This window comes from Akkermansia sp. JRP_AM1 (assembly GCF_049262625.1).
Classification (GTDB): domain Bacteria; phylum Verrucomicrobiota; class Verrucomicrobiia; order Verrucomicrobiales; family Akkermansiaceae; genus Akkermansia; species Akkermansia massiliensis.
Genome location: NZ_CP118234.1, coordinates 3,033,926 through 3,091,596, shown reverse-complemented (window position 1 = coordinate 3,091,596; position 57,671 = coordinate 3,033,926). Strand labels below are relative to the sequence as shown.

45 protein-coding genes, 2 tRNA genes and 5 pseudogenes (2 of these 52 running past the window's edge) are annotated in these 57,671 nt (G+C 56.1%); 21 read left to right on the top strand and 31 right to left on the bottom strand.

Annotation, left to right across the window (positions count from 1 at the left end):
- The 4 genes from PVA48_RS14880 to PVA48_RS14865 all read left to right on the top strand — a co-directional run.
- Positions 1–63 carry the 3' portion of a hypothetical protein gene (locus tag PVA48_RS14880; protein ID WP_146021163.1) on the top strand. The gene continues 321 nt to the left of window position 1, outside the view, so 63 of the gene's 384 nt are visible here — the last part of the coding sequence; its start codon lies beyond the left edge, outside the window; it ends in the stop codon at positions 61–63.
- 268 nt (positions 64–331) lie between these two features.
- Entirely contained in the window at positions 332–544 is a 213-nt protein-coding gene (locus tag PVA48_RS14875) for a DNA/RNA-binding protein (RefSeq protein WP_012421062.1), read from the top strand.
- 247 nt (positions 545–791) lie between these two features.
- The gene (locus tag PVA48_RS14870; RefSeq protein WP_102722351.1) at positions 792–1,868 is read left to right on the top strand and encodes a P-loop NTPase; all 1,077 of its coding nucleotides are present in this window, start codon (positions 792–794) and stop codon (positions 1,866–1,868) included.
- A gap of 140 nt (positions 1,869–2,008) precedes the next feature.
- Positions 2,009–3,385, top strand: a complete 1,377-nt coding sequence (locus PVA48_RS14865; protein ID WP_102732577.1) for an MATE family efflux transporter — start codon at positions 2,009–2,011, stop codon at positions 3,383–3,385.
- 30 nt (positions 3,386–3,415) lie between these two features.
- Here the strand turns inward: PVA48_RS14865 and PVA48_RS14860 are convergent.
- The 4 genes and pseudogenes from PVA48_RS14860 to PVA48_RS14845 form a co-directional block, all read right to left on the bottom strand.
- A pseudogene (locus PVA48_RS14860) lies at positions 3,416–6,243 on the bottom strand (DEAD/DEAH box helicase).
- A 35-nt stretch (positions 6,244–6,278) separates the two neighbouring features.
- Entirely contained in the window at positions 6,279–7,481 is a 1,203-nt protein-coding gene (locus tag PVA48_RS14855) for an Eco57I restriction-modification methylase domain-containing protein (RefSeq protein ID WP_423231974.1), read from the bottom strand.
- Positions 7,482–7,618: 137 nt separating this feature from the next.
- The gene (locus tag PVA48_RS14850) at positions 7,619–7,795 is read right to left on the bottom strand and encodes a hypothetical protein (protein ID WP_423231973.1); all 177 of its coding nucleotides are present in this window, start codon (positions 7,793–7,795) and stop codon (positions 7,619–7,621) included.
- A complete protein-coding gene (locus PVA48_RS14845; RefSeq protein WP_423231972.1) occupies positions 7,785–8,429 on the bottom strand; it encodes a hypothetical protein in 645 nt (214 codons plus the stop codon). Before PVA48_RS14845 ends, PVA48_RS14850 begins: the two co-directional genes overlap by 11 nt.
- 256 nt (positions 8,430–8,685) lie before the next feature.
- Here PVA48_RS14845 and PVA48_RS14840 point away from each other — a divergent pair, with 256 nt between their 5' ends.
- Entirely contained in the window at positions 8,686–9,540 is an 855-nt protein-coding gene (locus tag PVA48_RS14840) for a tyrosine-type recombinase/integrase (RefSeq protein WP_423231971.1), read from the top strand.
- Between the two features lie 278 nt (positions 9,541–9,818).
- Here the strand turns inward: PVA48_RS14840 and PVA48_RS14835 are convergent, their stop codons facing one another.
- The 3 genes from PVA48_RS14835 to PVA48_RS14825 all read right to left on the bottom strand — a co-directional run bounded on the left by PVA48_RS14835 (position 9,819) and on the right by PVA48_RS14825 (position 12,898).
- Positions 9,819–11,339 (bottom strand): pyruvate carboxylase subunit B, encoded by a 1,521-nt coding sequence (locus PVA48_RS14835; RefSeq protein WP_102758450.1) that lies wholly within the window; start codon positions 11,337–11,339, stop codon positions 9,819–9,821.
- Between the two features lie 106 nt (positions 11,340–11,445).
- A complete protein-coding gene (locus PVA48_RS14830; RefSeq protein WP_423231970.1) occupies positions 11,446–12,360 on the bottom strand; it encodes a phospholipase D-like domain-containing protein in 915 nt (304 codons plus the stop codon).
- Positions 12,290–12,898, bottom strand: coding sequence for a PLDc N-terminal domain-containing protein (locus PVA48_RS14825; RefSeq protein WP_423231969.1), 609 nt, complete (start codon positions 12,896–12,898; stop codon positions 12,290–12,292). Before PVA48_RS14825 ends, PVA48_RS14830 begins: the two co-directional genes overlap by 71 nt.
- Positions 12,899–13,041: 143 nt before the next feature.
- On the opposite strand from PVA48_RS14825, the gene PVA48_RS14820 reads away from it, so the two are divergent.
- Complete coding sequence (locus tag PVA48_RS14820) at positions 13,042–13,857, top strand: thymidylate synthase (protein WP_102722341.1); 816 nt, start codon at positions 13,042–13,044, stop codon at positions 13,855–13,857.
- A gap of 21 nt (positions 13,858–13,878) precedes the next feature.
- The gene (locus PVA48_RS14815) at positions 13,879–14,349 is read left to right on the top strand and encodes a dihydrofolate reductase (protein WP_102722340.1); all 471 of its coding nucleotides are present in this window, start codon (positions 13,879–13,881) and stop codon (positions 14,347–14,349) included.
- 107 nt (positions 14,350–14,456) lie between these two features.
- Here PVA48_RS14815 and PVA48_RS14810 read toward each other — a convergent pair.
- The 3 genes and pseudogenes from PVA48_RS14810 to PVA48_RS14800 all read right to left on the bottom strand — a co-directional run bounded on the left by PVA48_RS14810 (position 14,457) and on the right by PVA48_RS14800 (position 19,178).
- Positions 14,457–17,503: pseudogene (locus PVA48_RS14810) on the bottom strand (efflux RND transporter permease subunit).
- 64 nt (positions 17,504–17,567) lie between these two features.
- Positions 17,568–18,701 carry an efflux RND transporter periplasmic adaptor subunit gene (locus tag PVA48_RS14805; protein WP_022397971.1) on the bottom strand — a complete coding sequence of 378 codons (1,134 nt, stop codon included), beginning with the start codon at positions 18,699–18,701 and terminating at the stop codon, positions 17,568–17,570.
- Between the two features lie 6 nt (positions 18,702–18,707).
- Positions 18,708–19,178, bottom strand: a complete 471-nt coding sequence (locus tag PVA48_RS14800; protein WP_022397970.1) for a MarR family winged helix-turn-helix transcriptional regulator — start codon at positions 19,176–19,178, stop codon at positions 18,708–18,710.
- A gap of 234 nt (positions 19,179–19,412) precedes the next feature.
- On the opposite strand from PVA48_RS14800, the gene PVA48_RS14795 reads away from it, so the two are divergent.
- From PVA48_RS14795 to ruvC, 5 genes are all read left to right on the top strand, one after another.
- A tRNA-Asp gene (locus tag PVA48_RS14795) sits at positions 19,413–19,490 on the top strand.
- 276 nt (positions 19,491–19,766) lie between these two features.
- Positions 19,767–20,768, top strand: coding sequence for a dihydroorotase (gene pyrC / locus PVA48_RS14790; RefSeq protein ID WP_102728843.1), 1,002 nt, complete (start codon positions 19,767–19,769; stop codon positions 20,766–20,768).
- Positions 20,769–20,859: 91 nt separating this feature from the next.
- Positions 20,860–21,489 carry an MBL fold metallo-hydrolase gene (locus PVA48_RS14785; protein ID WP_022397968.1) on the top strand — a complete coding sequence of 210 codons (630 nt, stop codon included), beginning with the start codon at positions 20,860–20,862 and terminating at the stop codon, positions 21,487–21,489.
- Between the two features lie 61 nt (positions 21,490–21,550).
- Entirely contained in the window at positions 21,551–22,753 is a 1,203-nt protein-coding gene (locus PVA48_RS14780) for a DEAD/DEAH box helicase (protein WP_102728773.1), read from the top strand.
- A gap of 44 nt (positions 22,754–22,797) precedes the next feature.
- On the top strand, positions 22,798–23,301 hold the full coding sequence (gene ruvC, locus PVA48_RS14775) for a crossover junction endodeoxyribonuclease RuvC (RefSeq protein ID WP_102722337.1): 504 nt from the start codon (positions 22,798–22,800) through the stop codon (positions 23,299–23,301).
- A 103-nt stretch (positions 23,302–23,404) separates the two neighbouring features.
- Here the strand turns inward: ruvC and PVA48_RS14770 are convergent, their stop codons facing one another.
- From PVA48_RS14770 to PVA48_RS14740, 7 genes are all read right to left on the bottom strand, one after another.
- Positions 23,405–23,926, bottom strand: a complete 522-nt coding sequence (locus tag PVA48_RS14770) for a hypothetical protein (RefSeq protein ID WP_102728774.1) — start codon at positions 23,924–23,926, stop codon at positions 23,405–23,407.
- 93 nt (positions 23,927–24,019) lie between these two features.
- Positions 24,020–24,274, bottom strand: coding sequence for a hypothetical protein (locus PVA48_RS14765; protein ID WP_102722335.1), 255 nt, complete (start codon positions 24,272–24,274; stop codon positions 24,020–24,022).
- Positions 24,275–24,293: 19 nt separating this feature from the next.
- Positions 24,294–25,274 carry a DUF6997 domain-containing protein gene (locus PVA48_RS14760; RefSeq protein ID WP_423231968.1) on the bottom strand — a complete coding sequence of 327 codons (981 nt, stop codon included), beginning with the start codon at positions 25,272–25,274 and terminating at the stop codon, positions 24,294–24,296.
- 37 nt (positions 25,275–25,311) lie between these two features.
- Positions 25,312–25,578 carry a type II restriction enzyme gene (locus PVA48_RS14755; protein WP_423231967.1) on the bottom strand — a complete coding sequence of 89 codons (267 nt, stop codon included), beginning with the start codon at positions 25,576–25,578 and terminating at the stop codon, positions 25,312–25,314.
- Complete coding sequence (locus PVA48_RS14750) at positions 25,571–26,410, bottom strand: DNA adenine methylase (RefSeq protein WP_102722333.1); 840 nt, start codon at positions 26,408–26,410, stop codon at positions 25,571–25,573. The genes PVA48_RS14755 and PVA48_RS14750 overlap by 8 nt, the downstream gene beginning before the upstream one ends.
- Before the next feature lie 788 nt (positions 26,411–27,198).
- Complete coding sequence (locus tag PVA48_RS14745) at positions 27,199–27,531, bottom strand: alkyl sulfatase C-terminal domain-containing protein (protein ID WP_423231966.1); 333 nt, start codon at positions 27,529–27,531, stop codon at positions 27,199–27,201.
- On the bottom strand, positions 27,521–28,996 hold the full coding sequence (locus PVA48_RS14740) for an alkyl/aryl-sulfatase (protein ID WP_423231965.1): 1,476 nt from the start codon (positions 28,994–28,996) through the stop codon (positions 27,521–27,523). The genes PVA48_RS14745 and PVA48_RS14740 overlap by 11 nt, the downstream gene beginning before the upstream one ends.
- Positions 28,997–29,536: 540 nt before the next feature.
- Here PVA48_RS14740 and PVA48_RS14735 point away from each other — a divergent pair.
- Positions 29,537–30,013, top strand: a complete 477-nt coding sequence (locus tag PVA48_RS14735; RefSeq protein ID WP_102728775.1) for an NUDIX domain-containing protein — start codon at positions 29,537–29,539, stop codon at positions 30,011–30,013.
- On the opposite strand, the gene meaB is transcribed toward PVA48_RS14735, so the two are convergent.
- The 5 genes from meaB to PVA48_RS14710 all read right to left on the bottom strand — a co-directional run bounded on the left by meaB (position 29,988) and on the right by PVA48_RS14710 (position 35,215).
- Positions 29,988–31,007, bottom strand: coding sequence for a methylmalonyl Co-A mutase-associated GTPase MeaB (gene meaB / locus PVA48_RS14730; RefSeq protein WP_022397960.1), 1,020 nt, complete (start codon positions 31,005–31,007; stop codon positions 29,988–29,990). The genes PVA48_RS14735 and meaB overlap by 26 nt on opposite strands.
- Before the next feature lie 16 nt (positions 31,008–31,023).
- Complete coding sequence (locus PVA48_RS14725; protein WP_423231964.1) at positions 31,024–32,451, bottom strand: beta-N-acetylhexosaminidase; 1,428 nt, start codon at positions 32,449–32,451, stop codon at positions 31,024–31,026.
- Positions 32,452–32,571: 120 nt separating this feature from the next.
- Positions 32,572–34,053: a beta-N-acetylhexosaminidase gene (locus PVA48_RS14720; protein WP_102722361.1), complete on the bottom strand. Its 1,482-nt coding sequence runs from the start codon at positions 34,051–34,053 to the stop codon at positions 32,572–32,574.
- Positions 34,054–34,536: 483 nt separating this feature from the next.
- Positions 34,537–34,611, bottom strand: a tRNA-Gln gene (locus PVA48_RS14715).
- Between the two features lie 169 nt (positions 34,612–34,780).
- The gene (locus PVA48_RS14710) at positions 34,781–35,215 is read right to left on the bottom strand and encodes a Panacea domain-containing protein (RefSeq protein WP_423231963.1); all 435 of its coding nucleotides are present in this window, start codon (positions 35,213–35,215) and stop codon (positions 34,781–34,783) included.
- Between the two features lie 458 nt (positions 35,216–35,673).
- Here PVA48_RS14710 and PVA48_RS14705 point away from each other — a divergent pair, with 458 nt between their 5' ends.
- The 3 genes from PVA48_RS14705 (at position 35,674) to PVA48_RS14695 (ending at position 43,798) form a co-directional block, all read left to right on the top strand.
- Positions 35,674–40,170 (top strand): S6 family peptidase, encoded by a 4,497-nt coding sequence (locus tag PVA48_RS14705; protein WP_215709538.1) that lies wholly within the window; start codon positions 35,674–35,676, stop codon positions 40,168–40,170.
- Between the two features lie 131 nt (positions 40,171–40,301).
- Positions 40,302–43,541 carry a S6 family peptidase gene (locus PVA48_RS14700; protein ID WP_423231962.1) on the top strand — a complete coding sequence of 1,080 codons (3,240 nt, stop codon included), beginning with the start codon at positions 40,302–40,304 and terminating at the stop codon, positions 43,539–43,541.
- Positions 43,542–43,678: 137 nt separating this feature from the next.
- On the top strand, positions 43,679–43,798 hold the full coding sequence (locus tag PVA48_RS14695) for a PEP-CTERM sorting domain-containing protein (RefSeq protein WP_423231961.1): 120 nt from the start codon (positions 43,679–43,681) through the stop codon (positions 43,796–43,798).
- Between the two features lie 86 nt (positions 43,799–43,884).
- On the opposite strand, the gene thiM is transcribed toward PVA48_RS14695, so the two are convergent.
- From thiM to htpG, 8 genes and pseudogenes are all read right to left on the bottom strand, one after another.
- The gene (thiM, locus tag PVA48_RS14690) at positions 43,885–44,700 is read right to left on the bottom strand and encodes a hydroxyethylthiazole kinase (protein ID WP_102728795.1); all 816 of its coding nucleotides are present in this window, start codon (positions 44,698–44,700) and stop codon (positions 43,885–43,887) included.
- Between the two features lie 49 nt (positions 44,701–44,749).
- Positions 44,750–45,364, bottom strand: coding sequence for a thiamine phosphate synthase (gene thiE, locus PVA48_RS14685; RefSeq protein WP_102728796.1), 615 nt, complete (start codon positions 45,362–45,364; stop codon positions 44,750–44,752).
- A gap of 19 nt (positions 45,365–45,383) precedes the next feature.
- Positions 45,384–46,312 (bottom strand): annotated as a pseudogene (gene cysK, locus PVA48_RS14680) (cysteine synthase A).
- 36 nt (positions 46,313–46,348) lie between these two features.
- The gene (locus PVA48_RS14675) at positions 46,349–47,635 is read right to left on the bottom strand and encodes an O-acetylhomoserine aminocarboxypropyltransferase/cysteine synthase family protein (RefSeq protein ID WP_102728798.1); all 1,287 of its coding nucleotides are present in this window, start codon (positions 47,633–47,635) and stop codon (positions 46,349–46,351) included.
- A gap of 137 nt (positions 47,636–47,772) precedes the next feature.
- Positions 47,773–48,213: an RrF2 family transcriptional regulator gene (locus PVA48_RS14670; protein WP_102722359.1), complete on the bottom strand. Its 441-nt coding sequence runs from the start codon at positions 48,211–48,213 to the stop codon at positions 47,773–47,775.
- A 135-nt stretch (positions 48,214–48,348) separates the two neighbouring features.
- Positions 48,349–49,359 (bottom strand): alanine racemase, encoded by a 1,011-nt coding sequence (alr, locus tag PVA48_RS14665; RefSeq protein ID WP_423232540.1) that lies wholly within the window; start codon positions 49,357–49,359, stop codon positions 48,349–48,351.
- Positions 49,360–49,584: 225 nt separating this feature from the next.
- Positions 49,585–50,427: a potassium channel family protein gene (locus PVA48_RS14660; protein ID WP_102726244.1), complete on the bottom strand. Its 843-nt coding sequence runs from the start codon at positions 50,425–50,427 to the stop codon at positions 49,585–49,587.
- A 75-nt stretch (positions 50,428–50,502) separates the two neighbouring features.
- Positions 50,503–52,344: a molecular chaperone HtpG gene (gene htpG / locus PVA48_RS14655; RefSeq protein WP_423231960.1), complete on the bottom strand. Its 1,842-nt coding sequence runs from the start codon at positions 52,342–52,344 to the stop codon at positions 50,503–50,505.
- Here htpG and PVA48_RS14650 point away from each other — a divergent pair.
- From PVA48_RS14650 to PVA48_RS14635, 4 genes and pseudogenes are all read left to right on the top strand, one after another.
- Positions 52,327–53,630 (top strand): annotated as a pseudogene (locus tag PVA48_RS14650) (M60 family metallopeptidase); the annotation flags it as partial. The gene htpG and the pseudogene PVA48_RS14650 sit on opposite strands and share 18 nt — an antisense overlap.
- Positions 53,631–53,740: 110 nt before the next feature.
- The gene (locus PVA48_RS14645) at positions 53,741–54,388 is read left to right on the top strand and encodes a M60 family metallopeptidase (RefSeq protein WP_423231959.1); all 648 of its coding nucleotides are present in this window, start codon (positions 53,741–53,743) and stop codon (positions 54,386–54,388) included.
- A gap of 259 nt (positions 54,389–54,647) precedes the next feature.
- Positions 54,648–54,785: a hypothetical protein gene (locus tag PVA48_RS14640; RefSeq protein WP_022396055.1), complete on the top strand. Its 138-nt coding sequence runs from the start codon at positions 54,648–54,650 to the stop codon at positions 54,783–54,785.
- 10 nt (positions 54,786–54,795) lie between these two features.
- A pseudogene (locus tag PVA48_RS14635) lies at positions 54,796–55,391 on the top strand (transglutaminase domain-containing protein).
- 245 nt (positions 55,392–55,636) lie between these two features.
- Here the strand turns inward: PVA48_RS14635 and PVA48_RS14630 are convergent.
- Positions 55,637–56,257: a DUF417 family protein gene (locus PVA48_RS14630; RefSeq protein WP_022396057.1), complete on the bottom strand. Its 621-nt coding sequence runs from the start codon at positions 56,255–56,257 to the stop codon at positions 55,637–55,639.
- Positions 56,258–56,754: 497 nt separating this feature from the next.
- On the opposite strand from PVA48_RS14630, the gene PVA48_RS14625 reads away from it, so the two are divergent.
- Positions 56,755–57,671, top strand: partial view of a CynX/NimT family MFS transporter gene (locus tag PVA48_RS14625; RefSeq protein WP_022396058.1) — the 5' portion only. 241 nt of this gene lie beyond the right edge of the window; only the first 917 of its 1,158 coding nucleotides appear in the window; it begins with the start codon at positions 56,755–56,757; its stop codon lies beyond the right edge, outside the window.

Below are 57,671 nucleotides of genomic sequence, written 5' to 3'. Positions count from 1 at the left end.
GATGTTGAAAGTGTTGTTCATGGTAATGAAATGATGTTTGTTCAATGGTTGCGACTACCATGAATCAAAAACTAACAACGTAAACACGTCGGGAACGTTACCTCTAAATATTAAAGTTTATGAGGGAAAATTTGACTCCTTTTCAATCACTTTCAATCGAAATTTGGATATCTGAAAAGAGGTATAAATGAGGAAACATGGCGAATGAAAGAGGGATATAAAAATTTGTTGAAAGAGAGAACCCGGGGATTCCATGGCAAATAAAACATTGACCCGCCGAGAGGGAAACTCTATCCTGAAAGCCTCATTCAACCGGAGGAAGATTACAGCCGTGGAGGACGATATTATTTGTACAGAAAAAATCATTGCGGAACGCAAGACGTTCTTTCTTGATCTCAAACAGAATGCGCGCGGCAAAGTGGTGCGTATTACGGAAAAGGTGAGTTCCAACCGGGACCGGATCATGGTTCCCGCGGAAATTCTGGATGATTTCATCGCCGCTCTCCAGGATATCCGGGAAACGCTGAAGCAGCAGGGGGAATAAATCCCCCTGTTTTTCTTCTTTTTAACGATAGCGGGGCTGTGGCTGTCCGCATTTTTCAGGTATCCGGATAGGTGAATATCCGGCAGGCAAAAAGTTGCTTTGTCTGAATTAGGCGTTGTCAAAAATAAAAAAGGGAGTATTTTTGCTTCCCGGTTTTGCCGTCCCCTATCTCTGTATTCCGGCGCATGCTGCGCTCCGGAGGCGCGGGGGGCGGAATGTTTATGGCAACCACTAGTATTTCAGACACATGACGACACAACAGGAATTGACTCCGGAGCTGATACGGGCCGCGCTGACCACGGTTAAATTCCCGGGTTTCAGCCGCGACATCGTATCCTTCGGGCTGGTGAAGAAGATCGACATTGACGCTGAAAACAACGTCACGATTGATTTGGTGATTGAGAGCAAGAATGCGGATATTCCCCGTTACATTTTTGAAGGCGTCCACGGCGTGATGAAGCATTTGCCCGGCGTGAAGCATTGCGACGTCAACATTGAGCACAAGGCCCCGGAAGCCAAGAAGGGAATCAACGATGACCCCTCCACCTGGAAATCCTCCGTTCCCGGCGCCAAGCATGTGATTGCCGTGGCCTCCGGCAAGGGAGGGGTGGGCAAATCCACCGTTTCCGCCAACCTGGCGGTGGCCCTAAGCAAGCTGGGCTATTCCGTGGGCTTGGTGGACCTGGACATTTACGGCCCCTCCATGTCCCTGATGTTCGGCACCAAGGAACGTCCCGGCGCCAATGAGAATGACGAATTTCTTCCGGTAACGGCCCATGGCGTGAAGCTCCTTTCCATGGGGCTGCTGATTAACGAATCCGATCCTGTGGCGGTGCGCGGCCCCCTGGCGACGCGCTACGTGCAGCAGTTCCTGCGCAACGTGGCGTGGGGGGACGTGGATTTCCTGATTCTGGACCTGCCGCCCGGCACCGGAGACATTCAGCTCACGATTGTCCAGACGGCTGAACTGGACGGCGTAGTGGTGGTCACCACCCCGCAGGAGGTCGCGTTGATTGACGCCCGCAAGGCCATCGGCCTCTTTGAACGGGTGGAAACCCCCATTCTGGGCGTGATTGAAAACATGAGCTATTTCCAATGCCCTTCCGACGGCAAGATTTACCACATCTTTGGCGAAGGCGGCGGCGAGCGGGAAGCTGCCAAGCTGGGCGTGCCCCTCCTCGGCAAGATTCCGCTGGACATCGCCACCCGCTCCGGCGGGGACGAAGGCCGTCCTGTAGCTCTGGAAGACCCTGAGCAGAATCCGGTTTCCGCCGCGTTCCGCCAGGTGGCTGAACAATGCGCCCGTGTGGTGCTTGACCGCTGAATGTCCGGGCGGGGCAGGAGGCCCCGGTCCGGTTGATACCCTTAACCTTGAAGCCGGGTTGGAGCCTGCCGCTCCGGTCCGGCTTGTTTGCCGGCATGTTCCGGCTCCCTGAATGAGGAATGCATGGAAGGAAATAAAAAATGAATAAGACGTGGAATTTGAAGGAAATGAAAAAGTTGATACCGCTGGCCCTTCCGGTGCTGGTGGTCAACCTCTCCATTGTGGGCATGGGGGCGGTGGACGCTATTGTGGCCGGGCGCGCCGGCGTGACGGACATGGCCGCCGTGGCCCTGGGGTCTTCCGTGTACCTGCCCGTGGCTCTCTTCGCCTGCGGCGTGCTGATGATCATCGGCCCCGTGATTGCCAACATGCGGGGGAAAAGCCATGAAAGCCGCGTGGGCTACATGACCAACCACGGCCTGTGGCTGGCGTTGATGCTCAGCCTGGTTTCCATGCCGGTCATTTATGTGTTGAGAAATGTATTCGGCTGGATTTCCGATGACGCCGCCATGTGCCGGATGGCTTCCGCCTACATGTTCGCCATTATGTGGGGCCTTCCCGCCAACCTGGGGTTCGTGGCCCTGAAGAGCCTGAACGAAGGCTCCAACATGACGCGTCCCGCCATGTACGTGGGATTGTGCGGCCTGCTGCTCAACATTCCCCTGAACTACATGTTCGTCTTCGGCATGTACGGTTTTCCCCGCATGGGCGGAGCGGGGTGCGGCGCGGCCACGGCAGTCATTTTCTACATTGAATTCCTGCTGATGTTCCTGCTAGTTTACTTCAATCCCAAGCACAGGCCGTACCGCAGGCACATCATTTCCTGGCGGCGGCCTACGCCTTCCGTCATCACGCACCTGGTGCGTCTGGGCGTGCCGATAGGCGTTTCCCAGCTGTGCGAGGTGATGCTCTTCTGCGCGGCGGCTCTGGTGCTGGCTCCGCTGGGAGAGACTCAGGTGGCGAGCCACCAGATTGCCGGGAACGTGGGAGGCCTGGTGTTCATGCTCCCGCTCTCCGTAGGGCTGGCGGCTTCCATCCGCGTGGCGTACCATCACGGCAGGAATGACCTGGCAGGCACCAGATCCGCCATTCTGTCCTCCTACGTGCTGGTGCTCACCATCTGTCTGTGCACCTTTGGAGGCATCACCCTGTTCCGCGAGCAGATTGTGCACCTGTACAATGACTCGGAGCTGATTGTCAGCACGGCTTCCGTCCTGCTGGTTCTGGCGGCGGCCTACCAGCTTCCGGACTGTTTGCAGGTGCTTTCCGTCGGGGTTCTGAGAGGATTCCGGGACACGGCGTCCATTACCTTCATTACGTTCTTCTCTTATTGGATGGTAGGATTTCCGGCGTGCTACATCCTCGCCCGTACGGACTGGATTGTCCCGGCCATGGGAGCGCGCGGCATCTGGACGGGATTCATCATCGGCCTGTCCGTAGCGGCGGTGCTGTTGCTCTGGCGCGTCGTCCGTACCGTTAAACGGGAGTTTAAGATGATGCGGCTCCATGAACAGTAAGGGACGCTCCCTCCTGTTTTTATGGAGAGGTTAATTCCCCTCTTTTTCCGGGATTGCCTTCTCAGCAGGAATGAGTTTCCCTTGTTCCAGGCTTCGCGGGTAGGGGAAGAGTTTTTTCTCTTCGCCAAATTTTACGGTCATTCGGCCGGAGGATTCGTCCAACTTTACTACAATGCCCGTGCCGTATTCCCGGTGGGTAAGGAACGTCCCTTTACGAATACGCACGTTCGGAGCGGGCGGAGGTTCCTCTTCTTCCTCTTCCGGACGGCAGGCGATGCGGTCATCCGCCGTTGGGGAGGGAAGGGCTTTTTCCTCTACAGCGCCGGCCATGGAATCCTGCTGGGCCCCGGCCATCATTTCATAGTCTTCCCGGCTCAGGACGGTAGCGTACAGCCCCACGTTTTCCTCCGCGTGGCGATTGATACCCGTATAAACAAGACTGGCGTCTTCATACCGTTTGAACTTGTACACGGCATCATTCATCAGAGCTTCATTAAAGACGTTCAGGCTGACGAGCAGTTCAAAATCTTTTTCCGTCAGCCCGGTTACTTTCCGGAACAGATGCGGCTCCAGTTGGGTGATCACATCTTTCAGGCAGTATTCCCGGAAGTCTGACAGATACATGAAGATGGGGATTCTGGCGGCAAATTTGATCAGTTTCTGCTGTATCTGCCTGCGCAGGGATTTGATTTCCTTTTCTTCCTGTGAGAGGTCTTTTTTTTCCTTAGGGGTCAGATTGTCTTTTCCTTTGCGCATTCCTTTGACGGCATCTGATTTGTTGATAATGGTCTCAAGATCACTGTTCAGATTGCGGAAGCCTTCAATGCTCATCAGGGCATCCATGGCTTCCCGGCTGGCAAGCAGGCGCTGCAGGGTGACGTTATCCACATTGACCAGCAGGGCGCTTTCCCAGCGTCTGGCCAGCAGGGTGGCGCTGGTTCCCGCCATGGCCATATCCAGTATTTCCGCAGCTTCCACCTGTTTCATGGCGCTGCCGTCGTAGGCCAGCACGGGAAGAAAGCTGATGAACTCCTTCACCTTGGTTTCCGGATTGCCCGGGTTGGCGTTCAGGCGGCAGCTGTAGTCAGCTATTTGCTTAAGGGCGCGGTCCAGGGCAAAGTCAAAGACGTAGCAGTTGGGTTTGACGATTTCTTTTTCCCCGGCTGATCACTGTCCACCGTCCACGGGCTTTGCACCCGGAAGGCTGCCTGAAAGTAGGTTTCCGGGCTGGAGAGATTGCGCAGCATGAAGATGCCGGCCCAGGGCTTGACGGTAACGCCCGTGGTCAATTTGCCGCAGGAGAGCGTAATGGTTTTACTTTCCAGCGGATTGCCGCCCATGGCCTTCAACACGGGCGGCAGGGCGTTCGCCCCCGTGCCGGCTTCCGGTCCGGCGCAGACGATGACCTGATAGTCGTGGTAAAAGGTATTCTGACGTTGTTGCAGCAGGTTGTTCATGGCGTGGCAGGAAGCCACATCCGGCAGAAACCACAGGGTATGGTTGAGCAAACTCATCAGCCGGGTATCCGAGTAAGGCATGGGGGGCTTTTTGCCGCCCAGCTTCAGCTCATCCGTCGCCGCGGCATGATGGGAGCCGCGGATCAGATCCAGCCATTTCTGGACGTATTCTTCATGAATAAAACGGGCTTTATTCCCTTTCCCTTCCGCCTGGAAGAAGACGTTCAGGTCAAATTCGTTGAACTCTCCCCCCAGAGCGATTTGCCGGATGTCCTCCGGCACGCGGTAGGTAAGCAGCACCATGCGCGGCAGGGCGGCATACGGGTTATTTTCCCCCTGCCAGGCAGCCTTGGCGCGCTGTTCATCGGAATACGTCCAGCTGTAAATTTGTTCTTCAATAAACTCGCCGGAGTTCAGGGCGCGGAACGGCGTTCCGGAAAGGTACAGGTAGTGGTCCGCAGTGATGGGCAGATCCTGTTCATCGCAGACATTGCCGGTGTTGGTTTCCGGGGGCGCGGTGTTGTATTCTTCTTCCTCATCCTCCATCAGGAACAGAGCTTTGGCGTTTTCCTTCCACGCCCCAAAGTGGTATTCGTCAAAGATAACCAGATCCCAGTTGATTTCCCGCACCCATTCATGCTGGGGCTTGATGCCGCCCGTTTCCTTATTCACCCCCAGAAAGTCCTGAAAAGAGCCGAAGCACACAATAGGCTGTCCGGCGTCCACCTGCCGGTATTGCTCGTCAATGGGCTGGGCGTCCGGCCCTTGTTCCCGGCAGATGAATTGCCAGCCTTCAAAGTCCAGGTGCGTTTCCAGGTCTTCCTTCCACGCCGTCTGCACCGCCGGCTTGAAGGTCAGGATGAGCGCCCGGCGCGCGTTCAACCGCCGTGCCAGCTGGTAAGCGGCAAAGGTTTTGCCAAAGCGCATTTTGGCGTTCCACAGAAAACGCGGCGTGCGTCCATCCGCGCGTTCCGCTTTAAAGTAGTTCAGCGTCCGCTCCACGGCTTCCGCCTGTTCCGGGCGCATGGTAAAATCCCTGGTGCGGTTTTCCATGTTGGCCGTCCGGGTGCGCACCGCCAGCCATGCCGCCCTGATTTCTTTCTCCGTACAGCGGAACCATTCCCCGCCCACTCCCTCCACGCCTTTTTTCTCCAGCATCCGGTGTACGGCATGGTCCGTAAAGCTGCTTCCGTCTTCATACAGAGCCGGTTCCGCGAAGATAACCCGGTAGGGTTTCTTCCCTTCCGGCCTCAAGGTAGGGTACTGCTGCGCTACGCGTTTTTCCACATCCACCGCCGTGTACCCCACTTTCAGACAACCGGGATAGCTGGCGTCCTCATAGGCATAAATCATTGGCCGCGCATTCGTTCTTTGTTTAAAGAAACAATCGCTGTTTTCCATAGTTCTTTGTGTAAAAAACTCAATTGCCACGTGGGTTACCCTCCAATCTCCATAGGTTTAATCAATTTCTCAATATAGTCTATTTCTTCGCTTTTTAGAGAATACTTCGAATATAGCATTTCATCTGTCCAAGGTTTTTCAAAACCGACATAAGGGACAAAACAGAATTTATCTTTTGTTATATGAATGGACGAAAGAGCCTGTAACAGCAGGAAACGAGCAAATTTACTGGACATGAAAGAAACAAGGTTTTCTGCTTCCTGCTTTTTCTCAAACACATCCAAAATAAGGTATGTTTCAGTACAGGCTTCTTTTGGGTTGAGAATGCGTAATGAAGATAATATTTGATAATTCCCTTCGGATGTAGGCTTATTACCACCAGACATGGCATAGGTGATAATGACTTTATATTTATCAAGGATACTTTCCTTATCTGTCACAGTATTTTTGTGCAGATAGATGAACCCTTTGGAGGTAAGAATTTTAATAGTATTAATCCCGAATTCATTAGAACCACTAACAGTAGTTGGTAGATTGAAATAATTACGAGAGTAAACGACTTTGTTCATAAGTTTATCTTTACTTGCTAGAACCTTTCTAATGATTGTTAATGCAAGGTTGCTACGAACAAAGTAATCAAACTCATCCAAGGAGCGAATATTCTCTGAAGTGCATTCTCCCTCCTTTATGTTAACAACGGCACAGTCTCCCGAATAAGTGTTATCCCAAAGAAAATAGCAGATTCCTCCTGCAATATTTACACCAGGGAAGCAGTCTGCACTATTGGTAACATCTACAAGTTTTCTTATATGTTTTTGACCGAGCATAGTTGCTCGGAAGTCATCCAAACCCTTTCCTCCAGCATACCATCTTGCAGGGATGACCATAGACAAATATTTCGGTTTAAGTTTCATCGTTTGCTCAACAAATAAATGATATAATGGCTTGGCACTTGCTCCGTTGCCTCCATCATCAAGTTGATAAGGGGGATTGCCGATGATGACATCAAAGTTCATAGGAAACAGGTTATTCGGATTGTTGGCGTGGATGAATTCGTAAGCGTGGCTTTCCAGCCCCTCTTTTCGTGCCTGCTCTCCATAGGCGGCTTGAGAGGCACCGCAAAAGACGCATTTGCCGCCCCTCCAGGTGTGTGTGATGTGTTTGTAGCGGATGTTGCCGTCAGCATTGTCAAAACGAACGACGGAGTAAGGCCCATTGGGGTATTTGGAACAATACACTCCGCGGCGGGCGAGAAGGGATGTCAGCTCCGTAATGGCGATGCCGAAGAGCTGATTTCTGAAAATGTGTTCCAGGCGCTCCTCCCGGTTTGGGAGGTGAGCTTCCAGCCCCTTGTTGAGCCTTTTGGCAATCTCCCTCAGAAAGACGCCGCTCTTGCAGCAGGGGTCCAGAAAGGTAACGGAAGGGTCGGAAAAAGCTCCTGCGGGAGCAAATCCAGCATGGCGTTGGCAATCTCCGGCGGCGTGAACACCTCGTCACTGGAAAGATTGGCCAGGCAGCTCAATACGTCAGGGTTATGGATGTTATTGTTCATGATTCCGCTTCCGGCAGTTTGCGGTAATCCATGGGGGGAACTCACGTACCGGGTATTTGGGTACGTATTCCAGAGGAAGTTCCCCTTCCGCCTGTTCCAGGGAAGTCCGGGCGTTTTGATCACGCAGGAGTTCATCTTGCCGGAAGTCCCGGCGTTTGATGAGGGCGCCGCCCACGGCGGACCATTCGGAAAAGAGGATAGGCTCCTGAGTATCCTGGGCGGAAGCATCTACTTTTTTCATGCTCAGGGCGTTGCCGTTAAGAATGTTGCGTTCCAGGACAAAGTGGACGGTTTTCTGGCATTCCGCGGAGGGCGGACGTTTTAAACGCCGTTCATATTCCGCCAGCCACAGGGTCTGCAGACGTTCCCGGCAGGCGCGGACGTTATCCGCCAGCAGTTCCACCCCATAGATAGACATGAGAGCCAGCACGGCGCGGAACTCATAATCCGCCGGGGAACTGCCGTATTGCCGGCGGACGGTTGCCAGCTTCCTCAACAGGATAGGGGCCAGAAAGGCGCCTTCTCCGCATGCCGGTTCCAGAAAGCGGCTGTCAATGCGTTCCGCTTCATGCGCCACCAGATTGAGCATGTCATTCACCAGCCAGTCAGGGGTGAATACTTCTCCGTGATCCATTACCCGTTTACGGGATTTAATCTGAGAAGGAGTTTGAGGATTGGGCGACATGACGCCTCTCTTTTCGCACGGATAGGCTATCCGCATCAAGTATAAAACGGTCAGAGCAATAAAAAAAGATAAGGAAACAAAAACGTAACGGCAATACTCATTCATTGACTAAGTACACAAATACTTGCGCCTTTGCTCTTTCTCCAAAGAAAATCAATCTATACAAATCTTGCGGATAGCCTATCCGTTTTCCTATCTTTTCTTCATGACTCAACAGGAATTGATGGAAGAAGAAGCCCTGCTCATTTGCTGGATGCGTAAAAAACGCGTGCAGGCTGCGGAAATAATGGTCATGGCGCGGTTGCTCCGGGGTGTTTCAACCGGGATGTCCGGGCGGCTGCAATGCGTGGAGCTGGGGATTAAGGAATGGAAAGCGATGAAAAAGACGGTCAGTTTTTCCGTTTGCGTGGCGGAGTCCCTGAAAGCCCGGGCGCATCGGCGGCGACGCACGCTGGAAGAAATCCGGTACGTTACGGCGCGGATGGTGAAGGCGTGGCCGGACCTGAGACATAAGATGATGCGGAGCCTGAGGCGGGAAGATTGCCAGCGCATCCTGAATATATTCCCGACGGCCAGCGGACGGCGCAAGGCTCGCATCATCCTACACGGAATATGTGCTTTTGCCTGCCGCAGGGGATGGGCGGGGAAGAACCCGGCAGCGGAGACGCCGTGTCCGCATGTGAAGGAAAGAAGAGTGCCTGTGCTGACGCCGGAGGAGTGCCGGAGGCTGATGACGGCAGCACAGGAGGTGTGCGGTGGCGAGTGTCTGCCAGCAGCTGCGCTGATGCTGTATGCCGGAGTGCGTCCGCAGGAGGTCAGAAGGCTCCAATTCCGGCATATCAGGCTGGAAGAAAAAGCGGCGCTCATTCCGGCACGGCATTCCAAGACGGGAGGGGCGCGGCGGGTGACCCTTCGGCCGGTAGCGTTGCAGTATTTGCGGGCTTTCCGGAATCATTCCGGGAAGAACCATTGTGCCCGGCAGGATGGGAACGCAAGTGGCGGCTGGTGCGTGCCCGCGCCGGCTGGAATAACTGCCGGCCATGGGTGCAGGATATATTAAGACACACGTTTGCCAGTTACCACGCGCTGGAATTCCGGGATTATGCCGGATTGCAATGGGAGATGGGGCACCAAAACGCCCATTTATTGAAAACCAGATATCTGAATATGGATGAAATCAGAAGGCAGGATGCCCGTGCCTTCTGGCTGGCGGCGTAAGCCCTTCTTCTCGGGAAAACAGAGAGGTTGAATAAGAAGCAGGGACGTTCATGCAAAGCGGGCGGTCCCCTCCATGAAGGGAACTGCCCGCAAACGGTTTGAGCAGATGCTTCGGAGATTTTAGCCGATGCGTTCCACTTTCACGGAGTGGGACTGGCCGTTGATGATGATGGTCAGGTCACGGGAACCGGAGGGGCCGCTCACCCGGGCGGTGATGCCGTTGTCAATGACGGTCATGGACGGCGCGGCCGCCGGAGCCGCGGCGGGAGCGGTGTTCACCTGCACGGGGGCTTCTTCCTTAGGTTCCGGCTTTTTGTAGAAGTCTTCCACCTGCTGCGGGAACATGGCGTAGATGACGCAGTGTTCGTCGTCCGTGGGGAGCCCCTTTTCCGCAAGCTTCCTGCGCAGGTCTTCCATGCCGGGCTTGATCAGGTCCGCCGGACGGCAGGTGATTGGTTCCTTGCCCATCTTTTCCGCGCAGAGTTTCTGCACTTCCGGGTCCACGGGAGCCGAGGTGCGGCCGTAGTAGCCCAGGGCAATGTCCGCCGCCTGGGGGGTGATGTTCTTCCAACGGCCGAACTTGACGTTCAGCATCGCCTGCACGCCTACGATCTGGGAGGTGGGGGTCACCAGCGGAATCCAGCCCAGGGCCTTGCGGACTACCGGGATTTCCGCGAATACTTCCTCAAATTTGTCTTCCATGCCCTGTTCCTTGAGCTGGGTGCGGAAGTTGGAAAGCATGCCGCCGGGCACCTGGTAGCGGAGCGTGTCAGAGTCCACCACTTCGTTGCGGTGGGAGGCGAATTTGCCCAGACTTTCATAGACGGGTTTGAGCATTTCGGAGATTTCAATGAGCTTGTCCGCGTCGTAATCCGGCTTGCGGGGATTGCCGTTCAGCAGGGCAAGCATGCGCAGGCAGTCCGGCTGGCCCGTGCCGTTGGCGAAGGGGGAGATGGAGACATCGCACGCGTCCACTCCGGCATCAATGGCGCTGAGGTAAGTGGATGCGCCGAGGCCGGCGGTGTCATGCGTGTGGATCCAGACGGGGATGTTCAGGTCCTTTTTCAGAGCGCTGACGAGTTCCTGGGTGACATACGGAGGAATGAGGCCGGCCATATCCTTGATGACGATGGCGTCCGCTCCCATATCCGCGAGTTCCCGCCCCATGTCCACAAAAGTCTGCGTGGTGTGCACGGGAGAAGTCGTGTAGCAGATGGTGCCGTGGGCCTGCGCTCCGGCTTTCTTGGCGGCGCGGATGGAGGTTTCCATGTTGCGCGGGTCGTTCACGCAGTCGAAAATGCGGAAGATGTTCATGCCGTGCTTGGCGCTCATGGCGACAAAGGCTTCCACCACGTCGTCCGCATAGTTGGTGTAGCCCACGATATTCTGGCCGCGCAGCAGCATCATGTGCGGCGTCTTGGGGGCCGCTTTTTTCAGGGCGTCCAGCCGGTCGAAAGGCCATTCTTTCAAGAAGCGCAGCCCGGCGTCGATGGTGGCGCCGCCCCAGGTTTCCAGGGCGCTGAAGCCCATGGAGTCCAGAATGGGGGCGATGGGCAGCATGTCTGCCGTCTTCATGCGGGTTGCCGCCAGGGATTGATGCCCGTCGCGCAGAACGGTGCAGTTGAATGTAACAGGATTCATTATTTAGTTAACTGTTGTTAAAAATTGAAGAGGTGGCTTCTGGAGGGTGATTTTCTCACAGCCTCCCTTGCAGGTCAAGCATACAACAGCGGATTCGCCGGAAGAACTACTGGACGGGGGCTGTCAGTCGCGCCAGGTTGCAGAGCATTTTGAAGCCCAGGGATTTGTTGTTGTAATCCGCCAGGGATTCCCTCTTGGAGGAGGAAAAATCCTGCTCCAGCATGGCTTTTACCTCCGCGCAGGCGGAGGGGGAATGGATAACGGCGGTGATTTCAAAGTTCAGGGCCAGGGAACGGTTGTCCAGATTGGCGGTTCCCACGGTGGCTATGTCGTCGTCCATCAGGATCACCTTCTGGTGCAGGAACCCTTTCTGATAGGCCCAGACCTGGATGCCGTACGTGTCCAGGTCACGGAGGAAGGTGAAGGAGGACAGCTTCACCAGAATGTGGTCCGCCCGTTCCGGACGCAGGATGCGCACATCCACGTTCCGCAGGGCCGCGGCCTGGAGGGCGGCCATTACCCCTTCGTCCGGGACGAAGTAGGGGGTGGCTATCCAGAGCCTTTCCCGGGCTCTGTTCGCCAGGGCAATGATCGCGGTTTTCCAGGCGGGGATGACGTCCGCCGGGCCTGAAGGAAGCATCAGCACGGTTTCATCCTCCCGCTGGGGCGTAATTTCCCAGCACAGGCAGGGCAGGGAGGAGGGACCGGATTTCAGCATGGCCCAGTTCCAGTCTTCCAGGAAGCTGATTTGCGTCTGCTGGACGGAGGGGCCTTCCAGCTGCACAAACGTGTCCCGCCAGTAGCCCAGGGCTCCCTTGCCCAGATACTCCCGTCCGATGTTCATGCCGCCGATGAAGGCAGTGGCCCCGTCCACAACCACCAGTTTCCGGTGGTTGCGGAAGTTCAGCCGCAGGATGTTGCTCAGGAAGTGGCGTTTTCCGTTGAAAGGCTCAATGTTCACGCCCTCCTTCCGCAGGGCGGAGATGTAGCCGGGGAAGCTTGTGGGAGCCGATTTCATCATACAGCATGTAGATGCGGATGCCGGCCCTGGCGCGTTCAATCAGCAGGTCTTTCAGGTTCTGCCCCACGGAATCGTTCTTAATGATGAAGAATTCGATCAGAATATAGTGCTCCGCGTTCTTGATGGCGTCGTAAATGCGCGGGAAGGCGTGGTCCGCGTCAATGAGCAGGCGGCAGGAATTGCCGCGGCAGACGGGCAGGCGCACGATGTTGGAAAGCGTGTGCATGATCTTTCCCACCGTATCGGAGGACTGGACGGCATACGGGGCCATGCAGTTCGTGATTTTATCCGTCAGTTCCCCCCAGGAGGATTCCGGATCCGTCTGGCGGCGGCGCGTTTCCACATATCCGCTGAACCTGCGCCGCCCCAGAATCAGGTAAAAAGGCACCGCAATGTACGGAAAGGCCAGCAGGGAGATGAGCCACGCGATGGTTCCCTGCGGCGTCCGCGTGTGGAGCAGGGCCGGAATGAGGCAGAAGGCGCCTGCTATGTGGCAGAGGGCGGCAAATCCCAAATATGGCTCTTCAGGGATGATCATGGAACGGAAACCGGAAAAGATGCTGAGGGGGAAAACGGCGGGAAGCGGTGAAAAGGCTGGCTTTTGAGGCTGGAGATGGTACTAAAGTGGCGCATGCTCGTATTATCACGGGTCCAGGGATTAGAAAAGCGTAAATTAAGGGAATGAAACAGTATTTGGCACTTTTGGAGGATGTCCTGACCAACGGGGTGGGGAGGGAAGACCGTACCGGAACGGGCACCATCGGCGTGTTCGGGCGGCAGAGCAGGTATGACCTGCGCGACGGTTTTCCGTGCCTGACCACCAAGAAGCTCCATCTGCGCTCCATTATTTACGAACTGCTCTGGTTCCTGAAAGGGGAGACTAATGTCAAGTTCCTGAAAGACAACGGCGTTACCATCTGGGATGAATGGGCTGATGAAAACGGGGAGCTTGGCCCCGTGTACGGCGCGCAGTGGCGCTGCTGGCCGGGGAACGACGGCAAGCCCATTGACCAGATTGCCAGGCTGATTGACGGCCTTAAGAACAATCCGTGGTCCCGCCGGCACATCGTCAGCGCATGGAACGTGGCCCTGGTGGATGACATGGCGCTCCCTCCGTGTCATTCCCTGTTCCAGTTCTGCGTGATTCCCGCCCAGCCGGGGGAAGGGAAGCACGGGCTTTCCCTCCAGCTTTACCAGCGCAGCGCGGACCTGTTCCTGGGAGTTCCCTTCAACATAGCCTCCTACGCTTTGCTTTTGCTCATGGTGGCGCAGGTATGCGGGTATGAGGCGCGGGAATTCATCCATACCTTCGGAGACCTGCACCTGTACCGGAACCATCTGGACCAGGCGAGGGAACAGCTCTCCCGCACGCCGCGCCCTCTGCCGGTCATGAAGCTCAACCCGGAGGTGAAAACCATTGACGGGTTCCGGTATGAAGACTTTGAACTCGTGGGGTACGATCCCCTGCCGCACATCAAGGCGCCCGTTTCCGTTTAGAATTCCACCCCTTGATCCATCATGTCACAGCCCGTTACTTATACAGGAGTAGTCGCCATGGCCTCCGGCCGCGGCATCGGCTACCGGGGAGCCTTGCCCTGGCGCCTGCCGGACGACCTCAAGACTTTCAAGCGCATCACGACGGGACATCCCGTGCTGATGGGCCGCAAGACTTATGAGAGCATCGGGAAGCCGCTCCCCAACAGGCAGAACATTGTGCTCACCCGTGACCCCGCCTGGACGGCGGAAGGGGTGCAGGTGATCCATTCCGTGGAGGAACTGGAACGTCTGGAACTGATGGACCCGGAGGTCATGGTCATCGGCGGGGCGGAAATCTTTTCCCTGATGATGCCGTTCATGTCCCGCATGTGGGTCTCCAAAGTGAAGGGGGAATATCCGGCGGATACGTTCCTCCCTCCGTTTGAGGACAAGCTTGGCCATGCCTCCCTGAAGGAACGGTTTGAAGGCTTTGACCTGTACTTGTACGAGTAGGGGAAGGGACGGCTTCTTTTCCGCATTCTCCCCGGATATGGGATGAAGCGCAAAAAAGACGGAGCGGCAAAGCCGCCCCGTCTTCCAAATAGGGATTTTTTCTCCCGTTATTGCGCCTTTCCGGTGAACAGGGCCTTCACCCATTCACGGTAGCGCTGGAACATGGCGTACAGCGCCGGAATGAACAGGATGCCCACCACGGTGGCAAGAATCATGCCGTAGAAGGTGGAGATGCCGATGGCCTTGCGGCTTGCCGCGCCCGCGCCGGAGGCGATCACCATGGGGAACACCCCGATGATGAAGGAAATGGCCGTCATCATCACGGCGCGGAAACGCTGCCGGGCTCCTTCCAGAGCCGCCTCCTGGATAGGCACGCCGCGTTCCCGCTCCATCTTGGAGAACTCCACCATCAGGATGGCGTTCTTCCCGGCCAGGCCCACCAGCATCACCAGCCCGAGCTGGGCGTAAATGCTCAGGGGAGTGTTGCAGATGATCAGGCCCAGCAGGGCGCCCAGCAGGGCCACGGAGACGGAGACGATGACGGAAATGGGGACCGTCCAGCTCTCATACTGCGCCACCAGGAACAGGTAGCCGAAGAGCAGGGCCATGCCCATCAGCAGCACGATCTTGCCGTCATTCTGCCGTTCCTGGTAGCTCATGTCCGTCCAGGTGATGGAATAATTTTCCGGCAGCGGCAGGGCCTCAATCTGGTTCATCAGCTCTCCGCTACTGACGCCTGGCTTGGCCTGGGCGGTCACTTCCGCGGACATGAGCTGGTTGAAGCGGGATATCTGCCGCGGTCCGACCATGTAGGACAGAGTGGCTACGGAGCTGAGCGGCACCATCTGGCCCTGGTCGTTCTGGATGTAGGTGTTCATGATGTCGTTGATGCTGGTGCGGTCTTCCGCCGCGGACTGCATCTTCACCTTGAACGTGTAGCCGATCAGGTTGAAATCATTGATGTACATGGAGGCCAGCTTGCTCTGGAGCGTCGTGAAAATGCGGTTTACGGGCACGTGCATGCTCTGCGCCTTTTCACGGTCGATGTTCAGGAAAAGCTGGGGCGTGTTCGCCTCATACGCGCTGCGGGCGTACATGGCCCCCGGCAGCTTGTTGATCTTGTCCAGCAGTTCGTTCGTCACGCGTTCCAGGTCCTTGGGAGTTTCCTCGCCACTGGCCTGGAGCATGAAGGAGACGCCGCCCGTCAGGCCCAGGCCCATGATGGCGGGTGGGCTGAACACGGTGGCCTTGGCCGCCGGAATCTCGTCGCACAGGATGGAAGCCTTCTGCATGATGGAATCCAGGGAAAGCTCCGGAGTCTTGCGCTTGTCCCAGGAGTCAAGCTGGGCGATGCACATGCCCAGGTTTTCCCCGTTGCCGCCCATGAAGCTGAACCCGGAGGTGGAGGAAACCTGGCGCACGCCGGGAATGCTCATGAGCTTCTGCTCCGCGCTGCGCATGGCCTGTTCCGTACGGCCCAGCGTAGCGCCCGGAGCCAGCTGGATGTCGCAGAAGACGGTGCCCTTGTCTTCCGGGGGAAGGAAGGACTTGGGAACGGTTTCAAACAGCTTCCAGTTGCCGAGCAGCACGGCGGCCAGCAGAATCAGCGTGAGCCAGGCGCGGCGCACCATGATGCCGGCGCACTTGATATAGCTCTTGCGCGCCCATTCCAGCGTGGCGTTGAAGGGGCGGAAGGGGCTGAACCTGCTCTGCTTCCTTTTCTTCTTCAGCAGCAGCACGCACAGGGCGGGGCTGAGCGTCAAGGAATTGATGGCGGAAAGGCAGAGGGCCACGCACATGGTCACGGAGAACTGCATGTAAATGTTCCCCACCATGCCGCCGAAAAAGGCGATGGGCACGTAAATGGCCACCGTCACCAGCGTGGTGGCGATGATGGCCCCCGTAATCTGGTGCATGCTCTTCTTGGTGGCTTCTTCCGGGGTCAGGTCTTCCGTTTCCAGAATGCGCATGGTATTCTCCACCACGATGATGCCGTCGTCCACCAGGGAGCCGATCACCAGAATCAGGCCGAACATGGTCAGCACGTTGATGGAAAAGCCCAGCGGCAGCAGGATGGCGAAGGTGCCAATCAGGGAAACGGGAATGGCGAGCGCCGGAATGAGGGTGGCGCGCCAGTCCTGAAGGAACACGTACGTGATGCCCACCACCAGAATCAGGGCGATAATCAGCGTTTCCACGATTTCCGCCATGGTGGCGGAAATATATTGCGTGGGGTCGTAACTGACGACATAGCTTACGCCGTCCGGAAAGCGTTCCTGCAATTTGACCAACGTATCCTTCACGCCGTTCATGGCTTCCAGGGCATTGGCGTCATCCAGGCGGTACACGGCCATGTTCACGGAATCCTCCCCGTTGTTGCGGCTGCTGCCCGTGTAGGTCTCCGCGCCCAGCTCAATGCGGGCGATGTCGTCCAGCCGGGTGACGTGGCCGTCCTGTCCGGTGCGGACGATAATCTTGCTGAACTCCTCCACCGTTTGAAGCCGCCCGGTGACGTTCACCTTGTACTGGATGAAATTGTTTTCCCCTTCCGAGCCGATGGAACCGGCGGCGGCCTGCACGTTCTGCGCCTTGATGGCGTTGGAAACGTCATCCGGCGTGATGTTCAGGGCGGACATGCGCAGGGCGTCCAGCCAGATGCGCATGCTGTAATTCTTTTCCGGCATCAGGTTGACGGCGGAGATGCCCGGCACGCGGGCGATCTCATCCTTCACCCTGGACTTGACGAAGTTGTTCAGCTCCAGGGAACTCATGCTGGTGGACCGGAAGGCGAAGAACCCCAGGATGTCCGAGGAGCGCTTCCGTATCTTGATGCCCTGGTCCGTCACTTCCTTGGGCAGCTTGTACTCCACGCGCTTCAAGGCGTTCTGGACGTTCACCATGTTGATGTCCGAGTCCGTGCCGCTCTTGAACGTCAGGGAAAGAGAATAACCGCCGGTGTTGTCCGACTTGGAGGAGAAATAAAGCAGGTTTTCCAGCCCGTTGAGTTCCTCCTCAATGGGGAGGCCAGCGTCTCCATCACCACCTGGGCGCTCGCGCCCGTGTAAGTGGCCTGCACGTTGATGCTGGTGGGCGCGATTTCCGGATACTCCGCAATGGGCAGCTGCTTCAGGCAGATGCCGCCCGCCAGAATCATCAGGATGGCGATGACGATGGCGAATTTGGGGCGTTTGATAAACAGGTCCGCAATCATGGGAGGATCAGTTTTGAGCGGAATACACGGGATTCACCTTGGCGCCGGGGCGCACTTTGTGCATGCCGTCGATGATGATGACTTCCCCTTCCTTCACGCCGGAGCTGAAGCACTGTTCATTATTGACCGTGTTGCCCAGCGTGACGTCGCGGCGCTCCACCACGCCCTGGTCGTTCACCACGTAAACGTAGCTCTTGTAGGCGTCGTGCATCACGGAGGAAATATTGGCCGCCGGGAAGCGGTCCACGTTCTTCTTGGAAAGATTCACCGTGACCACGCCGCCGGGCGTCAGTACGTCTTCCGGATTGGGGAACCTGGCCCAGACGTTCAGGGTGTCCGTAGTCGGCTGGACGGTATTGTCCGTCATGAAAATCTTGCCCGGCTGGTCATACGCCTTGCCGTTGGCGAGGTTGACGGACACGAGGGCGTCCTTCTTCATCTTCTCCTGGGTGCCGAACAGGGAAAGAAAATCGCGTTCGCTGATGGGGAACTTCACGTACACCTCGTCAATGCCCGTGATGGTCACCAGGGAACCGGAGGTGGGCGTGATGTAATTGCCCGTGGAAAAAGTGACGCGTCCCGTGCGTCCCGTGATGGGGGCCGTCAGTTTGGTGTAATTGAGGTCATCCTTCGCTACCGTGATGGCGGCGTCTGCGGACTGGATCTCCGCTTCCAGGGCGTGCATGGTGCTCTTGGCGTTTTCCACCGTATCCATGGAGACGGACTTGGAGGCCAGCAGCCTGTTATAGCGTTCAAAGCTGTTCTTGGCGTAAAGCAGCTTGGCTTCAAGCTGGGCCTTCTTGGCCACCGCTTCCTCCACGGCCGCCTTGTAGCGCGTGTCTTCTATCTCGAAAAGGAGGTCTCCCTTCTTCACCACCTTGCCTTCCCGGAAGCGGGTGGCCACGATGTTGCCGGAAACGCGGGGCTGTACGGTTACCCGGTCAATGGCTTCCACCTGGCCGATGTATTTCTTGTTCACCGCGCTGTCGATGGCGGTCGCTTTCTCGACGAGTACGGTACTGGGCTTGGCGGCCCCTCCCGGCGCTCCCTGGGAATAACCCGGAACAAGCAGAGAGAAAAGCAGGCCGGATCCGGCCAGCAGGCGGAGGGGAACCTTCCGTTGGTGCGTATGTTTTTTCATATGGTATTATTTACTGTAAACGTGGTTGTAAAGGGTATCCACAATGCGGCAGAAATTCTCCTTGTCCTCCTCCGCCAGGGTGCTGAACAGGGTGTCCAGCCGTTGCTTCATGCCGTTGTAAAGCAGCTGGAACCTGGACTCCCCTTCCTCGGAAAGGCGGATGCACAGGGAACGCCTGTCGCGCGGGTTCTCCTTGCGGTCAAACAGGCCCTTCTTCACCATGCTGTCCACCAGCAGGGACGTGGAGGGAATGCTCATGCGGAGATGGTGGGCGAGCGTCTTCAGGGGAATGCCTTCATGGCGGTTGGTCATCAACCGGTTCAGGGCGCCCAGGGCATTCATCTGCCGGACGGAGAGCCCCATGATCTTCTGATAGTGGCTCTGGTCCACTTCATTCAAGTTATCTCTTTTAAACTGGTAAAGAATGGTCTCGAACTTGTGAACGGAGGTAGTGATATCCACGGCAGGTTGAAGCATGGGGCTGTTATGTCAAAACCGGTTAATTGTTGTCAAACTAAAACAAATAAAGTTGAGAATTTGTTGCCGTGTCGAAATAAATCGGAAAAATGAAAAATCACGGCTCCTTCACCATACAAACCGCCGGAGGTTGCGGAAGTTTCAAAAAAGTCTTTTTTTCTTGTCACTGGGGTATAAAGGCGTGTATAAGCCTCCACGTCCTCGCCGCAAGGCAGGAACAACATTCAAGGTCATGGAGCGGTAGCTCAGTTCGGTTAGAGCGCCAGCCTGTCACGCTGGAGGTCGCGGGTTCGAGCCCCGTCCGCTTCGCCACCTTGTTTCAAAGAAGAAACGGCCGCCTCCGGGCGGCTTTTTTGTGCCCTGGGATTGTCCGGTTCTCCGGCACCTGTTCGTTTGCCTGTTTTTTCCCAAGACGCATCCCGGCAGGGAGTGGAGCCTTTGCATAAATCCCCACGGTTTGAATGAAAGGCATCCAACCGGGAGCGGAGGCTCTTATTCCCCCTTCTCCTTCTCTCCGCCAAACCCCTCCTTTCCGCGGAGCAGGGGACCATGCTTGATTTCGCCACAATCTTCCCCCATGATACCCGCATGATTCTGGAACTGCACTCCCCGCTGGACATGCATCTTCACCTGAGGGACGGCGACATGCTGAAACTGGTCGCACCCCTGAGCTCCGCCTCCTTTGCCGGGGCGGTCATCATGCCCAACCTGGTGCCCCCTGTGGCGGATGCGGATGCGGTGCAGGCCTACCGGCAGCGGGTGCTGGACGCTTGCGGGGGAGACGTCTTCCAGCCGTACATGACGGCGTTCTTCCGCTCCTATTCCGAAAAGGAACTGGCTACGCTCAAGGAACTGGTATTCGGCATCAAGCTGTACCCGGCGGGAGCAACCACGAACAGCGAAGGAGGCGTAAGGGCCATGAAGGATGCGGAGGGCACCATGTCCCTCATGCAGGAAATGGGCATTCCGCTGCTGGTTCACGGTGAAAGCCACGGATTCGTGATGGACCGGGAAGCCGAATTCCTGGACGTTTACCGTGATCTGGCCACCCGCTTCCCCCGGCTGACCATCTGCATGGAACACATCACCACGGCCTCCGCCGTGCGGCTGCTGGATGAATTTGAAAACCTCGCGGCTACCGTAACCCTCCAGCACCTTCTTATCACGCTGGACGACGTGGCCGGGGGCATGCTGCGCCCCCACCTCTTCTGCAAGCCGATCGCCAAAAGGCCGGAAGACCGGGAAGCGCTGTTGAAAGCTGCCTTATCCGGACATCCGCGCCTCATGTTCGGCAGTGACTCCGCCCCCCATCCCGTCCACGCCAAGGAAGCGTGCGGCTGCGCCGCCGGCGTGTTCACCGCTCCCATCGCCCTGCCGCGCCTGGCGGCCCTGTTTGACGGACACGGCGCCCTGGACCGGTTGCAGGGCTTCGTTTCCGGCCATGCCTGTTCCCTGTACGGACTGAAGCCTCCTGCCAGGACGGTGCGCCTGCAGCGGCGGAAAATGCTGGTGCCGGACGCCTACGAGGGGCATGGACAGAAAGTGGTGCCGATGGAGGCCGGAAGCGTCATTCCCTGGAGCTTGGTGTGACGGCCACCCCCGCGGGAAGATGACAGAAAGCAATTGAAGGAAACCGTCTTTATACTGGATATTCCGGACGATCTCACTACAATCCCTGCTCATGGATCGGATTCGCGTTTATACGGGTGGAGTAGCTTCCTGTAATGGTTATCTCTTCAAGACGAAGGATAACTCTTACGTGGCGGTGGACGCTCCGTCCGGCTTCGCGGACTGGATATACTCCAAAAAGCCCGATATCATCATCACGGACCTTCTCATCACGCACCAGCACTTTGACCACGTGGAGGACGCCTGCCGCATGCGCCAGATCTTCGGCTGCCGCATTCACGCCGGACAGCCTTACACTGAAGACTTGACGCTGGAAAAAATGGCGCGCGACGCCTGGGGGCTTCCCCTCAACGTACAGCCGTTTGTGGTGGATGAAATACTCACGCCGGACATCCACACGGCAAACTGGGGCGGCCTGCTGTGGCATCTGCACCAGGTGCCGGGACACTCTCCGGACAGCATCGTTTACGACCTGCCGGACGAGGGAATCATGTTCACGGGAGACGTTATCTTTGCCGGTTCCATCGGACGGACGGACCTTCCGGGAGGGAACCTGCGCCTGCTGAAACAGGGCATAGAAAAGAAAGTGCTCAACCAGCCCGCCACGACCATGATTTTCCCGGGACACGGACCGTACACCACCGTGAAGAATGAACTGCTGACCAATCCGTTCATCTCCTGACCACGCTTCCCGCGCCGCTGCGCGGGGACGTGCTCCACTCTTTAGCAAGCATACAAGATCAATGTTATTTTCAGAATTAGGTTTATCGGAACCCGTCTTGAAGGCGGTGGAAAAATGCGGTTATGAACATCCCACCCCCATTCAGGAGCAGGCCATTCCCATCATTCTGGAGGGCCGGGACCTCATTGGGGCCTCCCAGACGGGAACGGGAAAAACCGCCGCTTTTGCCCTCCCCCTGCTGACAAAGCTTCAGCCCATCGGCAAGCCCCAGATACTGGTGCTGGAACCCACCCGCGAACTGGCGGACCAGGTGGCGGAAGCCTTTGCCGAATACGGCGAATTCACCGGGCTGAAAGTGGCCCTGCTGTACGGCGGCGTGGGCTACGGGAAGCAGACGGAAGACCTGAAAAACGGAGCGGACATCGTGGTGGCAACGCCCGGCCGCCTGGTGGACCACTTCTACCGCGGCACCATGCGCTTCGGAGAAGTCAAGGCCCTGGTGCTGGATGAGGTGGACCGCATGCTGGACATGGGCTTTCTCCCCATCGTCCGTAAAATCGTCAACCTCTGCCCGTGGGAAGGCAGGCAGACCCTCTTCTTCTCCGCCACCATGCCCCCGGTCATCGCCGGATTTGCCAAATGGTGCCTGACGGACCCGGCGGAAGTCACCATCGCCCGGCGCGAAGTGGCCGCCACCATCAGCCATGCCTTTTACCCGGTGGCGCTGGACCAGCGGGACGAACTGCTGCTGGCCTTGCTCAAGGGGACGGACTTCCATTCCGTCATGATCTTCACCCGTACCCGCAAGGAGGCGGACGCCGTGTGCGGCATGCTCAAGCAGCATGGCTACCGCGGGGAAGTGGCCGTCATGCACTCCGACATTCCCCAGAAGGAACGCATGGAAGCGCTCAAGGGCTTCAAAAGCGGCAAATATGATATTCTGGTGGCTACGGACGTGGCGGCGCGCGGCATTGACATCAGCGGCGTGACCCACGTCATCAACTACCGGGTGCCGGAAAATGCGGAAGACTACGTGCACCGCATCGGCCGTACCGGCCGTGCCGAAGCCTCCGGAGACGCCTTCACGATCATGACGGCGGATGAAGTGGACTTTGCCACGGCTGTGGAAAACTTCATCGGAAAGCCCATTGAACGCAAAAAGCTGGACGGCTTTGACTACACGTACACCGCCCTGCTGGAAGACAAGCCCGTTAAATCCGTCCGCAAGTCCAAACCCGCCGGACCCAAGCGCCGCAGACGCTAAGGGGGAGCTGACAAGGTTCTCTCTGCGGGAATGAATATCATCCCATGCGCATCCTTGCCATAGACCCGGCCATCCGCAACACGGGCTATGCCGTGGTGGAGGGCGACCATCGCCGGGCGTGCGCGCTGGACTACGGAACGCTCTCCATTCCCCGGAGTGTGTCCCAGTCCGGCTGCCTGCTTGCCATCAAGCAGCACCTGGGCAACCTCATTGACAAATGGGAACCGGATGAAATGGCGGTGGAACGCATCATCTACGTCCAGTCCCATCAGACGGCCATCACGATGGGCGCGGCCAAGGCGGCCGTGGTCATTGCCGCGGCGGAAGCCGGACTGCGGATCATGGAATACTCTCCCAAAAGCGTGAAACTCTCCGTTGTAGGGCGGGGGGCCGCTCAAAAAGCGCAGGTCGCCTTCATGGTGCGCGCCCTGCTGGAACTCCGGGAAACGCCGGAATCCGATGCCGCGGACGCCCTGGCGATCGGCCTCACGCACCTCTTCTCCGCGGACCCCTTGAAGGCCCACATGATGGAGAGGAAATACATTTAACAGTGATGAGAGTTTAGAGATGAGAGTTTAGTGTAAAAAATCCGGACTTGCAGTCCGCGAATTTAAAATCTAATCACTACTCTCTAAACTCTCATCACTACCTTCAAGGCTTGAAGGTCCTTCCTTTCCCGTCCTGCCACGCCTTGAGCAGGGAGGCGTACATCTTGTTGAGCTGTTCCAGAGTGGCTACGCGGAACTCGACGGTATTTGTATTCGGGTAAGCCTTGGCGACGGTGGTATCCGGATCAATGCTTCCTCCCGTCGCCCGGTTGACGGCGCCGGAACCGAGTTCCTTCGCCCGGTCGGTCACATTCTTGATGGCATTGATGCCGGAATTCTGCCCCAGCGTCTCCAGATAATAAAACTTGGTGGGCGTATTCCCCATGGTGACCAACGTCACTTCATACACCATGCACGCGTTGTCCAGAATATACTTGTGCTGCGCCACAGCTACAATCCGGCTGAGATGCACCACATACTGCCCCTCCGGAAAATTGCCGATCCAGAACTGGCTCTGGTTGTAATCATCCGTAGACTGGGTAGGAGCCCCCGTTTTGGACTGGGCGGAAAGGGGTACAGCTGTGAAAATACAAACCGCTAAAGTAAAAAAGAAGAGATTTTTCATATTCTTATACAAACATTCGCATTTAGGTGAGATGAAGAGAAATTATTAAAAACACTTATTATTAAGTACTGCAATCAAACAGGAGAAATAAAATTAATGGTAAGAATCCTCCACTCCTTTTTGATAACCAAGTGCATAGGCAGCATGAGGACTTTTATGCCTTACTGCACCTGCTTGGCTTTCAGGTAACGAATTCAAATCTATATTTAATTTTTCTTTACGGCGTAATCCATCTTTGTAGCCTCTGTCATAAGCACATCCAGCGCAACGGTGCCTCCCAGCTCCTCCTTGATCGTCTGGTAAATTGTTAAATTGAAGATCGTAACGATGTTCTTTTTTACAAGTCATAAAATTAATAGTATCTAAATTATTCTTCAATTAAACCAAGTATCCAATTTGACCATGAAATAATAGTGGATGCTCTGCGTTTGTAAGTTTCATTTGAACTAATATTATATAAATTAGATTTTTTCATGATTTCGACAATTTCGTTTTTTGATGGAGTATTCCCTTTTTTTAAATATAATTTTAATGATTCTTTAAAAATTTTATGCGATAATATGAGCTTTACAAATTCAAGTTGTCTGTCTGTAATAGATTTATTAAACATGCCCAAGCCTGTTTCAGTGAGAACATATTTTATATTATTATTATCATATTTTTTATCGACCAAACCTAAATATTTTGCAGCATTAAAATAATATTCTGTTTGTCGGGCATCAAAATCATAATTCTGCGTAATTTCTTCCTTGCTAAGGAATAATTTTTGTTTTAATAATTCACACAGATTGATTATGCGTTCAAAGCTGTCAGCTTGAGGAAAGGGAATCGATGGTTCTGATACAGTTTTTGTGTTTTCTAAAATATTTTGTATAGCTTCAATATTAATAAATCCTTCTTGAATTGCATATTTTTTATGCTTAATCAAACGAATAGAGTTATAAAATTTAGCATCTGTAAATTCATATTCACGAATATGAAAAATACCATTTGAATATGTTAAAAATATCGGACGTATTTGTTTATTCACCTTCTCTTTCCATAAACGGTAAGGATAATATAGCTGACGGATTAAAAAGTCATCAGAAATATAATTTTTGGCTTCTATCAATATTAATGAATCATTTCCTTCATAACCTCCATCTATTTCTATTTGAGAATTATTTACTTTTACTTCAAATTGTTTTTGGTCTTCGGAAGAATTAATTTTGAAATCAAATAAAGAGGAACTCATTCGTCCGCTTATTGTCGGAAACAAATTGTCTTCACCTGTAAAGTCATGCAATATTTTTGAAACAAAAATACAATTAATTGAAGTTGCTTCGCTTGTTATATCTTTATAATCCATACTTCTAGAAAAGTAGGAAAATCAATGAATGTTATATCTATTTCTTCTTTTTTAAAAGTACAAAAAGTTTCAAAAGTACTGATTTCATAAGTGCCTCTGGATGTAGGTAGAATTGATAAGTTATTTTCAGAGAATAAATGGGGAGCTGGGAACGATGATCAAATTTTGTCATCAAGCGTGCTTCTCTGAACTCATTAATATCTGTGGAGGATATTGTTACCCGTCCTTTCGATTTTATTGCATCTAAGATACGGTGTTTTTCAAAAATTTGTTCCCACGCTATATCGTTTTTATATCTATTCATAATTGCGTATTAAAACTTCATCTACTTCTCCCCGTTTTTCCGCATTCGCGTTAATTGAACGGATCGCCCTGACAGTGCTAATGTGATATTCCTTATACTGTTCTTTAATGAAATTAGACGAGGAATTAGATAATAAAAATTTTATGCCTCTTTTTGTCAAGTCGTCACAAGCCTCACGCAATTTTATTTGATCAAGAATATTCCATCCACCCTGAACGTAACCAGTGAAATTAGAACTATCTGAAATAGGATGATAGGGAGGATCCAGATATACAAATGAGTTCTTTTCCAAATTTTTCAAAATATCATTATAATCTCTATTATAAATTTTTATATTGTTGGAATTTAGATATAGAGAAACTGCTCTTAAAACTGGTTCGTTGACGATATTTGGATTTTTATATTTGCCAAATGGAGAATTAAATTCTCCAGAATTGTTTACACGATATAATCCATTATAACAAGTCTTATTTAAATATATCAGCCTGGAAGCTCGCCGTACCTCTCCTATTTTTTTAAAATCAGATGATCGATCTAGACTTCGTATTTCATAAAAATATTTGGATTCGTTTTTATGAGTTTTTAAATCTATAATAAGTTCATTTAAATTATTTTTAATTACATTATAGACATTTATTAATTCAGAGTTGAAGTCATTAATAATTGCTTTTTTAGGTTGGAGATGAAAAAATACAGCTCCTCCTCCAATAAATGGTTCTACATAAGTATGATTTTTTATATTTTTCGGTATGAATTCTATTATAGAATTTATAAGTTGCCTCTTGCCGCCAACCCACTTTACAAACGGGGTAACTAATTTGTTTTTTATCATTATAAAATCTATTTTTATATTATTTTTATTTTTATAGGAAAAACTATGATCCTATTTTTATTAGTTATTTTTCTGCCCCGACTAGATTTTCCTTACAGTTTTCTTAGTCGATTGTCAATCATAATTTGAATGATTTTTATGGATGTCTTTTGTATAAGGGAAATTTATTATAAATTTATATTTATAATTATATTTTTTATTTTTAATAAATTATTAAGATATTATTATGCCATTTTAAAAATTTGTTAAAAAATAAAATGATTTTTATTATTTAATATGAAACATTGATGGTGATTTCTAGGAAGTTGCTTTATAGAAAAAGATATGTAGAGATGATATCATCTAACAAAAATTGTTGATTTTCAAATTTTTAGAAAGAAATAATATTAGTGTTTTCGTAGAAAGAAATTAATACGAGAGAAATGGCTTGGTGGGCTGGACGACAGGAAGATTTATTATGGAGAACTTTGAACGAGTTCATGCCGAAACCTAGGAAGAAAATGTATACAAAGATATGGTACCGTTTCTTAATGTCGCAGTTGAAAAAAGATAGTAACTCTTGATGAATTATTTGGATAAGGATACGGTAATGGGTCGATTGATATACTAAATTTTAATAATAACGATACAAAGAGATAAGGATTTTGGTATATTCACTAAAATTGCAGGCTATGGCGAAATGATGCTAACATAGAGGGGGAGAGCCTCACTCTGCGTGGGAACATATGAAAAAACCGCTTTCCCCAAGTGCCGGGAAAAGCGGTTTCGTTAAAAATAACAATGAAAGGTCAGGGTTCTATGATGTTGAAGTTTCCATTGAACTTGTCCATGCATCCGATCAGCTCCTGGAACTTGTCTGCATTGCCTTCGATCTTGATCATGCCTTTGTCCAGGGCTTCCTTCAAGGGCATGGCCTGCATGGCAATAAGGGTGAAGTTGAGCTTGTCTCCGGTAATTACTGCATCAGGATGATCGACCGGTTTTCCTTCTCGGTACATCAGTACTTCGTCCTCAACCCAGAAGCCGTATGGTTTTCCGTTTTGGTCTATCCAGTTGAAAGCGAGCTTTTTCCCTTTGGATTTCTCGGCATTGAGACTGATGCCCATGTAGTCAAACAGCATTTCCGGCGTGAGGTTGGACAGAATATCCTTGGATACAAGAATCCAGAGGGTTCTGAAGCAGGCCGTTTCTCAGTTCGTAGGCACCGACGAGAAATTCATTGCGCCAGGGGCCGGATTCCGCCTGGTAGCCGAGCTGTTCAAGCGCGTCCGCCGCCAGATTTCTTGCCTTGCTGTTTTGCGGATCGGCAAAAACCACGTGCTTTAATACTTCGGCGGTCCAGCGGTAGTCTCCTTTGTCAAAGGCTTTTTGGGCGTTGTCTATCATCTTGTCGGCCCCTCCTGCCAGTTCAACATAGCGCTTGGCCGCTTCCACGGGCGGCAGGGCATACAGGTTTGCCGGGTTGCCGTCATACCAGCCCATGTACCGTTGATAAATGGCTTTGGCGTTGTGGTTCAGCGTGCCGTAATAACCCCGGAAGTACCATTCCTTGTCGATTTCCGGCGGCAGCTTGATCATTTCCGCAATTTCTACAGGCGTATATCCCTTGTTAATCAGGTTCAACGTCCGGTCGTGCATGTATTTGTAGCCGTTGCGTTCCTTGGCCAGGAACTGGCTGATGCGTTCTTTCCCCCATCTCGGCCAGTGGTGCTGTGCGAATAAGACTTCCGTTTTGTCTCCATAACGCTGGATGGCTTCATCAAGAGCCTTCCACCAGTTGCTTGCGTCCCGAACCTTGGCTCCTCTCAGGGTATAAAGGTTATGCATGGTGTGGGTCGCGTCCTCCGCACTGCAAAGCGCCTTGAATTGAGGGAGATACATCAGCATTTCAGAAGGGGCTTCTGTTCCAGGGGCCATCATGAATTCCATCTCCACTCCGTCTATCGTTCTTGTTTCACCCGTTTTGGTGATTGTATCGGTAGGCGGAATGACTGTAATGGTTCCGCTGGAGCTGGCGGTGCCCAGGCCGGAGCCTACGGTACCCTCCGGCCCCTTGTTAAAGGGCGCCGCATACATGTACGTGGAGCGCCTCCCCATGGCATTGCCGGCATAGACGTTTTCGGAAACGGCTTCTTTCAGGAATCCCTCCGGCGCCAGTATCTGCGTTTTACCGGATTTGACGTCTTGCTCCGATGTTACTCCCTTGACTCCGCCAAAGTGGTCGACATGGGAGTGCGTGTATACAACTGCCTTGACCGGACGTTTCCCAGTCTCCGGCTGTTCCACTTCCCGATAGTAGAGGTCAAGCCCCGCTTTTGCGGTTTCTTCCGAGATGAGGGGGTCAATGATGATGAGGCCTTCCTTTCCTTCGATGATGGTCATGTTAGAAAGATCAAACCCGCGAATCTGGTAGATGCCGTCCATGACCTTGAACAGCCCGCTTTTGGCATTGAGCTGGGAAACGCGCCATAAACTCGGGTTCACCGTATCAGGGGCCGGTTTGTCCTTGGTAAAGTCAAAGGCAGAGATGTCAAAGACCGTCCTCCCCTCCTTGTTTTTAATGTTCGGGTCCTTGAGGGTTGCCATGAATCCCTTTTCAGCATCCTGAAAGTCTTGCTTGTCGTTCTCGTCCAGGCCATGAGCACCGAGAAATTTTTGGTTGTATTCAATAGTATGGCTTGTCGCCTTTTTAGGCTGCTCTGCGCCCTGGGCGCCTATGCCTCCCCCTGCGAACATTGCCAGCAACATGGCAGCGAAATAATTGATTTTTATTTTCATGATCAGTTTTTATTAACGGGACGTGAAAAGTAAAAGAGCGGCCAGTCAGCCAGTTTTCACCTTGCAGGAAAATAGACTTGCCGTTAAAGAACAATGTTCGGAAAATGGCAGTATGTTAATGTTTGACTACCAGAGTTTTCTGGATATTTAACAGGAAATTCCACAACCAGGGAGGGTGTCTTTTGTTTTTTTATATTACTTATCCTGCTGATGGGTTGTGATTTATATCCGGAGTTGTTTGGCGGGGAGAATAAAGTGTCTGTATCCGAGTCATTTTTACATGCCTGTAGCAAATTTGTGGAAGAACATGGCTGGAAATGCAGGGAATGTTGTGCTAGGTAAGAAGGCATGGAAAGATTGTATCGTCCCAATGTGGCGGGGCTGTTGGTCCGGGAGGACGGAAAGCTGCTGGTTTGCGAACGTTCCAGGCAGAAAGGGGCCTGGCAGTTCCCTCAGGGGGGGATTGATCCGGGAGAAACTGCCACGGAGGCAGTGAAGCGGGAAGTCCGGGAGGAAGTGGGGTTCCTGCCGTCCCAGTATGATGTTGTGGAATCCCGGGGCGGCTATCGTTACGATTATCCGCCGGAGGTGCTGGAGTATGTCCGCGAAAAGCGGCAGCAGCCTTTTGTGGGGCAGGAGCAGGAGTATTTCCTGTGCCGGCTGCGTGCGGACGCTCCGGAGCCCAGCCTGGACCACCGGGAGTTCTGCGCCTACAGGTGGATAGCCCCGGCCCGGTTCAGGCTGGAGTGGCTGCCGGAGTTCAAGAAGGAGGTGTACGCCAGGGTGCTGGCGGATTTCTTCAATGTCCGGGCACGGGATAAGTGAAGTGGCTCAGCAGGTCGTGCGCGGCGGAGACGGGGTCCATCTTGTCCCCGGCCACCATGTTTTCCAGAACGGGCATGCGGGACGCCACGGCGGGATGCTGTTCAAAGGCGGTGAGCAGGGCTTCATGCACCAGGGCCTGAACCCATGAGAGGGACTGGTTCCGGCGGCGGTTGTACCAGAAGCCGGATTCCTTCATGCTGTCCCGGAAGCGGAAGAGCGTTTCTTCAATAGTGTCCAGTCCGCGCCCTTCCAGGGAGGAACAGGTGAGGACGGAGGGCGTCCAGCCGGGGGTGGGGCTTTGCAGGTAGTGGAGCACCATTTTCAGTTCCTGGCAGTGGGCCGCCGCCCGCTGGCGGTTGTCGCCGTCGTCCTTGGTGACTACCAGGATGTCCGCCAGCTCCATGATGCCGCGCTTGATGCCCTGGAGGTCGTCTCCGGCTCCGGTGATGAGCAGGAGCATGAAGATGTCCACCATGGAACGGACGGTGGTTTCCGACTGGCCGACGCCGACGGTTTCAATGAGGATAATGTCAAAGCCCGCGGCTTCGCACGCGATCATGGTTTCACGCGTTTTTCTGGCTACGCCGCCCAGGGAGCCGCCGGAGGGGGAAGGGCGGATGAAGGCGTTTTCCTCCCCGGAGAGTTCTTCCATGCGGGTTTTGTCCCCCATGATGGAACCGCGGGAAACGGAAGAGGACGGGTCAATGGCCAGCACGGCCACCTTGAAGCCTTTTTTGCACAGGTAGGTGCCGAAGGCTTCAATGAAGGAGGATTTGCCCGCGCCGGGAACGCCCGTGATGCCGATGCGGACGGCATTGCCCGAATGGGGCAGGAGCTTGGAGATGAGCGCCCGTGAGGCTTCCTGGTCTTTAGCGGCGTTGCTTTCTACCAGGGTGATGGCCCTCCCCAGCAGGGCGCGGTTCCCGGCCAGGACTCCCTGGGCCAGTTCTTCTACGGAGGGGCGGTGCGGACGTGCAAATTTAGTGCTGCTCATGGATAGAGAATGCGGATTATTTGAAAGGGGGTTCGTTTTCCTTGGTGCGCTCCATATCGTAGTTGAAACGTTTGAGGACAAATTGGCGCTGATCGGCCAGCTTGCGCTGGAAGTTTTCCCAGGAACGCACGTTCATTGGTGACCAGCCCGCTTCCGCAATGGCGCAGGCGCGGGGGTAGGTGCGGTAAAGCAGGTGGTTCAGGGTGGGGAGCTGTTCCGCCCACATGGTAGCCTGAACGCCGATGATATGGTCTGTTTCCTGCTCCGGCCTGCCGTAGGCGGGGTTCAGCTTGTAGCTTTGCTCCAGCGTAGTGGTGGGCATCCAGCCCCGGTTGTCCTGGCCGGGAATCTGGGGGTAGTCCAGATAGCAGTGTTCCCCGGCGGCGATGATGAGGGGAAGGCCCTGCTTTTTCGTTTCCGTGATGGTGGAGGGCGTCAAGCCCATGCGCCAGGTGAAGACGGTGTCTCCCTTGCGGTAAACGCTGGCCTGGGCCCACGGCTTTTCATACCAGAAGATGGGCTTTTTGCCGCGCGCGGCGAGCATGGAGGCCATTTTCGCTTCAAATTCCTTCAGTTCCTCGTGGACGTCCTTCATTCCCTTCTGCTGGCGGTATTTGACGCTGAGAGGGCATTTTTCCCAGGTTTTTTCCAGCGGGGCTTCGTCGCCGCCCAGGTGAACCATGGTGGACGGAAAGATGTCCCTGAGCTCGTCAAAGACGGCGGCATAGAATTTCCATATTTCCGGCTTGTGGGGGCATACCAGGTACAAGCCCACACCGCCGGTCGTGCTGACTTTCGTGTTGTGGTCTGGAAAGCAGAAGAATTCCGGATAGGCGGCGGCCAACGCCTGGTTGTGGCCCGGCATGTCTATTTCCGGGATGACCTCAATGCCGCGCGCGGCGCAGTACGCCACCAGGTCTTTCAGTTCCTGCCTGGTGTACATTCCTTCGTGGGGAGTGCCGTTGCCGAAGCTTTCCGCCCGTTTGGAAGAGATGCTTTTCAGTTTGGGATAGCCCGGCACAGGCAGGCGCCAGCCCTGGTCGTCCGTCAGGTGGAGCTGGAGCTTGTTGAATTTATAGTAGGCCATCAGGTCCACGAATTTCTTCAGGTCCTTGATGGGGATGAAGTGGCGCGCAGGGTCCACCATCATGCCGCGCCACGGGTAGCGCGGCTTGTCCTTGATGACTCCGCAGGGAATGCCTTCCGGATGCGCCGCCAGCTGGTCCTGGAGCTGCTGGAGAGTGACCAGTCCGTAGATACGGCCCTCTTTCCCGCCGGAAGAGAGGTGCACTCCCTGCGGGGTGACGGTGAGCTGATAGGCGTCCTTGCCCAGGGCAGGAGAGGTTTTGTCGGAAAGAAGCTTCAAGGTCCTGGTGGCGTTCCGCTTAGCTCCGTTTTCTCCGGCTCCGGAATAATACTGTATTTTTCTGCTGGTGCGGCACACGCCATGGATGCAGAGAAGGCTGTGCAGGCCAGGAGGTAGATCAGTTTAAACATGACGGAGGGCTTTTTCAGAAGAGATTCTATCATGGAGAATCAGGAGTGATAAGGAAAAACGGCGGAATTACTTTTTGTTTTCCCACCGGAAGGGTGGCTCATTGTCCTTCGTGCGTTTCAAGTCGTAATTAAAGCGCTTGAGGACAAAGGGGCGGTGGTCGGCCACTTTCCTCTGGAAGTTTTCCCAGGAACGCACCTCCATGGGAGACCATCCCGCTTCCGCCAGGGCCATGGCGCGGGGATAGACGCGGTAAAGCAGGTGGTTCAGGTCCGGAAGGTGTTCCGCCCACACGGGAGCGTGCACGCCCCGGATGTGGCCTGCTTCCGCGGTGGATTTGCCGAAGGCCGGATCCAGTTCATAACATTTCTGCAAGGTCGTGGTTTGCATCCATCCCCAGTTGTATTGTCCCGGGAATTGAGGGAAATCCAGATAACAATATTCATTGGATGCCATAATCAGGTTCAGCCCGGCCTTTTTTGTTTTCTCAATGGCTTGGCGCGCCTGGTCCTGCCGCCACGCGTAAACTGTTTCGCCCGGGTGGTAGATGTCGGCGTTCCCTTCATACCAGAATTGCGGCGTTTGCCCGTTTTTGTCGAGCAGGGCTGTCATTTTGGCGAAGAAAGCCCTCATTTGTTCCTGTTCGTCTTTCATGCCTGCCTTGGTCCGGGCTTCCCGGCACAGGGGGCATTTTTTCCAGAGTTCCGTGGGGGCTTCGTCGCCGCCCAGGTGAACGGTATTGGACGGGAAGATGTCCTTGAGTTCCTTGAAGACGGCGGCGTAGAATTTCCAGACCTCCGGCTTCTGGGGACATACCAGTTCCTTGCTGTTGCCGGCCACTGTCCGTACCTTCATGTCCGGTTTGGGGAAGCAGAAGAATTCGGGGTAGGCGGCGGCCAACGCCTGGTTGTGGCCCGGCACGTCTATCTCCGGGATGACTTCAATGCCGCGCGCCGCACAGTAGGCCACCAGGTCTTTCAGCTCCTGTCTGGTGTACATTCCTTCATGGGGAATGCCGTCTCCGAAGCTTTCCTCCCGCTTGGAGGCGACGCTTTTCAGTCTGGGATAGCCCGGCACGGGCAGGCGCCAGCCCTGGTTGTCCGTCAGGTGCACATGGAGCTTGTTGAATTTGTAGTAGGCCATCAGGTCCACGAATTTCTTCAGGTCCTTGATGGGGATGAAGTGGCGGGCGGGGTCCACCATCATGCCGCGCCACGGGTAGCGCGGCTTGTCCGTGATGACGCCGCAGGGGATGCCCTCCGGCTGTGCCGCCAGCTGGTCCTGGAGCTGCTGGAGGGTGACCAGGCCGTACATCCTGCCCTCCCTGCCGCCGGAGGCAAGGTGGACGCCCTGCGGGGTGACGGCGAGGCGGTAGGCGTCCTTGCCCAGGGCAGGAGAGGTTTTGTCGGAGAGGAGCTTCAAGGTCCTGGTGGCGTTCCGCTTCAGCTCCGTTTTCTCCGGCTCCGGAATAATGCTGTATTTTTCTGCTGCTTCAGTTTGAAATACCGGGAACAGCAGCAATCCGGCCAGGAGTGGAAAAAGCCTTGTCATGTTTTCAGTATAAGCCGTGCCGGGAGAGAATCTTTCAAAAATTTGCTCCTTCATGAGCACGCGGCGGAATATGCTTCATGCCCGCTGAAAGGATATGGTGGACCCTTTGACAAAATGTTTCTCAGGAATTACCGGGGCTGGCATCCCGGCGGTCCGGACACAAGTTCCTTTCAGGGAAAGAGGAAGGGCCGGAAAGAGGGAAGGCCTTTTGTCTTTTTCCCATGGTCCGTCTGGCGCTGTTAGCGGCTATTTGACCGTTTTTCCAGGTCCGGGAATATTCCCTTACGGTTGAGGATGGAGAAAATGTGCATTTGCGTTCTTACTGTCCGTGTCCTCAGATCAACAGAAGGATTATTTGGAAAGGTGCCGTCCACGCTTTGAAGGGCTCCGCAGTTGCTGGAAAGTTCCGGACTTTTTCCTGGTCCAGAGGAACGTTAAAAGTAAAAAAGACCGCCTCCGGAGAGACGGCCTTTTTCTTAAAGGTGGTAGCCCTATGAGGACTCGAACCCCAAAATACGGAACCAGAATCCGCTGTGTTACCGATTACACTATAGGGCTATGTAACGGGCACCTTTGCGGTGCGGGCGAATTAAAGCGGAACCGGTTGTTCTTTGCAAGTTTTTTTTCACTCAAATGTGTGTTTTGAATAGAAAAAATGAATGCGGAGAAAAAAGGGCGGTCCAGCTTTTCTCCCGGGGTCATTCAGCCAGGGTTTGGAAGTAGGCTTTCACGTGTTCCCGGGCAATTTGCTGGTATTCCGCTTCTCCGTGCCTGCCCTGCGCCTGCTGCCAGGGGGAGGCCGGCGCTGTGTTGATGCGGCCAAGCTGCTGGGCCGTGTATTTGCCATAGACGTTCCAGATGTGTTCCAGAAAAGGGATGATGTCCGTTTCCTCTTCCAGGGGGGCTGGCGGCGGCTGGGGTGTTCAATGATGGAGCAGGGCGGCTGGTCCTTGTATTCGTGATGAATGGAGGGGAGCACCGGCCCGCAGGTCCATGCTTCCGCCCGTTCGTTGATCAGGAAATCGCCGTGATGGTGCAGGTGCCACCAGTCCGCCAGAATGACCAGGTGGTTCAGTTTGACGGGCGTGAGAGGAAGGTTTTTTGCATTCGCCTGCTGAATGAACCAGTTGCAGAGCTTTTGCGTGGTAGTATGGTTTGCCATGCTGAAATGGGTTGCCCTTCATTATAAAAGGCCGGGGATATTTCACAATACTAAACAGGTTTCATTCTTGCGCGGTATGGAGAAGAGATGAGGCGGAGTGCCGGAAAAGGCGAACTTTCAGGTAAATTTATTTGAAGCAAGGAAAAAGAAGAAATAATTTGTGTCATGCAAAGCTTGGTATTCGCGCCAGTTCTTGTTGTGGGGGGAATGTAAAGTCGTTTGTTGAAAACAAATGGTGTTTTCAAACTCTAACAAAATGAAGAATAATTAAAATTATTGGGAATGAAATAAAGTTCCAGATTCCTGGAGCGTCCTTTAAAAAACATTTTGAATAGCAGTACTTTTTATGATTTGAATTATTTTAACCTAAAGCTCGTTCTGCCATGAATTTACATTATTTCTATCATTCCGGCTTGTTGGGGGCGGCCTGTCTCCTCTCTCCCGTTTATGGGGGATTGATGTCTGATTCCTTCGACGTTCAGACTTACCGTGATTTTGCGGAAAACCGGGGCATCTTTGGAATCAATGCCAAAGACGTCGCCATTTACGACAAGGAAGGCAATTACGTGGGCTCCATCCCCAAAATGATGAATTTTGACGGATTGGCGGACGCCCATGCCGGGGAAGCCGCTTTGGTAGGCGGCCCGGGTTTCATCGCCACCGTGTCCCATGATTACAATAACCAGACCATTACGTTTACCAAGCGTTTTGGAGCCACGGAAGGAACGCCGTTTTATGACGCCTACCGGAGCGTGGTAATCAAGAATGCCTGGGGCGACCAGACGAATTACACGTATGACTACCGCGTGCAGCGGTTGAGCAAGATCGTGACGGAAGCGGAATACGCCCCCTACCTGACGGATCCGGAATACCTGGACAACATGAAGGGACGGCTGGTTCTGCGTGCCGGGTCCGGAACCCAGGCTATTGCCACGGGGAACGGTAAACAGGACACGGTCAGCGGAGGTTATTCCTATTTGACCGGGGGAACCCTGGTTTTTGAGGGACAGGCCAGCGTTCCGGGAACAGGAGAGCCGGACCCTGAGAATGCCAAGACCTATCCGGCCTACCGTTTCTGGTACAATTTCAAGAAACCTTCGGAATCCAATCCCCTGCCTTCCGGCATATTGGCAGGGGACAGCGGAAGTCCCAGCTATGTATTTAATGAGAAGTCCGGCAGATGGGAATGGGTGGGGGCCGGTCAATCCCAGGGCGGTAGCGGCTACGGCGAGTTCAGCCAGATGCGCTCTGGCAACCAGTGGGCCAGCGATTACGTGGACAGTTTCAACCGCACCGTCAGCGTGTCGGAAGGGGGTGGGGATCTTCTGTGGAATGTGACGGATGGCGACGGAAACGGAACCTTCGTTCAGGGAGATATCAGTACGGATTACACCGGGCTGGCCTCCGGCCTGCGAGGAGATACCTCCACACAGGGAACGCGGGCCTCGGACACGCAGATAGGCGTGTGCAGCAATCTTATTTTTGACGGCTCCGGCGGCACCATTGTTCTCCAGGGCTCGGTGGATACGGGGGCGGGTTCCCTCACGTTCAACCGGGATTACGTATTGAGCGACGGAGGAAATGCCTCCTACCGTCTGAATACGGCGGGTTTCGTTGTGAACAAGGGGGCAACCGTGACGACGCTGCTGACCGGAACCTCCGGGGACGAGTGGCGGAAGATCGGGGAAGGTGATTTGATCGTCAGCGGCCACGGGAACAATGCGGCGGACATCAACGTGGGAGGAAGCGGGATGCTGATTCTGGACCGGGACGGCTACGCGGCGCACAACGTGAAGCTGAACGGCGGCGGAGTAATGGTGCGCCTGGCGGGGGAAAACCAAGTATCCGGGGAGTTCATCTTCGGCCACCGCGGGGGTGTGGTGGACATGTATGGGCACAATTTGACGCTGAACGCCATCACTCACCTGGATTCCGGAGCCGTTTTTGCCAATTACCTTGGCAATTCCACCGTAACGCTTACGTTCACGGGCTCCGGGGAACAGACGTTCCTGGGGGCTTTGCGGGACGGGGAGGCCGCTTCCCGTGGACTGATGAATGTGGTGTACGCACCCGGCACGGCGGAAGGGTCCGTCTGGAATCTGGCCGGCCATATTCTCAATACCGGAACGTGGACGGTGCAGGGAGGAGAGGTGAAGGTGGCCGGAGTGTATACCCTGCACGCGGGCGGCTATGTGGATGAGAACGACTGGCAGATGGCCTCCTTTTCCACCGGAACAGTGCAGGTGAACAGCGGCGCCCGGTTTACCACTGGCGGCCATTCCCTGGTAGTTTCCGCCGTGCAGGTGGATGACGGTGGCACGTATGGCGTGCTGGCCGGGGGAGACCACAGCGGAAACGTTGTGTTGTCCGGTGCCGCGTCGATGCTGCGTGCGGAAGTGGATTCCGGGTCCGCGACGGAGTCCGGCGTGATTTCCGGAGCCGGTTCCCTCGTGAAAACCGGGGAAGGAACCCTGCTTCTGAAAAACGGGAACAACAGTTTTTCCGGAACTGCCACGGTTGAAGAAGGCCTGGTGCGCGCCTCTTCCGCCGGGGCTCTCGGGCAGGCTGTCTGGTCGCTGGATGCCGCCGGAGCCCTGGCTGTGGAAGGCGCTGGTTTTTCCGCTATTGCCGGAAAGCTGGACCAGGCGTCTTCCGGAACGTTCGTGCTGCTGGAAGACCAGGCGGCGATTTCCGGCCTGAACGGCTTCAGAAACTTGTCCGTCGGCGCATTGGGAGAGGTGAATTTGGGAACACGGGGAACGACCGGCCTGCTTTCCGGCTGGACCGCGGATGGGGGCTGGTCCCTGGGCGGAGGCGGCGGAACGCTGACGGTGAACTTGAAGCTCAGCGGCTCCGGCACCCTGTCTATCGGCAACGGTTCCAATACCGGAACCGTAGTGCTTGCCAACGCGCACAATAGTGATTCGGAGGGTGGAGCTGCTTTCTCCGGAGTTATTGAACTGAATGGGGGAGTGAACCTCACCTACGCGGACGTGCGCTCCCTCGGGGTGCAGAACAAGAATGTGCTCGTCAAGTACGGAACATCCTTTGCCCTTGGGTCGGAAGCGGATGCCGCCCTGGCGCATGTTTCCAATGCTTCCGAAGGCGTTCTGCTCCTGTCGGGAACCCGTACGGCGGATTTGAATCTGGGCGGCATGGGACTGAATTCCGTGTGCATCGGGGCTGACGGACAGGCTGTTTTGTCCGGGGCCGTGACAGCCGGAACGCAGGGATATTTGTTCGGCGGAAACGGGATGCTGACCGTAGCCAGTTCGCTTGGCGGCAATTATTCCCTGACGGTGGATACCCAGGGCATGGGCACTGGCGGAGGAGTTATTCTGGCGGCTGACAATACGTATTCCGGTGAAACGCGCATCCTCTCCGGAGCCTCCCTGATGGTAGGGAACGGAGGAACCTCCGGCAGCCTGGGAACGGGAGCCGTTGCCAATGAAGGAACCCTGGCATTCAACAGGACGGACAGCGTGACGGCGGCGAATGCCATTTCCGGTACGGGCAGCCTGATCCAGAAAGGGAGTGGTGAGCTGGCGCTGACGGGGAACAATTCCTACAGCGGAACCACCACCATTGCGGCGGGAACGCTCACCATAGGGAATGGCGGTACAAGCGGTTCCCTGGGCGCCGGTGCAGTCGTCAACAACGGCGTGCTCGCCTTCAACAGGTCTGATTCGGTTGCCCTGAACACGAATGTGTCCGGAACAGGCTCGCTCGTGAAGAACGGTTCCGGCACGCTCACCATCCAGAAGATGCTTTCCTATACCGGAGGAACCACCGTGAATAAGGGCGTCCTTGTGGTGGGCTACGGAGGCGCCAACGGCATGATTCGCGGGAACCTGGCCATCCGGGAGGGAGCGCAGGTGACATTGAAGGGCGGTGACAGCTTCGGTTATTCCGGAGGGAACGCCTCCGTCAAGAACGTGAACATCAATGGAGGAACTCTGTATTTTGGAGACAACAAGAACCAGACGTTCCAGAATACGGTGTTCAACCTGACCGGAGGCGTTGTGGACGGCATAACGGGCGGTCGCATGGATATCTGGACGAATGCCGTCGTTAATGTGAAATCCGCAAACAGGGCATCTGAAATCAAGCGCGTCAACGTGCAGCTCAGGGATGCCAATCCTACGGTATTCATGGTGGACCGTGGAACCGCAGACGTGGATTTGAAAATATCCGCGAACATCGTGAACTCTTCCGGAGTTAAGGGGTCCTTCATCAAGAAAGGCGCCGGGATCATGGTGCTTTCCGGAAAGAATACCTATTCCGGTGGCACTACGGTCAACTGGGGGACGCTGGTGGCGGCCTCCAGCCAGGCTCTTGGAACCGGAGCGGCCTCCGTCAATTCCGGCGCGCGTTTGGCGCTGGGCGGCCTTGGCACGGATATTTCTTTCGTTGCCCTAGGGAATGACATCCTGGTGAAGAATGGCGGCATTCTGTCCGGTTCCGCCACCCTGTCCGGGAATACGACGCTCCAGTCCGGCTCCGTCTTTGAACTGACCTTGTCCATGGGCGGTTCCGCCGGGAATGAACTGGCGTACAACAGCCTGATGCTCCAGTCCGGTGTTTTCCAGATTGACGCGGGAGCCAAGCTGAAGCTGGCGGCGGTGTCTCTGGATTATTCCTCCGACTTCTGGGGGACCTCCCATATCCTGAACCTGATAGAAGGCGGCGCGAACGCCAGTTTGAAGGGGGCGTTTACGCTGGACCTGTCCGGAGCCGGAAATTATGGCTCCTATGGGTCCTGGTCCCTCCAGGGCGATGAGGATTCCAAAACCGTGAACATGGTCTGGACTCCCAATGCCGAGGCCGTTTTGGACCATTCGGAAACTGCGGCGTTGCTCGCGGCTCCGTCTCCTGCGCCGGTTCCGGAACCTTCCTCCGCGCTGCTGGTGCTGGCAGGCCTGGGGACGTGTATTTTCCGCCGCCGTGTGCGGTGAGCCTGATGAAGAACCCCGCCGCACTTCCCGAAGCCCTGCCGGATGTTCGTGAAAACGGTCTGGACTGGAAGATGGGAAGTGCGGCAGACTTGCCTGTTCCTTGTTTAATCATAACTTAATTTCAATTTCTTATGAATGTTCATCATTATTCCGGGCTGCTGGGGGCGGCCTGCCTCCTCACTCCCGCCTATGGCGGGTTGATGTCTGACTCGTTTGATGTTCAGACCTACCGTGATTTCGCGGAAAACCGGGGCATTTTTGATGTGAATGCCAAAGACGTCGCCATCTACGACAAGAATGGCAATTACGTGGGGACTATCCCCAAAATGATGAATTTTGACGGCGTGGCGGATGCCCATATCGGGGAGGCCGCGCTGGTGGGCGGTCCCGGCTTCATCGCCACCGTATCACATGATTATTATAACCATTTCGTTTCCTTTACGGTTCGTTTCGGTGCCAAGCAAGGAACTCCTTTTTACGATTCCTACCGTAGCGTTACGAGAAAGGATGCATGGGGTGATAAGTCCGATTTGACATACGACTACCGTGTGCAGCGATTGAGCAAGATTGTGACGGAGGCGGAATACGCACCTTACCTGACTGACCCGGAATACCTGGACAACATGAAAGGGAGGCTGGTCATGAGAGCTGGTTCCGGAGTTCAGGCTGTCGCCACAGGAAACGGCAAACAGGAAAAGATTGATGCCTCTTATGGCTATTTGACCGGAGGAACCCTTGTTTTTGAGGGGCAGGCCAGCGCTCCGGGAACAGGAGAGCCGGACCCGGAAAATGCCAAGACCTATCCGGCTTACCGGTTCTGGTACAATTTCAAGAAGCCTTCGGAGTCCAATCCATTGCCTTCCGGTGGATTGTCAGGGGATAGTGGAAGCCCGTGCTATGTGTACAATGAGAATTCCGGCAAGTGGGAGTGGGTAGGTGCGGCACAGTCTGCCAGTGGAAGCGGGTATGGACAGTTTACCCAGATGCGTTCCGGCAACCAGTGGGCCAGCGATTACGTGGACAGCTTCAACCGTACCATAAGCGTTGCGGCGAGCGGTGACGTACTGTGGAACGTGACGGATACGGACGGCAACGGGACCTTTGTGCAGGGAGGCGTGACTACGGATTACACCGGATTGGCGGCCGGATTACGCGGGGACACCTCCACGAAAGGTACACAAGCTACAAATGAGCAGTTGAACGCCTGCAATAATCTGATTTTTGACGGCTCCGGCGGCACAATCGTGCTCCAGGGGTCCGTGGATACCGGAGCGGGCTCCCTCACCTTCAACCGCGATTACGTGCTGAGCGACGGGGGCGATTCTTCCCGCCGCCTGAATACGGCGGGCTTTGTGGTGAACAAGGGAGCTCCGGTCACCACCTTGCTGACCGGAGCCTCCGGAGACGAGTGGAGGAAGATTGGGGAAGGCGATTTGATCGTCAGCGGCCACGGGAACAATGCGGCGGACATCAACGTGGGTGGCGGCGGAAATCTGATTCTGGACAGGGACGGCTACGCGGCCCGTAACGTGAAGCTGAACGGGGGCGGAGTAATGGTGCGCCTTGCCGGGGAAAACCAAGTGTCCGGGGAGTTCATCTTCGGCCACCGCGGGGGCGTGGTGGACATGTACGGGCATAATTTGACGCTGAATGCCATCACGCATCTGGATTCCGGAGCCTGCTTCGGCAATTTCCGTGCGAATACCGCCGTGACATTCACGTTTACGGGGCACGGGGCGCAGGACTATCTTGGAGGCTTCATGGACGGAGGGGCCTTGAAGGACGGCCAGCTTCATGTGGTGTACGCGCCCGGCACGGGAGAAGGTTCCGTCTGGAACCTGTCCGGGCATATTTTCAATACCGGGACGTGGACGGTGCAGGGAGGTGAGGTGAAGGTAGCCGGGGTGCATGCCCTGCACGCGGGCGGCTATGTGGATGAGAACGACTGGGAGACGGCCCTCTTTGCCACCGGAACGGTGAATGTGGAGAGCGGTGCGCGGTTCACGGCGGGAGGCCATGCGGAAGTTGGCTCTTCCGTGAACGTGGCGGACGGAGGGACATATGCCATTCTTTCCGGCGGCAGTCACAGCGGGAACGTGGCTCTATCCGGTTCCGGGGCCGTCATGAGGGCGGAAGTAGACTCCGGTTCCGCGACGGAATCCGGCGTTATTTCAGGAACCGGCTCTCTTGTGAAAACCGGAGAAGGAACGCTGGTGCTGACCGGGGCCAATTCCTATTCCGGCGGTACCGTCATTGATGCGGGGACGCTCGCCGTGGGTGACGGGGAAAAAGACGGTTCCCTGGGTACGGGAACGATTGTCAACAATGGAACCCTCGCTTTCAATTCGCTCCACGCCAGCTCCGTTAATTTGCAAATATCCGGGACGGGCCGCCTCGTGAAAAACGGTTCCGGAATGCTCGCCGTGCAGAAACACCAGGCTTATACCGGAGGAACTACGGTCAATGAAGGAACGCTGATGCTTATTTCAGGAGGTGAGGAAGGTATTATCCGCGGAGGGCTGGTTATCAACCGGGGCGCAACGGTTTCCCTGCGCGGGGTGGACTGTTTCGGCAATTCGGGAAATGAGGCCTGCGTCAGCCATGTGGAAATTAACGGAGGAACCCTGTTCCAGAATGATACCAGGAACCAGACCTTCCGGAACATGACCGTCACCCTGGCAGGAGGGACGCTGGACGGCGTGGCGAAGGGAAGCATGGAGGTCTGGACGGATACCGTTTTCCAGGTAAGGGCGGCGGACAGGGCCTCGGAAATCAGGACGGTTAATGTCAAGCTGAGGGGAAGCAGTCCTGCTGTCTTTGCGGTGGAGCGCGGCACGGCGGAGGCGGATTTAAAAGTATCAGCCAACATCGTCAATTACTCCGGAGCAAAGGGCTCCGTTGCCAAGACAGGAGAGGGGATCATGGTTTTATCCGGAAAGAATACCTATTCCGGCGGAACGTCCGTCAATGGGGGAACGCTGGCAGCGGCCTCCAACCAGGCTCTCGGGACGGGGATGGCGACGGTCAATTCCGGCGCGCATCTGGCGCTGGGCGGCCTTGGCACGGATATTTCTTCCGTTGCCCTAGGGAATGACATCCTGGTGAAGAATGGCGGCATTCTGTCCGGTTCCGCCACCCTGTCCGGGAATACGACGCTCCAGTCCGGCTCCGTCTTTGAACTGACCTTGTCCATGGGCGGCTCCGCCGGGAATGAACTGGCGTACAATAGCCTGATGCTCCAGTCCGGCGTCTTCCAGATTGACGCGGGGGCCAAGCTGAAGCTGGCGGCGTTGAGCCTCGACTATTCCACCGACTTCTGGGGAACCTCCCACATCCTGAACTTCATTGAGGGGGAGCGAACGCGACCCTGACGGGTAATTTCACGCTGGATGCGTCTTCCGCCGGAGATTACGCGGCGTACGGCCAGTGGAGCCTCCAGAAGAACGAGGATTCCAAGGAAGTGAGCATGGTGTGGACGCCGAATGCGGCTCCGGAAGCTTCTTCAGCCATGGCATCGGCGTTTACGGCTACGGCGCCTGCTCCTGTTCCTGAACCGTCCTCCTGCATGCTGCTGATGGCTGCCCTGGGAGCGGTGTTCCTGCGCCGTTCCGTTCCGGGGAACGAATAAAAAAGGCCTGTAAATTCAACGCGCCGCATTCCGGAGGGAGTGCGGCGCGCTGCTTTTCCGCGGTTCCGGGAAGGATACGGGATGCTTTAAAGAGGAAGAATGCGCGCTCTCCGCGCTACTTCTTCCGGAGAAAGGGAGTACAGGCTGTCCAGCAGGGAGACGGCAAAAGAGCCCGGAGCGGGACTCTGTTCAAAGGCCATTTCCCCCGCGATGCCCATCAATACGGCCGTAGAGACGGCCGCTTGCAAGGGGGAGGAGGAGACGGCGGCGCAGGCGGCGGCCAGCGCGCCCATGGAACAGCCCACGCCCGTGACGCGGGACATCATGGCATGGCCGTTTTCCGTGGCAATGACTTGGCGGCCGTCCGTGGAATAGTCCGTGCGGCCCGTGACGAGGACAGCCGCCCCCGTATGCAGGGCCAGTTCCCTGGCCGCCTGCAGGGCGTCTGCGCTGGAGCTGGTGCTTTCCGGTCCCTTCGTGACGGAGGAGTACCCGGCCAGAGCCATGATTTCAGAGGCGTTCCCGCGGATGATGCGGGGCCGCCTTTCCTTCAACTGCTCCGCCAGCCGCGTGCGCAGGGAAAGAGCTCCCACGGCCACCGGGTCCAGAACCCAGGGGATGCCAAGCCGGTTGGCTTCCTGCACCGCCGTCTGCATGACGGCTCCCTGTTCGCGCGTCACGGTGCCCAGGTTGACCAGCAGGGCGCCTGCTCCGCCGCGGAGCATTTCCACCGCTTCCTCCGCATCGTTAAGCATGGCGGGAACGGCTCCTGCGGCCAGCAGCAGGTTGGCCGTCAAGGGCTGGACGACGGAGTTGGTCAGGGAGAGAACCAGCGGGGCCGCCTCCCGGATTTTTTCCAGATCGGCGGAGACGGCATGGACGAGGTCGGTTGATGAAGGCATGGCGTTTGAAGGAATACTCAGTGTCCGGTTGTTTCCGGAGGGAGGACGGTCAGGCCAGCGCCCGTGCGGCGGCTTCCGGGTCTTCCGCTCCGCAAATGGCGGAGACGACGGCAATGCCGGCCGCCGCTCCCGTGGCGCGCACCAGCCGGGCGCGCTCCGAGTCCAGCCCGCCGATGGCGACGACGGGCAGGGGGGACTGGGATGCCAGAGCGGTAAAGCCCTCCACGCCCAGCACGGGCGGAGCGTTCAGCTTGGAGATGGTGGGAAAGACAGGCCCCATGCCCAGGTAGTCCACCAGGGCGGCGTCCACGGCGCGGAGCTGGTCCGCGTTGGAGACGGAAAGCCCCAGAATCCTGTCCGGGCCGATCATGGCCCTGACGGCAGGAACCGGCAGGTCACGCTGGCCGATGTGGACGCCGTCCGCGTCCAGCGCCAGGGCCAGGTCAATGCGGTTGTTGACGATGAAGGGAACGCCGCGGGACGCCAGGAAGTCCCGGATGGGCAGCGCTTCCCGGTAGCAGGTGCCCGCGTCCGGATTGGTGGAGCGGTACTGCACGATGGTGACGCCGCCGTCCACCGCCCTCTGGACGGTTTCCAGAAGGCTGTGGCGGCATTTGGCCGCTTCATCAGTGACCAGGTAGAGATGGAGGCTGAATTCTTTCATGGCTGGAGGATGGGAAGGATTAGTCCGTGAACAGGGGGGTGGAGAGGTAGCGGTCCCCCGTGTCCGGCAGCAGGACCACGATGGTCTTGCCTGCGTTTTCCGGGCGCTGTGCCACCTGCGTGGCGGCCCAGAGCGCTGCGCCGGAGGAAATGCCCGTCAGCACGCCGTCCGTGCGCGCCAGCTCCTTGCCGGTGGCGAAGGCGTCTTCATTGGTGACGGTGATGACTTCGTCATACACGGAGGTATCCAGCGTTTCCGGCACGAAACCCGCGCCAATGCCCTGAATCTTGTGGGGGCCGGCGGTCCCCTGGGTCAGCACGGGGAAGCGGACGGCTCCACGGCCACGATCCGTATTTCCGGATTGCGTGATTTGAGGTACTTGCCTACGCCCGTAATCGTGCCTCCGGTGCCGATGCCTGCTACGAAGATGTCCACCTTGCCGTCCGTGTCGTTCCAGATTTCCGGTCCGGTGGTCCGGAAATGGACTTCCGGGTTGGCCGGGTTGACGAACTGGCCGGGAATGAAGCTGTTGGGGAGTCCTGCGGCCAGTTCCTCCGCCTTGGCAATGGCTCCCTTCATGCCCAGCGCGCCGTCCGTCAGCACCAGTTCCGCGCCGTAGGCCTTCAGCAGGTTGCGGCGTTCCACGCTCATCGTTTCAGGCATGGTCAGGATGATCCTGTACCCGCGGGAGGCGGCCACCGCCGCCAGGCCGATGCCCGTGTTCCCGCTGGTGGGTTCAATGATGACGGAATCCGGCTTCAGCTCTCCGGAGGCTTCCGCGGCGTCAATCATGGCCCGGGCGATGCGGTCCTTCACGCTGCCGGCGGGGTTGAGGTATTCCAGCTTGGCCAGGATGGCGGCGTTCAGGTCGTTTTTGCGTTCGTAATTGGTCAGCTCCAGCAAAGGAGTGCCGCCGATCAGTTCTGTAATGTTTCTGTAAATTCTCATGGCTTGTAGGAAAAGAGCGTTGTAGCCGTTAAATCGTTAGAGAATGGCGCGGAAGCCCTGTTCCAGGTCTTCGAGAATGTCGTCGATATGTTCCGTGCCTATGGAAAGCCGCACCGTGGAGGGCGAGATGCCTGCCGCCTTCAGTTCCTCCTCCGTCATCTGGGAGTGGGTGGTGGAGGCCGGATGAATCACCAGGGACTTGACGTCGGCCACATTCGCGAGCAGGGAAAATAGTTCCAGGCTTTCGCAGAACTTGCGAGCTTTTTCCGTGCCACCCTTGATTTCAAAGGTGAAGATGGAGCCGCCGCCGTTCGGATAATATTTCCGGTAAAGTTCGTGGTCCGGATGGTCCGGCAGGGAGGGATGGTTCACCTTCTGCACCTGGGGATGAGCCGCCAGGTAATCCACCACGCGCAGGGCGTTCTGCACATGGCGCTCCACCCGCAGGGAAAGGGTTTCCAGCCCCTGGAGCAGCAGGAAGGAATTGAACGGGCTGATGGTGGCTCCCGTATCCCGCAGCAGGGTGGTCCGGATCTTCATGATGTAGGCCAGAGGGCCGCAGATTTCCGCCAGCACGGCGCCGTGGCAGTTCGGGTTGGGCTGGCTGATGCCGGGGAATTTATCATTCTGCGTCCAGTCGAACTTGCCGCCGTCCACAATCACGCCGCCCATCGCCGTTCCGTGGCCGCCGATGAATTTGGTGGCGGAATGCACCACCACGTCCGCGCCGTGCTCCAGAGGGCGGAACAGAAAGGGGGAGGCGAAGGTATTGTCCACAATGAGCGGAATTCCGTGGGCGTGCGCCACCTCCGCCAGCGCGTCTATGTCCGCAACGTTGCAGTTCGGGTTGTCCAGGCTTTCCACGTACAGGGCCTTCGTATTTTCCCGGATGGCCTTGGCGAAATTGTCCGGATTGCTGCCGTCCACGAAGGTGGTTTCAATGCCGGATTCGGCAAATGTATGGGCAAACAGGTTGTAAGTGCCGCCGTACACGTTGGCGGCGGAAACGATGTGGTCCCCGGCGCGCGCAATATTCTGGACGGCATAGGCGATGGCCGCCGCTCCGGTGGCTACCGCCAGGGCGCCCGCTCCCCCTTCCAGGGCGGCGATGCGCTTTTCGAAAACGTCTGCCGTGGGGTTCATCAGGCGGTTGTAGATGTTGCCCGGCTCCGCCAGGGCGAAACGGGCGGCCGCCTGGTCGGAGTCCTTGAAGACATAGGAAGTGGTGGCGTAAATCGGCACGGCGCGGGCATCCGTGGCCGGGTCCGGATTTTCCTGGCCCACGTGGATCTGGCGCGTTTCAAAACGATGGTTCTTATTCATATTTTTTTATATTCCTATCGGGAAAGTAGGGAATAGATAGTTAAAGCGGGACGGGATGTCAAGTGCCGGGTAAAAAAAGTGGGACATAAGGCCAAAACAAAAAAGGGGCGAAAAAATGTTCAGGCCGGGTGCTCCGGTTAAATGCCTGCTCCGTAGTCGCAGCCGATTTCCTTCTGCTGCTCGGACAGGTCCTCCAGCGTGACGCGGCCCAGGTAATCCTCAATGACCTTTTGCAGCCCCCGCCAGAAAGGCAGCGTGGCGCAGCTTGACGCCCGCGGGCACGGGCTGTTCTGGGAGGCCGTGCAGGAAAGGGGCAGCAGGGAGCCTTCCGTCAGTTTCAGGATGTCTTCCGTGGTGTATTCCCGGGGATGCCGGGACAGGCGGTAGCCGCCGGACTTCCCCCGGAAACTCTGAACGAAGCCCGCTTTCAGCAGGATGGCGATAATTTGTTCCAGATACCGTACGGTGATGTCCTGCCTGGCTGAAATCTCCTTCAGGGAGATGTAGCCGTCGTCATTGTGCTGGGCAAGATCAATCATCAGGCGCAGTGCATAGCGTCCTCTGGTGGAAACCTTCATCATACCGGATCAATAAACGATATTTCAGGCTGCCCGTCAATCGGGAATGAAGGCACCGCGCGGAATAAGGGAACACGGGCGGACCGCTTCTCCGGCAGAGGGTTCAGTGGATGTAGTGGCGCGGCACCCGGGGGCCTATTCCGGTAAAATTTCCCAGGAAATGGTACCGGCCTTTTCCGCCAGTTCCGTCACGGGAATGTTCGGCCCCATGATCTCCACGGTCATGCCCGGTTCCGGGTGCGGCACCCGGCTGACGTCCACCATGATCTGGTCCATCGTCACGCGCCCCAGTAGCGGGCAGGAGACTCCGTCCACCATCACGCGGGCGCCCTTGTGGGCCAGGGAGCGCACGTAGCCGTCCGCATAGCCTATTCCCACGGTAGCCACCCTGGTGGGATGGTCCGTTACAAAGGTGCCTCCGTAGGAAATGCCGTGCCCCTCCGGCAGCGTGCGCGCCACCGTCAGGCGGGAGAAAAGGGCCATGGCCGGCTTCAACTGCGCGGCCCAGGGAGAGGGAATGGGGGAAAAGCCGTACAGCACCAGCCCGGGGCGGCACATGTTGTTGGAGGGAATCTCATAATCCAGGGAAGCGGCGCTGTTGGCCAGATGGCAGTACTTCAGGGGCAGTTTTTCCCGGATGCGGGCGGCCATCTGTTCAAAGCGGGCAATTTGCCGGAGGGTGATTTCCCGGTCCTCGTCCGCGCAGGGCAGGTGCGCGCCCAGCCCTTCCATGTACAGGCTGTCCAGTTCCCCCAGGCGGGAGAGCAATTCTTCAAGCTGGTCCGGCAGGAATCCGCCGCGGCCCATGCCCGTATCCACGGAGATATGGATGGGAAGCGTCTTCCCGTACAGCCGCGCCAGGGAATTGTAGTGCACGGCTTCCTCGATGGTGGAGATGAAGGACCGCCAGCCGTTCAGCACGATTTCCTCCCGTTCCTCCGGAAAGGCGGGACCCAGGATATAGGGCCGGGTGCGGCATCCCGCCTGGCTGATGCGCCGCGCTTCCCCCACGTTGGCGACTCCGAAGAAGGCGATGCCTTCCGAATCCAGGGTGCGGCAGACCTGTTCCAGCCCGTGACCGTAGGCTGCCGCCTTTACCACGGGCATGTAATATTCACCCTTGGCCGCCTGCTTGACGACGTTCAGGTTATGGCGGATGGCCCCGAGGTCGATTTCGGCCCAGGCGCGGGGGGGCTGGTAACTGGCATGATGGAGAAAGGCGGAGAGGTTGGAAAAAGGAAAGGGGCGGCACGCTGCCCCGGTACGGAGGGATTGTCCGCCTTTGCCCGTGCAATGCCAGACGGATTTTTGTCAGTCTTGGTGCAAAAAGAAGGGAGGACGGCAGGGGCAGAGACGCATCCGGCATTCGGGTCATTCCGGCTTTTGCGGTAAAGTGCCGGGGCCGGAGGCAGGTGTTTCCTGCTCTGGATGGGAAGATGCGTGCGGGGCGTCCCGCAGGGTTTTCAGCAGGGCCGCCATGGTGTCTATGTCCTCGTCCGTCATGGAGGAGAGGCCGTCCAGCTTCTTCTTGATGGCTTCAATTTCCTCCTCCCTGTACGGCATGGGTTCTCCCGCATGGGGATGCAGGAAAAAGGAGGTGATGGTGCTGGTCAGCGTTCCCACGAAGCCGATGCCCGTGAGCATCAGGAAAACGGCCAGGAATTTTCCGGGAGTGGTGACCGGGTAGGTGTCCCCGTAGCCCACTGTAGTGGCGGTGACAAAGGACCACCAGATGCCGTTGGGAAGGCTCATGCCTTCCGCCAGATGGATGCCCACGGCCCCCAGCAGGATGATGACCAGGGCGGCAATGCAGATGTACTTGAATCCGTTCGTGTTGAAGAAACGCCTGATGCGCGTGGTGAACCTCATGGCGTAGGAGAACAGGTCCAGGTACCTGGCGAGCCGCAGAATCTCGCCGAGGGAGGCGAACCTGAACAGACGGAACAGCACGTCAAAGGGAATGATGGCCAGCAGGTCCCAGACATGGTCCTTGACGAAGAGCCATTTGGACCTGCTGATGGAGAAGCGGACCACGTAATCCAGCACGAAAATCCAGTAAATGACCCGGTCTGCCGTCACTTCCCATTCCGCCGCCTCGGAAGTCAGGTCAATGGCCGCCAGCGTCACGGCGACCAGGGCCAGCAGGCACATGCCCGTTTGATAGGCCAGCTTCAGGAACAGGAAGTGCCGGGGCATGTGGTGGAACGCGTTCATGACGGGGAATGAAAGGAAAAAGCCGTCCCCGGGGCAGGGAGCGGCTTGTGAAAGAGGCCGTTTCCGCCGGAGGCTTTATTTAAGCAGGAGCTGCTCCATCAGGGCCTGGGAGGACTGGGCCAGCACGGCGGGATTGTCCAGCATGCCGGCGCGGAGCAGGGCGGTGTTCGCGATCTGGTCCGCCACCATCTGGGCCAGTTCCGGATTTTCCGTCCTCAGCGCGGAGAGCTTCTTCACCAGCGGGTTGGAGGGGTTCAGCTCCAGCTGGGGATGGCTTTCGGGGATTTCCTGCCCCATGGCTTTCATGTACGCCCTCATTTCCGGGCCCATGTCATTGCCGCTTTGCAGGGCCACGGCGGCTCCGCTGACCAGGCGCTTGCCCAGGGTGACCTTGGAGAATTTGTCCGGGTACAGTTCTTTCAGCCATTCTTCCAGGGCGGTGGCTTCCTCCTGGGGCAGGGCGTCCTTCTGTTCCTCTTCCAGCTCGGGAAGCTCCACGTCGGCGCGGTCGATCATCGTGACGGGCTTGCCGTCCACGCTGGACAGGGAGTCCAGCACGAACTCGTCCCCGTGGTCCGTGAAGAAGGCGACTTCGTATCCGCGGGCCTTGAAGGCTTCCAGGTACGGGCTGTTTTCCAGGTGGGAGCGGGAGGGGCCGGTGAGCGCGTAAATGGCAGTCTGCCCTTCCTTCATGCGGGTGATGTATTCCTCGAAAGAGGTCGTTTTCCCCGCATCCGTGGCGGTGGACTCAAAACGGAGCAGCTTGCCCAGGGATTCCTTGTTCGGCCAGGAGGTGACCACCCCTTCCTTCAGGTAGCGGGAAAACTGTCCGTAGAATTCCTTATAGGTTTCTTTTTCGTCCCTGGCAAGTTTGTCCAGGTGCTTGATGAAGCGCTTGGTGATAATGTCGCTGATCTTGCGCACCAGGGAATTGTCCTGGAGCATTTCGCGGGAAATGTTCAGGGGCAGGTCCTCGCTGTCCACCACGCCGTTCAGGAAGCGCAGCCATTCCGGAAGCAGGCCTTCCGGCTTGGCGTCAATCAGCACGCGCTTGCAGTACAGGGAGACGTTGGCGTCCACGCGGCCGAAGCCGAACATTTCCGGATTACGCTTGGGGATGAAAAGCAGGGCATTCAGCATGATGGGGGCGTCCGCGCTGAAATGCATGTAGGACAGGGGCTTTTCATCCGTGTGGGAGATAAACTGGTAAAACTCGTCGTATTCCTCCGGCTTCACGTCTGATTTGGACTTGGACCAGATGGCCTGGACGGTGTTGATGTGCTCTCCGTTGAAGTTGATGGGGAAGCCCACGAAGTTGGAATAACGGCGCAGGAGCTCCTTCACGCGGTATTCCTGGGAAAACTCCTCATACTCATCCTTCAGGTGGATGACGATGCGGGTGCCGCGGTCCAGCGGTTCGTCAAGGGTTTCAATGCTGTAGCCCTCCCGTCCGTTGGAAGTCCAGCGCAGGGAGGCCGCCTCCGGCTCCCAGGAATGGGTAAAGACCTCCACCTGGTCCGCCACCATGAAGGAGCTGTAAAAGCCCACGCCGAACTGGCCAATCAGGTCCGCGCCGCCTTCCTGCTTCTGCTTGAGGGCCTCCATGAACTTCTTGGTGCCGGAATGGGCGATGGTCCCCAGGTTTTCCACCAGGTCCGCTTCCGTCATCCCTATGCCGGTGTCCGCGATGGTGATGGTCTTGTTCTCCTTGTCCGTGGTGATGCTGATTTCCAGAGGCTTTTCCGGCTGGTAGATGTTGGAATCCGTCAGTTGTTTCAAGCGCAGCTTCTCCAGGGCGTCGGAAGCGTTGGAAACGAGCTCCCGCACAAAGATTTCCCGGTCGCTGTAAAGGGCGTTGATGACAATGTCCAGCAGCTGCCGGACTTCCGCCTGGAATTGATGCGTTTCTGTATTCATATGGAAAAATGTGTTACGGGTGCCATTATAGGGACCTCGTCAAGGGGATGGACAGTTTTTAAGCGGTGGCAGGAACGCCCCATGTCACAAAAACGGCCTTTTTCCGTCCATGTTCCCACTGGAGGATTTTTCCTTGAAACAATTCAGGAAACTGATCAGTATAGTTTTATAAACATGATCCTCTTACCATTCTTGAAAAAGGGAGCCCTTTTGCTCGCTCTCTGCGGCATGCTGGGCGGCGGCGTGCTTTCCGCCCAGGAGACCGGGTCCGTTCCGATTACGGAAGCGGGCCTGAAGGCGCTGGATTCCAACGTCTTCACCAATGACTTCATGCTGGCGCTGAAACCCAGTGTCACGCGTGACCGCATCGCCAAAATCAAGGATCCCTTCGTGCGCGGGCTCGCCCGCCAGATGGCGGAGAAAAAATATGACCGCAAGGCGCGCGCCATCACGGCGGAACCGTACGAACCGGTCAAGGACCTGGCGGACCGCCTGCGCACCAGCCAGTACAGCAAGTTTGAAAACCCCACCGGCATCTTTTTTGAGGAAGGGGAGGACGTGCTGCTGGTCATGGAAGACCCCAAAGGGGAAAAACTGAACCTGGTCATCCACAACTTCGGGCGTGACGGAGGCCGCAGCTCCTACCCTCTCAAGGCGGGAATCAACATCATCAAGGCGAAAAACAAGGGGCTGGGCTACATTGAATACTTCACGCCCAACTACAAGAAAGCTCCCAAGGTACGGCTCTCCATCCCGTCCGGCAAGGTGAACGGCGTGTTCGTGGGAGGCGTGAGCAAGAACAGCGACTGGAAGAAGATGCTGGAAAATTCCCCCACGGAGGTGGTGGACATCGTTGGCAGCCGCGTGCACCTGGTGTATCCGGTGGAGGAACTCAAGAAATTTGCCCGGACAAGGGGGAGGAACTGATCGCCCTGTATGACAAGATCATCGGCATGGAGCAGCAGATCATGGGCCTGTACAAGTACAAGATGCTGCCTAAAAACCGGATGTTCGGCCGCGTGATCTGGAATGGCTTCATGCACGCGGACGGCACGGGCGCCGCCTTCCACAACGGCACGATGGGGGAAGTGGGCAATCCGGACAAGATTCCCGGCAGCGCCTGGGGCATCGCCCATGAATTCGGCCATGTCAACCAGGTGCGCCCCGCCATGAAATGGGTATCCACCGGGGAAGTGACCAACAACATTTACTCCGCCTACGTGAATTACATGCTGAATCCCTCCAGCATGCGCCTGGAGCATGAACGCATCAACGGCGGGGACGGCAACATGATCGGCGGCCGCTTTAACGCCTACCTGAACAACGGCATCCTGAAGGGGAAAACTGGCTCATCCAGGCTGGCCCGGACAAGCGTTCCGGCGGGGACAACCGCCCGATGGTGCACGACCACTTTGTCAAGCTGGCTCCCCTGTGGCAGTTGGAGCTGTATTTCAAGGTGGCCGGGAAGGGCAATCCCGACTTCTATCCGGACATCTTCTACAAGGCCATCAAGATGGACACCAAGGGGAAGAAGGACGGCGAGCTTCAGCTCGCGTTCATGAAGAACGCCTGCGACGTCTCCAAACAGGACCTGACGGACTTTTTCCAGAAGACCGGCATGCTCAAGCCCATTGACCAGGAGCTGGACGACTACACCTGCGCCCGCATGACCATCACGGAGTCCGATTGCAAAAACCTGATTGCGTACGCCAGAAAGTACAAGAAGCCGGAAAGCCCCGTCATTTACTACCTTTCCGTCAACAGCGTGGAGGCGTACAAGAACCGCCTGCCCGTCCGGGGCGCCTGCAACCAGGGCATCACGGAACAGGGCAACCGGCGCATCATCTCCCATGACGTGTGGAAAAACGCCGCCGTCTTTGAAACCTACAAGGATAAGGAAATGGTCCGCATCACCATGGTGGGGACGGATTCCAAGGACAACTCCTCCACCACGGTTCCCTATCCGGAGGGCTCCACCCGGATTGAAGCCGTTTCCTGGGATGGCAAGCGTACGCTGGCGTACGGCAAGCGTCCCGCCAAATAAAAGCTTAAGAGGTTAGCGTGTTCGGGCGCCGCCGTTCTCCGGAACGGCGGCGCTTTTTCATGGGAGTGTTCTCGCTCCATGACGGCCCTCCGGCCACAGGAAAGCGGCCAGGTGAATAATCGCCCCATACGTCTTCTCCGGTGTATTTTTATGGCCGCGTCCCGGGAACAAGGGCTCCCGCCCCTTGCAAAACCATGAACGGCAAACGCAGAAATTTCCCTTTGCCGCGCTTGGGATAAGTTCAGGTACGAAAACCGGAATGCTTTCGCTCTTATCAGGCCTGCTGCATGCCCAGGACACCGTGGCTGATTTCTTCATCGTGAAGCTCCATCTTGCCCCCGGAACCTGCGTGGCCTTTTCCGCCTGTACTTCCTTCCGGTTTTCCAGTAAGAGGTGAAGAAGCAAGCATGGCCGCCATCGTCAACGACCTCAGTGAATATTTGAAAACCAGTCCTTATATTGACTGGAAGCATGAGCTGGTGCTGGACAGGGCCGCCCGGCTCCGCGCCGCAGGTAAAGGAGAGCTGGAATGGATAGCAGGCGCCTACCGCTTCGTGAGGGATGAAATAAGCCATTCATGGGATGCGCAGGATAAAAGAGTGACGGTTTCGGCGTCAGACGTGCTGCGGGAGAAAACGGGCATCTGCTGGGCTAAGGCGAATCTGCTTGCGGCCCTGCTCAGAGCCTGCGGCATCCCGGCGGGGATATGCTACCAGCGGCTGACGCTGGAAGATACGCCGGGAAGCGGGTACTGCATCCATGCCCTGAATGCGGTTTTTCTGCAAGATCCGGGCAGGTGGATCAGACTTGACGCCAGGGGCAATAAAGAGGGCATCCGGGCGGAGATGGATTTGGAGAAGGAACGGCTCGCGTTCCGCGTGAGGCCGGAAATAGGGGAAGCGGATTATTCTGAAATTTACCCTTGCAGCTCACCATGGACGTGCTGGAAAACAGCACGGACGCCCTGTACATGTACCTCCATTCCCTGCCGGGAGAAATTTAGCGGAACAGGCGGCTGTTCCGTGCTCCCGCTCTGAATGCAGGAGGAACGGTTCCCGGGGCGCCGCAGGCCTCTGCGGTTTCTGAACGGAATGCGGCCAGGGACTGCGCCCTTTTTTATTATTCCTTCGCTGACGCTTGATTTTCTTTCAATTGACGCAAGAGGTTAAGCCGCTCCAGACGGCTGCATATGGAACATTAACGCATAAAAAAGCCTCTGCCGTTCGGCAGAGGCGGTGACGGAAAGAATCAGTTCTTGCAGCAGGATTCCCCGCTCCTTGGGCAACCGAGGCGCGCCTTCAGGATGCGCTTGAAATCCGTGCCCAGCAGGATGAAGCCTCCGGCCATCATGGCGATATCCTTGATGACGAGGCGTCCCGCCCCGGACAGATAGGGGAAGCCGTGGTTGGGTCCGCCCAGGTCGGGCACCCACGTTTCCGGGGTGGTTATCAGGAAGGACAAGGTTCCGGCGGTCATGATGATGAGCAGGCAGTCGCCGATGAGGCCCACCTTCGGGAAAAAGAGGCCCAGCAGTACGAGCGTGCCGATGGAGACGATCAGGATTCCCAGCCCGTAGGCAAAGCCGTAGGTGTTGTTTTCCTTGTGCCATGCGATATTGGCCGGCACCACGGCTCCCTCCTTATTCATGTGCTGCTTGTATTCGGGAGCCTTCTTGTCGTAGAAGAAACTCATCATCGGGCTGTTGGCTACGAAGGGAACAATGCCGTCCGCTTCATACTGGAAGGCCTTGAGGCCGCCAATCCAGGCAAAGACGATGAAGACGGCCACTCTCAGAAAATTGATGCCGAACCGTTGGACGGTCTCGGCGTATCGGAGGCATTTTTCAGGGGACGGGCATGTAGTAGGCATATCCGCTTGTAATACTGAAAATATTCATCGTCAAGGGAATTTAGTTTAATTCCAAATATTCCTATAGGAATATAAAATGCAGACAAGCCGTAAGACATTCTTTTTTAATATGATGGTGTTTTTTTAGATGTGAGTGGAAAAACTGGAAAAGGAGAGATATAAATGGCTGCCTTTCCAGAGCTTGGCTTGCTGCGCTCCCAGGATGGATTCCCGAAGGCCGGGAGGCCTTCATTCCCAGGCGGCCTGTTTCGTTCAAGCTGCGGGAACATGTCTTCCTCTGCCTTTCCTGATGGCTGCGGTGCCGGGGTCAAAAGGGTGATTTGTTCCACGTTCGGCTTCCCTCATTCTGCGGGGTTCATGCTTCGCATTCCGTCCAGCCGCGCAAACCGTTTCCCGGGCCCCCTGCCGCGTACAGCCGGAAAAGTTTTTTACTTTTGAACGGGGGCGGGGGAACGGCTGTATAACATGGGATGGATAAGGCAGGAACTTCCGGAAGCATGAAGGGAAAGATGCTGCTGCTTGTGGCCTTTTTGATCATTTGTTTCAATCTGCGGACCGGATTTGACTCTCCGGACCCGCTGTTGGGAACGATTGAAAAGGATATGGGCCTTTCCCTTGAAAATTCAGGGCTGTTTGCCCTGCTGCCCGTGTTTGTGCTGGGCGTGGCCGCGCCCATTTCTCCGCGCGTGGCGCGCTGGCTGACGCCGTGGAAGATCATTTTCTGGTTCCAGCTTCTGGCCGTGGCCGGTATTTTCTGGCGCAGCTGGGACGGCGTGGCGGGCCTGTACGGCGGCATGGTCCTGATGGGGCTGGGCATGGGGATTGCCGGAGCGGCTATTCCCGGACTGATCAAGCACCAGTTTCCGGACCACGCCTCCGCCATGATGGGCATTTACAGCGCCATGATCGGCGTGGGGAGCGCGGTGGCCTCCGGCCTGTCCGTTCCCATCTCCAACATGCTGGGCGGCTGGCGCTTTGGGCTGGGAATATGGATTATTCCCATCCTGCTGGGAATGCTGGTGTGGGGCGCGTACTTCCTCAAGCATCCGGTAGGAGTGTTCCAGCGCGATCCGGATTCTTCCGGCCGCAACCTGCTGCGCAGCAGCAAGGCATGGCAGGTCACCATCTTTTATTTGAGCCGGGTGGGGGCAGCCTATTTCTTTTACACCTGGATTCCCATCTTCCTGAGGCAGCGCGGCATGAGCTACGTGGACGCAGGTTTCATCCTTTCCGTAGCCATGTTTGCCCAGCTTCCCGCCACGCTCTCCGCGCACGCTCTGGAAAAAGCCACGGGGGGCCGGGGCCTTCTCATCGTGATGGCCATGGCCCTGGCGGCTCTTTCCTGCTGGGGCATCCTGTATCTTCCGCTGGACTGGGCTGTCTGGATGGCCATTCTGTTCGGCCTGGCGACGGG

Excerpts from the sequence above, each read along its gene's own strand:
- PVA48_RS14870 (WP_102722351.1), top strand. The coding sequence starts at position 792 with ATGACGACACAACAGGAATTGACTCCGGAGCTGATACGGGCCGCGCTG.
- PVA48_RS14840 (WP_423231971.1), top strand. The coding sequence starts at position 8,686 with ATGACTCAACAGGAATTGATGGAAGAAGAAGCCCTGCTCATTTGCTGG.
- PVA48_RS14640 (WP_022396055.1), top strand. The coding sequence starts at position 54,648 with ATGCTTTCGCTCTTATCAGGCCTGCTGCATGCCCAGGACACCGTGGCT.
- PVA48_RS14830 (WP_423231970.1), bottom strand. The coding sequence starts at position 12,360 with ATGATGAAATCGGCTCCCACAAGCTTCCCCGGCTACATCTCCGCCCTG.
- PVA48_RS14660 (WP_102726244.1), bottom strand. The coding sequence starts at position 50,427 with ATGAACGCGTTCCACCACATGCCCCGGCACTTCCTGTTCCTGAAGCTG.
- ruvC (WP_102722337.1), top strand. The coding sequence starts at position 22,798 with ATGCGCATCCTTGCCATAGACCCGGCCATCCGCAACACGGGCTATGCC.
- meaB (WP_022397960.1), bottom strand. The coding sequence starts at position 31,007 with ATGAGCAGCACTAAATTTGCACGTCCGCACCGCCCCTCCGTAGAAGAA.
- PVA48_RS14815 (WP_102722340.1), top strand. The coding sequence starts at position 13,879 with ATGTCACAGCCCGTTACTTATACAGGAGTAGTCGCCATGGCCTCCGGC.
- PVA48_RS14645 (WP_423231959.1), top strand. The coding sequence starts at position 53,741 with ATGGTGCACGACCACTTTGTCAAGCTGGCTCCCCTGTGGCAGTTGGAG.
- PVA48_RS14735 (WP_102728775.1), top strand. The coding sequence starts at position 29,537 with ATGGAAAGATTGTATCGTCCCAATGTGGCGGGGCTGTTGGTCCGGGAG.
- PVA48_RS14850 (WP_423231973.1), bottom strand. The coding sequence starts at position 7,795 with ATGAACAATAACATCCATAACCCTGACGTATTGAGCTGCCTGGCCAAT.
- PVA48_RS14800 (WP_022397970.1), bottom strand. The coding sequence starts at position 19,178 with ATGCTTCAACCTGCCGTGGATATCACTACCTCCGTTCACAAGTTCGAG.
- PVA48_RS14845 (WP_423231972.1), bottom strand. The coding sequence starts at position 8,429 with ATGGATCACGGAGAAGTATTCACCCCTGACTGGCTGGTGAATGACATG.
- PVA48_RS14785 (WP_022397968.1), top strand. The coding sequence starts at position 20,860 with ATGGATCGGATTCGCGTTTATACGGGTGGAGTAGCTTCCTGTAATGGT.
- PVA48_RS14750 (WP_102722333.1), bottom strand. The coding sequence starts at position 26,410 with ATGATAAAAAACAAATTAGTTACCCCGTTTGTAAAGTGGGTTGGCGGC.
- PVA48_RS14760 (WP_423231968.1), bottom strand. The coding sequence starts at position 25,274 with ATGGATTATAAAGATATAACAAGCGAAGCAACTTCAATTAATTGTATT.
- PVA48_RS14770 (WP_102728774.1), bottom strand. The coding sequence starts at position 23,926 with ATGAAAAATCTCTTCTTTTTTACTTTAGCGGTTTGTATTTTCACAGCT.
- pyrC (WP_102728843.1), top strand. The coding sequence starts at position 19,767 with ATGATTCTGGAACTGCACTCCCCGCTGGACATGCATCTTCACCTGAGG.
- PVA48_RS14745 (WP_423231966.1), bottom strand. The coding sequence starts at position 27,531 with ATGCTGTTTGACTACATGGGCATCAGTCTCAATGCCGAGAAATCCAAA.
- PVA48_RS14805 (WP_022397971.1), bottom strand. The coding sequence starts at position 18,701 with ATGAAAAAACATACGCACCAACGGAAGGTTCCCCTCCGCCTGCTGGCC.
- PVA48_RS14865 (WP_102732577.1), top strand. The coding sequence starts at position 2,009 with ATGAATAAGACGTGGAATTTGAAGGAAATGAAAAAGTTGATACCGCTG.
- PVA48_RS14675 (WP_102728798.1), bottom strand. The coding sequence starts at position 47,635 with ATGAATAAGAACCATCGTTTTGAAACGCGCCAGATCCACGTGGGCCAG.
- htpG (WP_423231960.1), bottom strand. The coding sequence starts at position 52,344 with ATGAATACAGAAACGCATCAATTCCAGGCGGAAGTCCGGCAGCTGCTG.
- PVA48_RS14765 (WP_102722335.1), bottom strand. The coding sequence starts at position 24,274 with ATGACTTGTAAAAAAGAACATCGTTACGATCTTCAATTTAACAATTTA.
- PVA48_RS14705 (WP_215709538.1), top strand. The coding sequence starts at position 35,674 with ATGTCTGATTCCTTCGACGTTCAGACTTACCGTGATTTTGCGGAAAAC.
- PVA48_RS14755 (WP_423231967.1), bottom strand. The coding sequence starts at position 25,578 with ATGAATAGATATAAAAACGATATAGCGTGGGAACAAATTTTTGAAAAA.
- PVA48_RS14740 (WP_423231965.1), bottom strand. The coding sequence starts at position 28,996 with ATGGCAACCCTCAAGGACCCGAACATTAAAAACAAGGAGGGGAGGACG.
- PVA48_RS14700 (WP_423231962.1), top strand. The coding sequence starts at position 40,302 with ATGAATGTTCATCATTATTCCGGGCTGCTGGGGGCGGCCTGCCTCCTC.
- thiM (WP_102728795.1), bottom strand. The coding sequence starts at position 44,700 with ATGCCTTCATCAACCGACCTCGTCCATGCCGTCTCCGCCGATCTGGAA.
- PVA48_RS14780 (WP_102728773.1), top strand. The coding sequence starts at position 21,551 with ATGTTATTTTCAGAATTAGGTTTATCGGAACCCGTCTTGAAGGCGGTG.
- PVA48_RS14630 (WP_022396057.1), bottom strand. The coding sequence starts at position 56,257 with ATGCCTACTACATGCCCGTCCCCTGAAAAATGCCTCCGATACGCCGAG.
- PVA48_RS14720 (WP_102722361.1), bottom strand. The coding sequence starts at position 34,053 with ATGACAAGGCTTTTTCCACTCCTGGCCGGATTGCTGCTGTTCCCGGTA.
- thiE (WP_102728796.1), bottom strand. The coding sequence starts at position 45,364 with ATGAAAGAATTCAGCCTCCATCTCTACCTGGTCACTGATGAAGCGGCC.
- PVA48_RS14695 (WP_423231961.1), top strand. The coding sequence starts at position 43,679 with ATGGCATCGGCGTTTACGGCTACGGCGCCTGCTCCTGTTCCTGAACCG.
- PVA48_RS14670 (WP_102722359.1), bottom strand. The coding sequence starts at position 48,213 with ATGAAGGTTTCCACCAGAGGACGCTATGCACTGCGCCTGATGATTGAT.
- PVA48_RS14820 (WP_102722341.1), top strand. The coding sequence starts at position 13,042 with ATGAAACAGTATTTGGCACTTTTGGAGGATGTCCTGACCAACGGGGTG.
- PVA48_RS14825 (WP_423231969.1), bottom strand. The coding sequence starts at position 12,898 with ATGATCATCCCTGAAGAGCCATATTTGGGATTTGCCGCCCTCTGCCAC.
- PVA48_RS14710 (WP_423231963.1), bottom strand. The coding sequence starts at position 35,215 with ATGGCAAACCATACTACCACGCAAAAGCTCTGCAACTGGTTCATTCAG.
- PVA48_RS14835 (WP_102758450.1), bottom strand. The coding sequence starts at position 11,339 with ATGAATCCTGTTACATTCAACTGCACCGTTCTGCGCGACGGGCATCAA.